Annotated in this window: 54 protein-coding genes, 1 tRNA gene and 1 riboswitch (1 of these 56 cut by a window edge); of the genes, 27 read left to right on the top strand and 28 right to left on the bottom strand. The window is 73.0% G+C overall.

Annotation, left to right across the window (positions count from 1 at the left end):
* Window positions 1–222, top strand: the final stretch of a protein-coding gene (locus tag AB0J24_RS08560; protein ID WP_358677533.1) for a CBS domain-containing protein. The gene continues 231 nt to the left of window position 1, outside the view; 222 of the gene's 453 nt are visible here — the last part of the coding sequence; its start codon lies off the left edge, out of view; the stop codon is at window positions 220–222.
* Window positions 223–295: 73 nt separating this feature from the next.
* The gene (locus AB0J24_RS08555; RefSeq protein ID WP_358677530.1) at window positions 296–493 is read left to right on the top strand and encodes a CsbD family protein; all 198 of its coding nucleotides are present in this window, start codon (window positions 296–298) and stop codon (window positions 491–493) included.
* A gap of 53 nt (window positions 494–546) precedes the next feature.
* Here the strand turns inward: AB0J24_RS08555 and AB0J24_RS08550 are convergent, their stop codons facing one another.
* Window positions 547–1593 (bottom strand): phosphotransferase family protein, encoded by a 1047-nt coding sequence (locus AB0J24_RS08550; protein ID WP_358677527.1) that lies wholly within the window; start codon window positions 1591–1593, stop codon window positions 547–549.
* Window positions 1590–2825, bottom strand: a complete 1236-nt coding sequence (locus AB0J24_RS08545) for an acyl-CoA dehydrogenase family protein (RefSeq protein ID WP_358677524.1) — start codon at window positions 2823–2825, stop codon at window positions 1590–1592. Before AB0J24_RS08545 ends, AB0J24_RS08550 begins: the two co-directional genes overlap by 4 nt.
* A gap of 100 nt (window positions 2826–2925) precedes the next feature.
* On the opposite strand from AB0J24_RS08545, the gene AB0J24_RS08540 reads away from it, so the two are divergent.
* Window positions 2926–3495 (top strand): TetR/AcrR family transcriptional regulator, encoded by a 570-nt coding sequence (locus AB0J24_RS08540; protein ID WP_358677521.1) that lies wholly within the window; start codon window positions 2926–2928, stop codon window positions 3493–3495.
* Window positions 3496–3522: 27 nt separating this feature from the next.
* Here AB0J24_RS08540 and AB0J24_RS08535 read toward each other — a convergent pair whose 3' ends face one another.
* Both AB0J24_RS08535 and AB0J24_RS08530 read right to left on the bottom strand, forming a co-directional pair.
* A complete protein-coding gene (locus AB0J24_RS08535) occupies window positions 3523–4641 on the bottom strand; it encodes a helix-turn-helix domain-containing protein (RefSeq protein ID WP_358677518.1) in 1119 nt (372 codons plus the stop codon).
* Between the two features lie 18 nt (window positions 4642–4659).
* A complete protein-coding gene (locus AB0J24_RS08530) occupies window positions 4660–5895 on the bottom strand; it encodes a M20 family metallo-hydrolase (protein ID WP_358677515.1) in 1236 nt (411 codons plus the stop codon).
* A gap of 255 nt (window positions 5896–6150) precedes the next feature.
* On the opposite strand from AB0J24_RS08530, the gene AB0J24_RS08525 reads away from it, so the two are divergent.
* Window positions 6151–7449 (top strand): MFS transporter, encoded by a 1299-nt coding sequence (locus AB0J24_RS08525; RefSeq protein ID WP_358677512.1) that lies wholly within the window; start codon window positions 6151–6153, stop codon window positions 7447–7449.
* A 13-nt stretch (window positions 7450–7462) separates the two neighbouring features.
* Here AB0J24_RS08525 and AB0J24_RS08520 read toward each other — a convergent pair whose 3' ends face one another.
* The 5 genes from AB0J24_RS08520 to AB0J24_RS08500 form a co-directional block, all read right to left on the bottom strand.
* Complete coding sequence (locus tag AB0J24_RS08520) at window positions 7463–8536, bottom strand: substrate-binding domain-containing protein (RefSeq protein WP_358677510.1); 1074 nt, start codon at window positions 8534–8536, stop codon at window positions 7463–7465.
* Window positions 8537–8895: 359 nt separating this feature from the next.
* Entirely contained in the window at window positions 8896–10323 is a 1428-nt protein-coding gene (locus AB0J24_RS08515) for an L-serine ammonia-lyase (protein ID WP_358678040.1), read from the bottom strand.
* An 11-nt stretch (window positions 10324–10334) separates the two neighbouring features.
* Window positions 10335–11606 carry a serine hydroxymethyltransferase gene (gene glyA / locus AB0J24_RS08510; RefSeq protein ID WP_358677507.1) on the bottom strand — a complete coding sequence of 424 codons (1272 nt, stop codon included), beginning with the start codon at window positions 11604–11606 and terminating at the stop codon, window positions 10335–10337.
* Complete coding sequence (gcvH, locus tag AB0J24_RS08505; protein WP_358677505.1) at window positions 11603–11989, bottom strand: glycine cleavage system protein GcvH; 387 nt, start codon at window positions 11987–11989, stop codon at window positions 11603–11605. Before gcvH ends, glyA begins: the two co-directional genes overlap by 4 nt.
* A gap of 13 nt (window positions 11990–12002) precedes the next feature.
* Window positions 12003–12158, bottom strand: coding sequence for a hypothetical protein (locus AB0J24_RS08500; RefSeq protein ID WP_358677502.1), 156 nt, complete (start codon window positions 12156–12158; stop codon window positions 12003–12005).
* A 239-nt stretch (window positions 12159–12397) separates the two neighbouring features.
* Window positions 12398–12496: riboswitch (glycine riboswitch) on the bottom strand.
* Between the two features lie 235 nt (window positions 12497–12731).
* Here AB0J24_RS08500 and AB0J24_RS08495 point away from each other — a divergent pair.
* From AB0J24_RS08495 to AB0J24_RS08465, 7 genes are all read left to right on the top strand, one after another.
* On the top strand, window positions 12732–13100 hold the full coding sequence (locus AB0J24_RS08495; RefSeq protein WP_358677499.1) for a metalloregulator ArsR/SmtB family transcription factor: 369 nt from the start codon (window positions 12732–12734) through the stop codon (window positions 13098–13100).
* 44 nt (window positions 13101–13144) lie between these two features.
* Entirely contained in the window at window positions 13145–14578 is a 1434-nt protein-coding gene (locus tag AB0J24_RS08490) for a substrate-binding protein (protein ID WP_358677496.1), read from the top strand.
* Between the two features lie 94 nt (window positions 14579–14672).
* Entirely contained in the window at window positions 14673–16217 is a 1545-nt protein-coding gene (locus AB0J24_RS08485) for an amidase (protein ID WP_358677493.1), read from the top strand.
* Window positions 16214–16930 (top strand): nitrile hydratase subunit beta, encoded by a 717-nt coding sequence (gene nthB, locus AB0J24_RS08480; RefSeq protein ID WP_358677490.1) that lies wholly within the window; start codon window positions 16214–16216, stop codon window positions 16928–16930. Before AB0J24_RS08485 ends, nthB begins: the two co-directional genes overlap by 4 nt.
* Entirely contained in the window at window positions 16927–17571 is a 645-nt protein-coding gene (gene nthA, locus AB0J24_RS08475) for a nitrile hydratase subunit alpha (protein WP_358677487.1), read from the top strand. The genes nthB and nthA overlap by 4 nt, the downstream gene beginning before the upstream one ends.
* Window positions 17568–17978 (top strand): nitrile hydratase accessory protein, encoded by a 411-nt coding sequence (locus AB0J24_RS08470; RefSeq protein WP_358677484.1) that lies wholly within the window; start codon window positions 17568–17570, stop codon window positions 17976–17978. The genes nthA and AB0J24_RS08470 overlap by 4 nt, the downstream gene beginning before the upstream one ends.
* 233 nt (window positions 17979–18211) lie before the next feature.
* A complete protein-coding gene (locus AB0J24_RS08465; protein WP_358677482.1) occupies window positions 18212–20965 on the top strand; it encodes an AAA family ATPase in 2754 nt (917 codons plus the stop codon).
* 232 nt (window positions 20966–21197) lie between these two features.
* On the opposite strand, the gene AB0J24_RS08460 is transcribed toward AB0J24_RS08465, so the two are convergent.
* From AB0J24_RS08460 to AB0J24_RS08435, 6 genes are all read right to left on the bottom strand, one after another.
* Window positions 21198–22922 carry an acetoacetate--CoA ligase gene (locus AB0J24_RS08460; RefSeq protein ID WP_358677479.1) on the bottom strand — a complete coding sequence of 575 codons (1725 nt, stop codon included), beginning with the start codon at window positions 22920–22922 and terminating at the stop codon, window positions 21198–21200.
* A 305-nt stretch (window positions 22923–23227) separates the two neighbouring features.
* A complete protein-coding gene (locus AB0J24_RS08455) occupies window positions 23228–24220 on the bottom strand; it encodes an LLM class flavin-dependent oxidoreductase (RefSeq protein WP_358677477.1) in 993 nt (330 codons plus the stop codon).
* Between the two features lie 421 nt (window positions 24221–24641).
* Window positions 24642–25148, bottom strand: a complete 507-nt coding sequence (locus AB0J24_RS08450) for a MarR family transcriptional regulator (protein WP_358677474.1) — start codon at window positions 25146–25148, stop codon at window positions 24642–24644.
* A gap of 2 nt (window positions 25149–25150) precedes the next feature.
* Window positions 25151–25696 (bottom strand): MarR family winged helix-turn-helix transcriptional regulator, encoded by a 546-nt coding sequence (locus tag AB0J24_RS08445; RefSeq protein WP_358677472.1) that lies wholly within the window; start codon window positions 25694–25696, stop codon window positions 25151–25153.
* A gap of 38 nt (window positions 25697–25734) precedes the next feature.
* Complete coding sequence (locus tag AB0J24_RS08440; RefSeq protein WP_358677469.1) at window positions 25735–27315, bottom strand: LLM class flavin-dependent oxidoreductase; 1581 nt, start codon at window positions 27313–27315, stop codon at window positions 25735–25737.
* Between the two features lie 417 nt (window positions 27316–27732).
* Window positions 27733–27804 (bottom strand) — tRNA-Thr (locus AB0J24_RS08435).
* 162 nt (window positions 27805–27966) lie between these two features.
* Here AB0J24_RS08435 and AB0J24_RS08430 point away from each other — a divergent pair.
* Genes AB0J24_RS08430 through otsB form a run of 3 tightly spaced genes read left to right on the top strand, consistent with a single transcriptional unit; the run spans window position 27967 to window position 31734 of the window.
* On the top strand, window positions 27967–29448 hold the full coding sequence (locus AB0J24_RS08430; protein WP_358677466.1) for a threonine/serine exporter family protein: 1482 nt from the start codon (window positions 27967–27969) through the stop codon (window positions 29446–29448).
* 52 nt (window positions 29449–29500) lie between these two features.
* Complete coding sequence (locus tag AB0J24_RS08425; RefSeq protein ID WP_358677463.1) at window positions 29501–30952, top strand: trehalose-6-phosphate synthase; 1452 nt, start codon at window positions 29501–29503, stop codon at window positions 30950–30952.
* A complete protein-coding gene (gene otsB / locus AB0J24_RS08420; RefSeq protein WP_358677460.1) occupies window positions 30949–31734 on the top strand; it encodes a trehalose-phosphatase in 786 nt (261 codons plus the stop codon). The genes AB0J24_RS08425 and otsB overlap by 4 nt, the downstream gene beginning before the upstream one ends.
* Here the strand turns inward: otsB and AB0J24_RS08415 are convergent.
* Window positions 31712–32554: an MOSC N-terminal beta barrel domain-containing protein gene (locus AB0J24_RS08415; protein WP_358677458.1), complete on the bottom strand. Its 843-nt coding sequence runs from the start codon at window positions 32552–32554 to the stop codon at window positions 31712–31714. The two genes, otsB and AB0J24_RS08415, sit on opposite strands and share 23 nt — an antisense overlap.
* Entirely contained in the window at window positions 32548–33651 is a 1104-nt protein-coding gene (locus AB0J24_RS08410; RefSeq protein WP_358677456.1) for a LacI family DNA-binding transcriptional regulator, read from the bottom strand. The genes AB0J24_RS08415 and AB0J24_RS08410 overlap by 7 nt, the downstream gene beginning before the upstream one ends.
* A 150-nt stretch (window positions 33652–33801) precedes the next feature.
* On the opposite strand from AB0J24_RS08410, the gene AB0J24_RS08405 reads away from it, so the two are divergent.
* The 3 genes from AB0J24_RS08405 to AB0J24_RS08395 are packed head-to-tail and all read left to right on the top strand — an operon-like array spanning window position 33802 to window position 36550.
* Window positions 33802–34881: a zinc ABC transporter substrate-binding protein gene (locus AB0J24_RS08405; RefSeq protein ID WP_358677454.1), complete on the top strand. Its 1080-nt coding sequence runs from the start codon at window positions 33802–33804 to the stop codon at window positions 34879–34881.
* Complete coding sequence (locus AB0J24_RS08400; RefSeq protein WP_358677452.1) at window positions 34878–35705, top strand: metal ABC transporter ATP-binding protein; 828 nt, start codon at window positions 34878–34880, stop codon at window positions 35703–35705. Before AB0J24_RS08405 ends, AB0J24_RS08400 begins: the two co-directional genes overlap by 4 nt.
* Complete coding sequence (locus AB0J24_RS08395) at window positions 35705–36550, top strand: metal ABC transporter permease (protein WP_358678038.1); 846 nt, start codon at window positions 35705–35707, stop codon at window positions 36548–36550. The genes AB0J24_RS08400 and AB0J24_RS08395 overlap by 1 nt, the downstream gene beginning before the upstream one ends.
* A 114-nt stretch (window positions 36551–36664) precedes the next feature.
* Here the strand turns inward: AB0J24_RS08395 and rlmB are convergent, their stop codons facing one another.
* Entirely contained in the window at window positions 36665–37639 is a 975-nt protein-coding gene (gene rlmB, locus AB0J24_RS08390; protein WP_358677450.1) for a 23S rRNA (guanosine(2251)-2'-O)-methyltransferase RlmB, read from the bottom strand.
* Between the two features lie 14 nt (window positions 37640–37653).
* A complete protein-coding gene (cysS, locus tag AB0J24_RS08385; protein ID WP_358677447.1) occupies window positions 37654–39045 on the bottom strand; it encodes a cysteine--tRNA ligase in 1392 nt (463 codons plus the stop codon).
* Between the two features lie 67 nt (window positions 39046–39112).
* On the opposite strand from cysS, the gene AB0J24_RS08380 reads away from it, so the two are divergent.
* A complete protein-coding gene (locus AB0J24_RS08380) occupies window positions 39113–39538 on the top strand; it encodes a VOC family protein (RefSeq protein WP_358677444.1) in 426 nt (141 codons plus the stop codon).
* Here AB0J24_RS08380 and ispF read toward each other — a convergent pair.
* The 3 genes from ispF to AB0J24_RS08365 are packed head-to-tail and all read right to left on the bottom strand — an operon-like array spanning window position 39529 to window position 41228.
* Window positions 39529–40002, bottom strand: a complete 474-nt coding sequence (gene ispF, locus AB0J24_RS08375) for a 2-C-methyl-D-erythritol 2,4-cyclodiphosphate synthase (protein WP_358677441.1) — start codon at window positions 40000–40002, stop codon at window positions 39529–39531. The two genes, AB0J24_RS08380 and ispF, sit on opposite strands and share 10 nt — an antisense overlap.
* 13 nt (window positions 40003–40015) lie before the next feature.
* A complete protein-coding gene (gene ispD / locus AB0J24_RS08370; protein ID WP_358677438.1) occupies window positions 40016–40726 on the bottom strand; it encodes a 2-C-methyl-D-erythritol 4-phosphate cytidylyltransferase in 711 nt (236 codons plus the stop codon).
* A 10-nt stretch (window positions 40727–40736) separates the two neighbouring features.
* Window positions 40737–41228 carry a CarD family transcriptional regulator gene (locus AB0J24_RS08365; RefSeq protein WP_358677435.1) on the bottom strand — a complete coding sequence of 164 codons (492 nt, stop codon included), beginning with the start codon at window positions 41226–41228 and terminating at the stop codon, window positions 40737–40739.
* Window positions 41229–41537: 309 nt separating this feature from the next.
* Between AB0J24_RS08365 and AB0J24_RS08360 the strand changes: the two genes are divergently transcribed.
* Window positions 41538–42257 carry a copper chaperone PCu(A)C gene (locus AB0J24_RS08360; protein ID WP_358677432.1) on the top strand — a complete coding sequence of 240 codons (720 nt, stop codon included), beginning with the start codon at window positions 41538–41540 and terminating at the stop codon, window positions 42255–42257.
* The gene (gene radA / locus AB0J24_RS08355) at window positions 42254–43627 is read left to right on the top strand and encodes a DNA repair protein RadA (RefSeq protein WP_358678036.1); all 1374 of its coding nucleotides are present in this window, start codon (window positions 42254–42256) and stop codon (window positions 43625–43627) included. Before AB0J24_RS08360 ends, radA begins: the two co-directional genes overlap by 4 nt.
* 6 nt (window positions 43628–43633) lie before the next feature.
* On the opposite strand, the gene AB0J24_RS08350 is transcribed toward radA, so the two are convergent.
* A complete protein-coding gene (locus AB0J24_RS08350; RefSeq protein WP_358677429.1) occupies window positions 43634–44473 on the bottom strand; it encodes a hypothetical protein in 840 nt (279 codons plus the stop codon).
* A gap of 245 nt (window positions 44474–44718) precedes the next feature.
* Here AB0J24_RS08350 and AB0J24_RS08345 point away from each other — a divergent pair, with 245 nt between their 5' ends.
* A complete protein-coding gene (locus tag AB0J24_RS08345) occupies window positions 44719–45582 on the top strand; it encodes an A/G-specific adenine glycosylase (RefSeq protein ID WP_358677426.1) in 864 nt (287 codons plus the stop codon).
* Window positions 45582–46076, top strand: coding sequence for a 2'-5' RNA ligase family protein (locus AB0J24_RS08340; RefSeq protein ID WP_358677423.1), 495 nt, complete (start codon window positions 45582–45584; stop codon window positions 46074–46076). Before AB0J24_RS08345 ends, AB0J24_RS08340 begins: the two co-directional genes overlap by 1 nt.
* 17 nt (window positions 46077–46093) lie before the next feature.
* On the opposite strand, the gene AB0J24_RS08335 is transcribed toward AB0J24_RS08340, so the two are convergent.
* On the bottom strand, window positions 46094–46900 hold the full coding sequence (locus tag AB0J24_RS08335) for an alpha/beta hydrolase (RefSeq protein WP_358677420.1): 807 nt from the start codon (window positions 46898–46900) through the stop codon (window positions 46094–46096).
* 21 nt (window positions 46901–46921) lie between these two features.
* Between AB0J24_RS08335 and AB0J24_RS08330 the strand changes: the two genes are divergently transcribed.
* The 3 genes from AB0J24_RS08330 to AB0J24_RS08320 all read left to right on the top strand — a co-directional run bounded on the left by AB0J24_RS08330 (window position 46922) and on the right by AB0J24_RS08320 (window position 48439).
* Complete coding sequence (locus AB0J24_RS08330) at window positions 46922–47275, top strand: MmcQ/YjbR family DNA-binding protein (protein WP_358677418.1); 354 nt, start codon at window positions 46922–46924, stop codon at window positions 47273–47275.
* Between the two features lie 10 nt (window positions 47276–47285).
* On the top strand, window positions 47286–47603 hold the full coding sequence (locus AB0J24_RS08325; RefSeq protein ID WP_358677415.1) for an antibiotic biosynthesis monooxygenase: 318 nt from the start codon (window positions 47286–47288) through the stop codon (window positions 47601–47603).
* Window positions 47604–47692: 89 nt separating this feature from the next.
* Entirely contained in the window at window positions 47693–48439 is a 747-nt protein-coding gene (locus AB0J24_RS08320; RefSeq protein ID WP_358677412.1) for a Sir2 family NAD-dependent protein deacetylase, read from the top strand.
* Window positions 48440–48486: 47 nt separating this feature from the next.
* On the opposite strand, the gene AB0J24_RS08315 is transcribed toward AB0J24_RS08320, so the two are convergent.
* From AB0J24_RS08315 to adh, 3 genes are all read right to left on the bottom strand, one after another.
* A complete protein-coding gene (locus AB0J24_RS08315) occupies window positions 48487–49089 on the bottom strand; it encodes a cysteine hydrolase family protein (protein ID WP_358677409.1) in 603 nt (200 codons plus the stop codon).
* Between the two features lie 64 nt (window positions 49090–49153).
* Window positions 49154–49552, bottom strand: coding sequence for a DUF779 domain-containing protein (locus AB0J24_RS08310; RefSeq protein ID WP_358677406.1), 399 nt, complete (start codon window positions 49550–49552; stop codon window positions 49154–49156).
* Entirely contained in the window at window positions 49552–51075 is a 1524-nt protein-coding gene (gene adh, locus AB0J24_RS08305) for an aldehyde dehydrogenase (RefSeq protein WP_358677403.1), read from the bottom strand. The genes AB0J24_RS08310 and adh overlap by 1 nt, the downstream gene beginning before the upstream one ends.
* A 197-nt stretch (window positions 51076–51272) precedes the next feature.
* On the opposite strand from adh, the gene AB0J24_RS08300 reads away from it, so the two are divergent.
* Both AB0J24_RS08300 and AB0J24_RS08295 read left to right on the top strand, forming a co-directional pair.
* Entirely contained in the window at window positions 51273–52679 is a 1407-nt protein-coding gene (locus AB0J24_RS08300) for a GAF domain-containing protein (RefSeq protein WP_358677400.1), read from the top strand.
* Window positions 52680–52753: 74 nt separating this feature from the next.
* A complete protein-coding gene (locus AB0J24_RS08295; protein WP_358678034.1) occupies window positions 52754–53401 on the top strand; it encodes a nucleoside/nucleotide kinase family protein in 648 nt (215 codons plus the stop codon).
* A 90-nt stretch (window positions 53402–53491) separates the two neighbouring features.
* On the opposite strand, the gene AB0J24_RS08290 is transcribed toward AB0J24_RS08295, so the two are convergent.
* Window positions 53492–56038: an ATP-dependent Clp protease ATP-binding subunit gene (locus AB0J24_RS08290; protein ID WP_358677397.1), complete on the bottom strand. Its 2547-nt coding sequence runs from the start codon at window positions 56036–56038 to the stop codon at window positions 53492–53494.
* Window positions 56039–56482: the final 444 nt, after the last annotated feature.

Below are 56482 nucleotides of genomic sequence, written 5' to 3'. Positions count from 1 at the left end.
CGGCTGGCCGGTCGCACCGTCGGCCCCTCCGCGGACCTGGCGACGACCTGGGAGCTGATGGCGCGCGACGGGCGGCGCCGGCTCGCCGTCGTCGACGACGACGGGCGGTTGCTCGGGCTGCTCTGCCTGAAGCGGTCCGGGCGCGGTTTCTGCTCCGACGAGGGCATCCGCGCCCGGGAGCTGGAACGCGCCGGGCTCGAACGACCCACCGACCGGCGGTGATGGTGGCCACACCCGCGTGAGGGGCCGGCCCGCCGGGCACTCCCACCCACGCAGGCAACCCGAGGAGGTCATCGTGTCGTTCACCGACAAGATCAAGAACAAGGCCGAGAACGCCACCGGCGTCGCCAAGGAGAAGGCCGGCGAGGCCACGGGTGACGACGAGCTCCGCGCCGAGGGCAAGGCCGAGCAGACCAAGGCCTCGCTGAAGGACGCCGGCGAGAAGATCAAGGACGCGGCGGCGAACGTCAAGGACGCCTTCAGCAAGGACTGACAGCACGCAGGCGCCGGCCGGACCGCTCCGGGTCCCGCCGGCGCCCCGCCCGGTCAGCCGCCGGACCCGCGGGCGGCGGCCAGGCCTGCGGCGACCAGCGGCGCCGTCGCGTCACCGACTCCGTCGAACCCCTCGCCCCGGGTGTCACCGCGCAGGTGCCGCTCGTGGATGCCCTCGGCGATCACCGCGATCTTGAGGTACGCCAGGCCGAGATGGAACGCCCAGTCCCGCGGCTCCCGGCCCGACACCGTGGTGTACCGGGCGACCAGCTCGTCCGGGGCGGGCATCCGGGCGCTGGTCGACGCCGCGACCCCGGCCAGCACCGGCGCGAACACCTCGTCCCGGTAGACGGTGTGCAGCGCGAGATCGGCGAGCGGATCTCCCAGGGTGGCCATCTCCCAGTCGACGACCGCGCGCACCCGTGTCGGGTCCGTCCGGTCCAGGATCGCGTTGTCGATCCGGAAGTCGCCGTGCACCACCGCCGCACCGCTCTCCTGCGGACAGGCCTCGTCGAGCAGGGCGTACAGCGTGTCGACGTCGGGCAGTTCCCGGGTGCGCACCCGCTGCCACTGCGAGTACCAGCGGTCGACCTGGCGGCGCAGGTAGCCGGTGGGTTTCCCGAGCCCGGCGACCGGTTCCGCGGTCACGTCGACGGCGTGCAGCGCGGCGAGCGTGTCGACGAGTGCGAACGCGCAGTCGCGGACCAGCGCGTCGGACCAGCCGGCCAGGTCGGCCTCACCGCGCACCACGATCCCGTCGACGAACCCGGTCAGTGCGAACGGCACGCCGAGCACCGAGTCGTCGGCGAGTGCGACCGCGGGCGCGACCGGTACGCCGGACCCGGCGAGCGCCGCCACGAACCGGAACTCGCGCCCCATGTCGTGCGCCGACGGGGTGAGCGTGCCCAGCGGTGGGCGGCGCAGGATCCAGACCGCGGAGCCGTCGGTCACCCGGTAGGTGAGGTTGGACCGGCCGCCGGAGACCAGCTCCGCCGTGACCCCGCCCCGGTAGCCCTCGACGTGCTCGGTCAGGAACCGGTCCAGCGCGACCAGGTCGAGCCCGTCGGGGCCGGCCGCGGCGACCGGATCGGCGGAGCTCATCGGGCGGGCACCGGGTCGGCCGCCGTACCGGCCTCGTCGGCCGTACGGGCCTGTGCGACGCGCCGGCCGACCACCCGGCGGGCGATCGACCAGCGGTGTGTCTCGGACGGGCCGTCGTAGATCCGGAACGGGCGCACCTCACGCAGGAAGCGACCCAGCAGCACGTCCCCGGACACCCCGAGCGACCCGCAGAGCTGCAACGACCGGTCCACCACCCGCCACACGGCCTCCGCGGTGAAGACCTTCGCCACCGACACCTCGGTCCCGGCGTGCCGGCCGGCGTCCAGCTCCCAGCAGGCACGCAGGATCAGTCCGCGGGCGGCCGAGATGTCGATCTCGTTGTCGGCGATCATCGCCTGGGCCATGCCGAGGTCGCCGAGCCGCGACCCGAACAGCCTGCGCTGCGCCGCGTGCGCCACCGCGATGTCCTGCGCCCGGCGGGCGATCCCCAGCCAGCGCATGCAATGCGTCGTCCGGGCCGGACCGAGCCGCACCTGGGCGTAGCGGTAACCCTGGTCGACCTCGCCGAGCACGGCGTCGTCGCCGACCCGGCAGTCGTCGAAGGTGACCTCCAGGTGCCCACCGTGCAGGGACTCGTCGAGCGTCGGGATGTGCCGGCCCACCCGCATGCCCGGGTTGTCGGCGTCGACCAGGAACATCGTCGCGCCGCCGCGGTCCCCGGGCTCGCCTGCCGTGCGGGCCATCACGATCGCGAACGCGGCGCCGTCCGCACCGGTGATGAACCACTTGTGGCCGTCGATCCGCCAGCCACCGGGGACCCGGGTGGCGGTGGTGGCCAGCGCGTCCGGATCGGACCCGGCGCCGGGCGCGGGCTCGGTCATCGCGAAGCAGGACCGCACGTCACCGGCCGCGAGCGGGGCGAGGTAGCGCTGCTTCTGCTCCTCGCTCGCGATCTGTTCCAGCATGTGCACATTGCCCTCGTCCGGCGCAGCGATGTTCAGCGCGATCGGGCCGAGCAGCGAGTAGCCGGCCTCCTCGAACACCGCGGCGCGCCCGCGCATGTCCAGGCCGTGACCGCCGAGCTCCTGCGCCGCGTGCGGTGCGAACACCCCGGCCGCGCGGGCGCCCGCCTGCAGCTCGCGGCGGACCTCCTCGGACACCGCGACGCCGTCGTTCGCGACCTCGACCGGGATCACCTCCTCCCGGACGAACCGGGCGGTGCGGGCGGCGAGCTCGGCGACCAGCGGGTCCGGCTCGAAGTCGACGGCCATGTCTCCTCCTTGGTTGGCTAATGGTCATTAGCCACCATGTCGCCTGTTCAGAGCAAGGCGCTGCCGCCCACGTCACAGATCACGGGATAGAGTGCTAGCCGTGCGGGAGGCGGAGATCCGGGCGGCCGCGCTGGAGGAGTTCGTCCGGCGCGGCTACGAGGCGACGACGATGGCCGACATCGGGGCCGCCGTCGGCATGCGCGGACCCAGCCTCTACAAGCACGTCAGCTCGAAACAGGACCTGCTCGCCTCGCTGATGCACACGACGATGACCGCGCTGCTGCACCACCACGACGAGGCCGTCTCCGGGGTGGACGACCCGGTGCAGCGGCTGCGCCGCGCCGTCGACGCGCACGTCCGGTTCCACGCCCGGCACCGGCGCGAGGCGTTCGTCGGGAACCGGGAGCTGCGCAGCCTGGTCGAACCGCACCGCTCCACGATCCTGGGCCTGCGTGACACCTACGAGCAGCGGTTCCGCGCGCTGATCACCGACGGGGTCGCCCGCGGTGCCTTCCGGGTCGCCGACCCGCAGCTGGCGTCCTACGCGATCCTCGACCTGGGGATGGGGGTCGCCGTCTGGTTCCGCGAGGACGCCGGGCCGAGCGAGAACGAGGTGGCCTGGGCGCAGGTGGAGTTCGCGCTGCGCCTGGTCGGCGCGGCCACCACCTGACCCGCGCGACGACTGGCACCGGAACGGTCACGGCGGGCCGAGCAGGACGACGGCGAGGGCGGCGTCGCGCGGGCGGGTCAGATCCAAGCCGGTGAGCCCGGCGAACCGGCGCAACCGGTTGAGCACGGTGTTGCGGTGACAGTAGAGCCGTCCGGCGACCTCGGCGACGCTGCCGGAGTCGAGGTAGGCCTGCGCGGTCGCACGGAGCAGCTCGGCCTCGTCGGGGCGGGCCGCGTCGAGCCCGGTGAGCAGTGCCCCGGCGAGTCCGCCGTGCTCGTCCAGGGCGTGCCGGGCGACCAGCGGCCACGCCTCCCGTGGACCGACCGGGCCGGTGGCGCCCGGCGGGAGCAGGTGGGCCATCCGGACCGCGGCCGAGGCGGCCCCGGGAACCGCGCCGAGGCCGTCGACGTCGTCGACGACCACGCAGCCGATGCCGGCGGTGAGCCGGTGTCCGGGTGCGGGCGCACCGGGCACATCGCCCGCCCAGAAGACGACCACCCCGTACTCGACGTCGCGCAGGTGCACCCCGATGGCGCGGGCGGCCCGGCCACGCAACGTCGCCGCCTGGTCGGCGAGGGCCGCACAGACCGTGAACCTCGCGTTCTCGCGGACCCCGAGCCCGGCGGCGAGCCGGGCGGCCCGGTGCTCCGCCGGCGGCCCCGGCCGGAACAACAGGTCCAACAGCTGGCGGTGCTCGTCGCGCTGCTGCTCGGCCAGCAGCGCCTGCTCGTCGAGGAAGGCGAAGTGCACCTCGCGGGCGTACGCGTCGACGACGGCCCACAGCCGGTCGGCCCGGTGGGCGACGGCGGCCGCGTCCCCGCTCCGGTCGAGCAACGCCGACCAGAGGACGGGGAAGTCCAACCGGACCGCGCGGACCAGGTCGTCGAGGTCGACGCCCTGCCGGGCGCGGTGCCTGCCGAGCCGGTCCGGGAGGTCGCCGAGCTCGATCCGGCCGTCGGTGCGGGCGAGCTGGTCGACGAGCAGGGCGAGCGACTCCCGCGCGGTGTCGCGCAGGTCGGCCGGGCTCACCGGCTGGTCGTCGTAGTGGCCCTCGTCCTCGAGCCGGGTGAGGAACGCAGCGGCCAGCTCGGGCACCTGCCGGCGCAGCCGGGCCACCGTCCGCGCCCAGGCGTCCTCGGTGTCCATCGGCGTCACCCTGCCAGTTCAGCTGCCCGCTATCCCGCCCGCGGCGAGCCTGCGCAGCACGCCGGTGAGCAGGTCCAGCCCGGCACACGCATCGGCGTCGGTGGTGTGCTCGCCCTCGTTGTGGCTGATCCCGTCCACGCTGGGCACGAACAGCATCACCGTCGGGACGTGCCCGTTGAGGTTGACCGAGTCGTGCCCGGCGACCGTCATGATCCGCCGGTGGCTCAGGCCGAGCTCGTCGGCGACCTCGCGAGCCAGCTGCACCCCCGCCGGCGAGAACGGTTGCACGCCCCAGCCGTGCGACCCGGCGATCTCGACGCCGACCCGGGCGGACCGCTCGATCTCCGGCACCCGCTCGTGCAGCACCGCGTCGGCGTGGGCGAGCAGCGCCTCGTCCGGTGAGCGGAGATCGAGGTTCATGCTGACCTCGCGGGCGACCGTGACGGGGCTGTTCGGTTCGACCACCATCCGGGAGACCGAGGTGTGCAGCGGCGCCTCCGGGGCGGACAGCTCGTCGGAGAGTTCGCGGGCGAGCACGACGAGGCGGGCTGCACCGAGCAACGCGTCCCGCCGGTCGGCCATCACCGTGGAGCCGGTGTGCGACTGCTCGCCGACCACCCGCAGCCCGTACTTGCGCGCCGCCCAGGTGGCCTCGACCAGCCCGATCGTCGTCCCGGCGTTCTCGAGGACCCGGCCCTGCTCGACGTGGATCTCGGCGTAGGCGGCGACGTCGGCGAGTGCCGGAGCATCGGTGCCGGTGCGCCCCATCGCCGCCAACCGGTCGCCGACCCGGACTCCCGCGGCGTCCCGGGTGTCCAGTGCCTCGGCGAGATCGAGCCCGCCGGTGAAGACCGCGCTGCCGAACATGCTCGGCGTGAAGCGGGAGCCCTCCTCGTTGAACCAGTTGACGACTGCCAGGTTCAACGCGTGCGTCTCGCGACCCAACCGGTGCACCGCGTGCGCCGCGGCCAGCACGCCGTAGGCGCCGTCCCAGCGGCCGCCGCGGGGCTGGCTGTCCAGGTGCGAGCCGACCAGCAGGTACCGGGCACCCGGGGTACGTTCCAGCAGGCCGAACTGGTTCCCGACCCGGTCGTGCCGGACGGTGAAGCCGCGGTCGGCCAGCCACCGGCCGAACCAGATCCACTGGGCCTCGTCCGCTTCGGACGCCGCCTCCCGGTGCACGCCGCCGCGCTCCGTGGCACCGAAACCGGACAGGGTCGCGAAGTCGGTCAGGAACGTGCCGTCACCGCTCATCGGGGCCTCCCGTCGCTCGCCGGTCCCCATCGGAGCACGGCCCGGCCGGGACGTCATCGGCGCGGCGTCACCGCTTGCCCGACAGCGGCTGTGCATCTGCACAGGGGTCGGCGCCGCACGTGACGCCCGTGTTTCGTTGTGCAGACGCACAGTTCTGCGCCGGGAGTTCGCGGCGAGCGTGCGTTCCGCCGAACCACCGTGCCCCCGATGCTGTCACGACCCGCACGACCCATACGACGCGATCCGGGAGGCGGCATGGCCGAGGTGACGGTGACGGACGCCGAAGCGCGCAAGGTGGCGTTCGGGGCGTTCGTCGGCACCGCGCTGGAGTGGTACGACTTCTTCCTGTACGGCACGGCGGCCGCGCTGGTGTTCAACCGGCTGTACTTCGCCACCGACGACGCGGTCGTCGCCACCCTCGCCGCCTTCGCCTCGTTCGCGGTCGGCTTCGCGGCCCGGCCACTGGGTGCGGTGGTCTTCGGCCACCTCGGCGACCGGATCGGCCGGAAGCGCTGCCTGATCATCACCGTCACGATGATCGGGATCGTGACCGGGCTGATCGGCCTGCTCCCCGACTTCGCCACGATCGGACTGGCGGCACCGCTGCTGCTGACCCTGTTCCGGCTGCTGCAGGGCGTCGCGGTGGGCGGCGAGTGGGGTGGCGCGGTCACCCTGGCCGTGGAGCACGCCCCACCGGAGCGGCGCGACCGGTACGCGGCGATGCCGCAGATCGGGGCCCCGGTCGGGACGCTGCTGTCGTCCGGCGCGTTCCTCGCGGTCGCGCAGCTGCCCCCGGAGAGCTTCGACGCGTGGGGCTGGCGGATCCCGTTCCTGGCGGCGTTCCCACTGCTCGGGGTCGCGGTGTGGCTGCGCAGGCGGGTCGAGGAGTCACCGCTGTTCGAGCAGCTGCTGGAGCAGGACGAGCGGTCGTCGTCCCCGGTCCGCGAGGTGTTCGTGCGGGCCTGGCCGCAGCTGGTCGTCGGCGCCGGGAGCACCCTGCTCGGCGTCGGCGGCTTCTACCTGATCACGACGTTCATCATCAGCTACGGGACCACCCAGCTCGGGTTGCCCCGGTCGCTGATGCTGGGCGCCACCCTGGTCGCCGCCGCCGTCGAGATCGGCGTGGTGATCGTGGGCGGCAGACTCGCCGAGCGGTACGGCGCGTGGCGGGTGACGGTGACCGGTGGTGTCGCGTCGGCGTTGACGGCGTTCCCGGCGTTCTGGCTGATCGACACCCGGGGCGCGGTGGCGGTGGTCGTCGGTGTCACGGTGGCGACCGCGCTGCTGTCGGTCCCCTACGCCGTGTCCGGGGCGCTGCTCACCGAGCTGTTCCCGCCGAACCTGCGCTACAGCGGCGTCGCCCTGTCCGCCAACCTCGCCGGGGTCGTGTCCGGTTTCGTGCCGCTGGCGGCGACCGCGCTGCTCGCCGTCGGATCGGGCACCTCGACCCTGCCCGCGCTGTTGCTGGTCGGGATCGCACTGGTCACAGCCGTGTCGGGGGCGGTCGCGCCCTGGTTCTTCGTCGAGCGGGACCGGGTCGGCACGCGGTCCTGAACACCGGCGGCGATCAGATCGAGGCCAGGATGTCGTAGTCGGCCCCGTCTGCTGTGGCGAGGTAGATGCGCTGCTCGGTGCGGGCCCCGGTGACCCGCACCGTCCCGCGCGGCCCGTCGTGGCAGGAGCGGTCGGCGGCTTCGGTGAGCGGCCCGACCTCGGCGGTCCCGGCACGCTCGATCAGCTCGGCCAGCACCCGCACACCGTCGTAGCAGGACTCACCGGGAGCGTTCAGGACCGGCGCGTCCGGGCCGAACCGGCGCACGTACCGGGCGCCGAACCCGAGGCTCTCCGCGGTCGGCAGGGACTCGAAGTAGCCGGCGGCGGTGAACACGTCCCGGGACGCCCTGGCACCGATCTGGGTGAGCATGCTCTCGTCCATCAGCGGGGAGAAGCGGGCGCACCGGTCCTCCAGACCCCGCCGGGCGAACTGCCGGTTGAACTCGACGGCGTCCCGCCCGACGAGCAGCATCAGCACCCCGTCGCAGCTGCCGGACTCGATCCGGCGCAGCACGGGCCCGAAGTCCACGGTGCCGAGCTCGAGGAACTCGACGCCGTCCAGCGGCGGAGCACCGCACTCGTGGAGGAACCGGCAGGTGAGCTCGGTCGAACGGCGCGGCCACACGTAGTCGTTGCCGACGACGAACCAGCGACGCACGCCGATCTCCTCGGCCATCCAGCGCAGCGCCGGGTAGAGCTGGATCTCCGGGGTCTCGCCGATCGCGAACACCCCGGGGGTCGTCTCACCGCCCTCGTAGAGCGCGGTGAACACGTACGGGACCCGGCTGCGCAGTCGCGGGGCCAGGCGCTGCCGGACGGCGGAGGTGTGCCACCCGACGACGGCGTCCACCCGGCCGGCGTCGACCAGCGACCCGACCTCGTCGGCGACCCGGGACGGCCCGGCGCCACCGTCCACCACGATCATCCGGACCGGCCGGCCCAGGATCCCGCCCTCGGCGTTGATCTCCTCGGCGGCGAGCTGGGCGCAGAGCAGGCAGGACGGCCCGTACAGGGCCTCCGAACCGGCGAACGGGATCACGAGAGCCACCGTGAACGTGGTGCCGCCGCCGTCCCCGGCGTGCCCCATGCCCCATCACCTCCGTGTGCGGGTTCCCACCCGTCAACACGCCCCCGCTCACCAGGTATTCCGGATCGTCGACCGGATCGGACGCGGCGCACGCCGATGCGACGGTCGGCGCCGTCCGGTACCCCGGACGGGGGCTGCGGCGCCCCGCATCCGCCCACCGAGCGGGCCGGACCGACCGCCCGCCGCGTTCCGCGGAACGCGGTGGCCGCCCCCGGGCCACGGGTCATCCCGTGCGGTCGGCGCGCCGGGCGGCGGCGATCGAGCGCAGCTGCTCGCCGTTCCCGCTCGCCCGGAGCCGCTCGGCACCCGATGACTCGGCACCCGATGACTCGGCACCCGATGTCTCGGCAGCCCACGATTCAGCACTCGATGACGTTGACCGCCAGACCGCCCCGGGACGTCTCCTTGTACTTCACCTTCATGTCCGCACCGGTCTCACGCATGGTCTTGACCGCTTTGTCGAGCGACACGACGTGCGTCCCGTCGCCGTGCAGCGCCATCCGGGCGGCCTGGATCGCCTTCGCGGCCCCGACCGCGTTGCGCTCGATGCACGGGATCTGGACCAGACCGCCGACCGGGTCGCAGGTCAGGCCGAGATGGTGCTCGACGGCGATCTCCGCGGCGTTCTCCACCTGCTCCGCGGTGCCGCCGAGCACCTCGGTCAGCCCGGCCGCGGCCATCGCGGCGGCCGAGCCGACCTCGCCCTGGCAACCGACCTCGGCGCCGGAGATCGAGGCGTTCTCCTTGATGATCGATCCGATCGCGCCGGCGGTGAGCAGGAAGCGGGCCACACCGGCGTCGTCGGCGCCGGGGACGAACCGGCGGTAGTAGTGCAGCACCGCCGGGACGATGCCGGCGGCTCCGTTGGTCGGGGCGGTGACGATCCGGCCGCCGGAGGCGTTCTCCTCGTTCACCGCGATCGCGAACAGGCCGACCCAGTCCATCACGTGCAGCGGGTCGGTCCCCGGGCTCGCCGCGAGCAACCGTCGGTACAGGCCGGGTGCGCGGCGGCGTACCCGCAGGCCACCGGGCAGGACGCCGTCGCGCTCGCAGCCGCTGCGCACGCACTCGCGCATGACCTCCCAGATCCGCAGCAGGCCGTCGTCGATCTCGGTGTCGTCGCGGTGCACCAGCTCGTTGCCGCGCATCACACCGCTCACCGGCAGACCGGTCCGGGCACAGGTGGCGAGCAGGTCGGCACCGCTGTGGAACGGGAACGGGGCCGCCGCATCGACGTCGGGGCCCTCAGACCGGCGCGAGCCGGCGGACCCGTCGGACCGGCGCGAGCCGGCGGGGCCGTCGGACCGGCCCGGGCCGGCCGGTCCGCGCACGAACCCGCCGCCGACCGAGTAGAAGATGCGGTCGCGCAGCTCGTCGCCGTCGGCGCCGTAGGCCCGGAAGATCATCCCGTTGGGGTGCTCCGGCAGTGACCGGCGGCGGTGCAGCACCACGTCGTCGGACGTCGAGAAGGAGATCTCGTGGGTGCCGCCGAGCCGGAGCCGCCCGGTCTCCCCGATCCCGGCGACCACCTCCGGTGCGCGGCCGGTGTCGACGGTCTCGGGCCGCTCGCCCAGCAGCCCGAGCACGACGGCCGGGCCGCTTCCGTGCCCGTGCCCGGTCGCGCCCAGCGACCCGAACAGCTCGGCCCTGATCCGCGCGACGCGGGGCAGCAGGCCCTCCTCGGCGAGGCCGGTGACGAACCGCGCCGCAGCCCGCATCGGGCCGACGGTGTGCGAGCTGGACGGGCCGATCCCGATCGAGAACAGGTCGAAGACGCTGACCGGCACGGGCATCGGGTTCAGCTCCCCGGGTAGAGCGGGCGACGGGCGACCAGCACCGCGACGCGCTCGCGCAGGGCGGTCGCCCGCGCACCGTCGAAGCCCGGGGCGAGTGCCCCGGCCACGATGTCGGCGACCTCGCGGAAGTCCTCGGCGTCGAACCCGCGGGTGGCCAGCGCCGGGGTGCCGATCCGCAGCCCGGAGGTGACCATGGGCGGGCGCGGGTCGAACGGCACCGCGTTGCGGTTCACGGTGATCCCGACCTCGTGCAACCGGTCCTCGGCGGCCCGGCCGTCCAGCTCGGAGTTCACCAGGTCGACCAGCACCAGGTGGACGTCGGTGCCGCCGGTGAGCACCCGGATCCCGGCACCCGCGGTGTCCTCGGCGACCAGCCGTTCGGCGAGCAACCGGGCCCCCTCGACGGTCCGCCGCTGGCGCTGGGCGAACTCGTCGGTGCCCGCGATCCTCAGGGCGACGGCCTTCGCCGCGATCACGTGCTCCAGCGGCCCGCCCTGCTGACCGGGGAACACCGCGGACCCGATCCTCGTGGCGTGCTCGGCGCGGGCCAGGATCAGTCCGCCGCGCGGCCCGCCTAGCGTCTTGTGCGTGGTGGTGGTGACGACGTCGGCGTAGGGCACCGGGCTCGGGTGCTCGCCCGCCGCGACCAGGCCGGCGAAGTGCGCCATGTCCACCATGAGCAGCGCACCGACCTCGTCGGCGATCCGCCGGAACCCGGCGAAGTCGAGCTGTCGCGGGTACGCCGACCAGCCTGCGATGATCAGCTTCGGCTGTTCGGCGCGGGCGACGCGCTCGACCTCGGCCATGTCGACCAGGCCGGTCGTGGCGTCGACGTGGTAGGCCGAGACCTGGTAGAGCTTGCCCGAGAAGTTGAGCTTCATGCCGTGCGTGAGGTGCCCGCCGTGCGCCAGGTCGAGGCCGAGGATGCCGTCCCCGGGCTGCAGCAGCGCCGCCATCGCGGCCGCGTTGGCCTGCGCGCCGGAGTGCGGCTGCACGTTGGCGTAGTCGGCGCCGAACAGCTCGCGGGCCCGGTCGATCGCCAGCTGCTCGACGACGTCGATGTGCTCGCAGCCGCCGTAGTAGCGCCGGCCCGGGTAGCCCTCTGCGTACTTGTTGGTCAGGACCGAGCCCTGGGCCTCCAGCACCGCGACCGGTGCGAAGTTCTCCGAGGCGATCATCTCCAGGGTGTCGCGCTGCCGGGCCAGCTCGGCGTCGACGGCCTTCGCGACCTCGGGATCGACCTCGTCCAGCGACGCGGTGAAGGTGCTGTTCACGCGCTCTCCTCCCCGGTCAGCGAGCGGTACTCGGCGGCGGTCAGCAGCTCGGGTGCGCCGTCGGCACCGGGCTCGACCCGGAACAGCCAGCCGCGGCCGTAGGGGTCCTCACCCGCGGTCTCCGGTGCGTCGTCGAGGGCGTCGTTGACCGCGGTGACGGTCCCGCCGAGGGGGGCGAACAGCTCGCTCACCGACTTGGTGGACTCGATCTCGCCGCAGGCCTCGCCGGCGGTGACGGTGTCCCCTGCCGCGGGCAGCTGGACGAACACGATGTCACCCAGTGCCTCGGCGGCGTGCGCGGTGATGCCGACGGTGGCGGTGCCGCCTTCGAGGCGTACCCACTCGTGCTGTTCGGTGTAGCGCAGGTCGACGGGAACGGACATGTGTCGGGTCCTCTCAGTCGGGGCGGGTGGGGAAGGGCAGCTCGGCGAGCGCGGTACCGGGGCCGGACAGCGCCCGGCCGACGAGGGCCGTCGCGATCGGGGTGGCCCAGGGGCGGGACAGCACGCCGCTGGTCACCTCGCCGATCGGCACCCCGGCGTCGTCGGGCACCGGGCGGCCGGCCCGCGACACGAGGCCTGGGCCGAGCTCGTGACCGCGGAGCGGTCGGTGCGGGCACCGGAGGCACGGGTACAGAAGGAACGGGTACAGCAGACACGGGCGCAGAAGGCCCGAACACAGTAGGCGCAGGCACAGAGGGCACGGACACAGCAGGCACGGGCACTGGGCGCTCGGTCTGGCTCATCGTGGTGCTCACCCCGGGACGTGGCGCGTGGGCGGTGCCGCCCACACGGTCCCCCTCTGTCCCGAACCTGAGAGATTCACCGGTGCACGACCGGCTTTCACCATCGGCGAGGCGTGTCCGACGCCTGCTTTCCAGAGTGGCCTGGCCCGGGCGGTGTGGGGTACCTGAGAGTTTGGCGGGGTGCTTGCTCCTCCGGTGCCTGCCGGACACCGGTGGTGCCGTGTGGTTCGACAGGTCTCTTCCGCGCGGGCTCGTACGGCCCGGTGTTCAGTTGTCGGCAGGACGATACCGATTCCCGGCCCGATGGGAAGGGGCCGGACGTGACACCCGGCCGACACGGACCGCCTGGCCGGCGCCCGCGTGGTACTACACTCCGCAGCATGTCAACAGGTGATGACGTGTCGGTCGCGGGTGACCGCGACGCCGATCTCGCCTTCGACGCGCTCGCCGATCCCATCCGCCGGCAGATTCTGACGGTGCTCTCCGAGTGCGACGAGTGCAGCGCCGGCGAGCTCGCCGACCGTGTCACCAGCGTGGGACGCACCGCCGTGTCCACGCACCTGCGCGTGCTGCGTGTCGCCGGGCTGGTGTCCGAGCGTCGCGCCGGGAGGTTCCGCTACTACTCGATCGAGCCCGGCGGGGCGGCCGCGGACGTCATCCGGTTGCTGCGGAACCTGTTCCAGTCGTCGTTGGGCCAGGCACGTGCGGCGACCGAGGGCGAGCGCGAGCGACGGGGTGCGGCCGGATGACGCGACCGTCCTCCGAGTCGCGCTGAGCCGGCCCGTCGGCCGACATGGGGACGATCTCGGTCGCGGTGGAGGAGTTCGCCGCCGCCGCTCCAGCCGTGGTGTTCGGCCGGTTCGGCCGGAGCGGGGAGGGTGGCTGGCTCTTCGGGGCCGCCTGCGACCGGATCGCGGTGGGCGAGCCGGTCACCGTCGAAGCCCCGATCGGGGGCGGTCCGCCGGTGGAGATCCTCGGCCGGATCTGCGCGCTCCGGCCGCCCCACCTGCTCGCGATCACCCATGACCAGCCGTGGCGGGGGCGGATCAGGCTCCGGTTCGCCGACGTGCCCGGCGGGACCCGGATCAGGCTCGACGCGACGGTCGACGAACAGGGTCTGGAGTGGCTCATGCGACGGCGCGGGCACCCGGTGCGCGCCCTCCCGCCCACCGGGCACCGGATCGGTGTGCTGACCAGCCGTTCCGGTTCCGGGAGCCTGTTCTCCGCGGCCGTGGTCAACATGGCCACGCTCGCGGTCGAGGAGGTCAACTCCACCGGTGGTGTCGACGGGCGACCGGTCGAGATCGTGGGGGCCGACGACGCGACCGATCCCGGCACCGGCGTGCTGGAGGGGCTGCGCCTGGCCGCCGAGGGCTGCCGGACGATCTTCCTGACCACGACGTCGGCGACCTATGAGGCGGTGTCCGCCGCCCTCGCCGGGCGCCCGGTCCTTCTCGTCCACACCCCGATGAACGAGGGCGGTGGCGAGTCACGGTTGCGGATCCGGCTCGGCGAGCGGCCCAGGACCCAGCTCCTCGCGGCCGCCGACCCGGTCATGCGGGCCGCTGGCGGGCGGCGGTGGTTCCTGGCCGGCAACGACTACGTGTGGCCACGTGCGGTCAACGCCGCCGCCCGCGAGGTGCTCCCCGAGCACGGTGCCGTCCTGGTCGGCGAGCGCTACTCCCCGCTCGGCGCCCGCGACTTCGCGCCGCTGATCGACCGTATCGCGGCCTCGGGCGCCGACATCGTGCTCAACACCTTCGTCGGTGCCGACGCGGCCGCCTTCGAACGCCAGTGCCACGCGATGGGCCTGCGGGAGCGGACCGTCAGCCTGGGCCCTGCGATCGACGAGGCGACGCTCGAGCGGGTCGGGAGCGACGCCGCCGTGGGTATCCACGGCGTGTCCGGCTACTTCCAGTACCTGCAGACCGAGCTCAACGGCAGCCTTCTGGACCGCTACCGCGCGCAGTTCGGCCGGTGGGCGCCACCGGTGTCGAGCTTCTCCGAGTCGATGTTCGACGCGATCCACGTCTGGGCGGCCGCGGCCCGTCGGGTGCGCAGCACCGACCCGGTCGAGGTGGCCGACGAGATCCGCCGCGGCCGGTTCGAGGTGCCCCGCGGGACGATCGCGCTCGACGACCGCCGGCTCGCCGACCAGCCGCTTCATCTCGCGACCGCACGCGGTGCGACGTTCGGATCGATGTCGGACGCCGATCGGCGGCGGTGAACAGCCAGATCCTGTCAAAGCGTCTACAGATATTGACATGACAGTGGCGGCTCCCTAGCTTTCTCGCATCCCGCGACGTGAGGAGAACCGCTCGATGGCGCTACCACCCCCTGATCCCGCCCGGCTCGCGGCGATCAACTCCCAGCACGCGTTCGGTCTGTCCGAGGCCGAGCTCGCCGAGTTCCTCCCCGCCGTCACCGCGACCCTGAGCGCCTCGGACCGGGTCGAGGAGCTCTACCGTGCCTCGGCCCCCGAGCCGCCCGAGCGTGCCTGGTCCGAACCGGCCGACAACCCGCTCGGCGGCTGGTACGTGACGACCTCGGTGACCGGCGCCGCGGACGGCCCGCTGGCCGGGAGGACGGTCGCCCTCAAGGACAACATCTCGCTCGCCGGGGTCCCGATGACCAACGGCTCGGCGACGGTCGAGGGCTTCGTCCCGCGCCGCGACGCCACCGTCGCGACCCGGCTGCTCGCCGCCGGGGCGACGATCACCGGCAAGGCGGTCTGCGAGGACCTGTGCTTCTCCGGTGCCAGCTTCACCTCCCGGCCGTGGCCGGTACGCAACCCCTGGGACCCGTCGAGGGTGTCCGGCGGTTCGTCCAGCGGCAGTGCCGCGCTGGTCGGCAGCGGTGCGGTCGATCTGGCCGTCGGCGGCGACCAGGGCGGCTCGATCCGCATCCCCAGCGCGTTCTCCGGCACGGTCGGGCACAAGCCGACGCACGGTCTGGTGCCCTACACCGGGGCGTTCCCGATCGAGGCGACCATCGACCATCTCGGACCGATCACCCGGACCGTCACCGACGCCGCACTGATGCTCGGCGTGCTGGCCGGGGTCGACGGTCTCGACGCCCGCCAGCCCACCTCGGTGGAACCGGTCGACTACCTCGCCGCGCTCGACACGTCGGCGGCCGGGCTGCGGATCGGGATCGTGACCGAGGGCTTCGGCCGGCCGGAGAGCGACCCCGGTGTCGACGACACCGTGCGCACGGCGATCGGCACCCTGTGCGAGGCCGGGTTGACCGCCGAGGAGGTGTCGATCCCCTGGCACCTCGACGGGATGGCGGTCTGGAACGTCATCGCCACCGAGGGCGCCGCGTACCAGATGATCACCGGCAACGCCTACGGGATGAACTACCCCGGCCTCTACGACCCCGAACTGATCGCGCACTACGCGCGGCAGCGCATCGAGCGCGGCGCCGAGCTGTCCAAGACGGTGAAGCTGGTCGGACTCTCCGGGACCTACACCTTCGGACACGGCGGCGGCTCGTACTACGCGATGGCCCGCAACCTCGCCCTCGACCTGCGGGCGGCCTACGACGACGCGCTGAGCAGCTACGACGTGCTCGTCATGCCGACCCTGCCCTACACCGCCCCGGAACTGGTCGGTCTCGACGCCGGACTGGACAGCTACCTGCCCACCGCGCTCGGGATGATCGGCAACTGCGCCCCGTTCGACGTCACCGGGCATCCCGCCGCGAGCGTCCCCGCCGGACTGGTGAACGGCCTGCCGGCCGGACTGATGATCGTCGGCAGGCACTTCGACGACGCGACCGTGCTGCGCGTCGCCCACACCTTCGAACAGGCCGTGGGCGGGTTCCCCACGCCACCGGCGCTCACCACCGTGGGAGGACAGCAGTGAACGGAGTCTTCGATCTCGGCGGCACCGACGGCCTGGGCCGGGTCGAGCACGACCACATGTCCGAGCCGGTGTTCCGCGCCGAGTGGGAGAAGATCGCCTTCTCGATGTTCGCCCAGAGCGCCCGGGCCGGGCTGTTCAACGTCGACCAGTTCCGGCACGGCATCGAGAAGATGGACCCGGCCGAGTACCTGATCTCCAACTACTACGAGCACTGGGCACACGCCGTCGAGCACTACGCCGAGGCCGCAGGCATCATCGACCCGGCCGAGCTGGCCGAACGCACCCGGTACTACCGGGAGAACCCGGACGCCCCGCTGCCCGAACGCGAGACCGACACCGAGATCCTCGGGTTCGTCGACTGGGCGGTCACCAACGGTTTCCCGGCCCACCGCGAGTCCGACAAGAAGGCCGGCTTCGCGGTCGGCGACGAGATCGTCGTCGCCGAGGACAGCCCGTACGGGCACACCCGCCGGGCCCGCTACATCCGCGGCAAGCGCGGCGTCGTCACCGCCGCGCACGGGACCTACCTGTACCCGGACACGGCGGGCAACGGGCTCGGCGACTGCCCCGAGCACCTCTACACGGCGCGGTTCACCGCCGCCGAGCTGTGGGGTCCCGAGACCGCCGACCCGAACGGCGCGAACTACTTCGACGTGTGGGAGCCCTACCTGTCCCACGCCGCCGCGGCCACCCCTCAGGGAGCCCGATCGTGACCGAGAGCCGTCCCGAGCCGATCCGCACCGACACCCGCCTCAACACCCAGGAGGAGATCACCGCCCGGGTCAAGGCGCTCGAGGCGCTGCTCATCGAGAAGGGCGTCATGACCACGGCGGCGGTGGACCGCCTCGCCGAGATCTACGAGAACGAGGTCGGCCCCCAGCTGGGCGCCAGGGTGGTCGCCCGGGCGTGGACGGACCCGGAGTTCAAGCAGCGCCTGCTCGCCGACGCCTCGGCCGCCTGCCGTGAGCTCGGCATCGGCGGGCTGCAGGGCGAGGAGATGGTGGTCGTCGAGAACACCGACACCGTCCATCACGTCATCGTCTGCACGCTCTGCTCCTGCTACCCGTGGCCGGTGCTCGGGCTCCCGCCCAACTGGTACAAGGCGCCACCGTTCCGGGCCCGGATCGTGCGCGAACCACGCACGGTGCTCGCCGAGGACTTCGACTTCCCGGTGCCCGAGACGGTCGAGATCCGGGTCTGGGACTCCAGTTCGGAGCTCCGCTACTGGGTGCTCCCGCAGCGCCCCGCCGGCAGCGAGCACCTGCCCGAGGCGGAGCTGGCCGAGCTGGTGACCCGCGACTCGATGATCGGCGTGGGTGCACCCCGGCCGGTCGGGTCCGGGGCCGCGGCATGAGCACCGAGCTGCGTACCGACGCCACCGAGCTGGGCGACGCCCGGCGCCGGGTGGAGAAGCTGGTCTGCGACACACCGGGCGCGGACCGGCCGTTCTCCGAACCGTGGGAGCTGCGGGCCTTCGCGATGGCGGTGGCCGCCTATCACGAGGGCCACTACGAGTGGAGCGAGTTCCAGCTGTCGCTGATCGAGTCGATCCGGCGGTGGGAGAGCGGTGACGGCGGCGAGCCGTGGAGCTACTACCTGCACTGGCTCGACGCGCTGGAGCACACCCTCGCCGCGAGCGGGGCGCTGTCCGACTCGGCCGCGCTGGACGAGCGCACCCGCCAGGTGCTGACCACCCCGCGCGACGCGAACCACCACGAGGCCCGTCGCGAACCCGTCACGATCGACCCGGCCCGGCGCTGACCGGGCCCGGTGCACACCCGCCGTGCCGTCCCCGTGAGTCGTCGCGGGTCCGGTCCGGCGGGTGTGCACCGGGGGCGGCGCCGCGACGTCGGGCCGTGGACCGCCGTACCCGATTCGAGCGATTCGTTCACGGGATGCCTGGTGGTCCGGACCCGGGCCAGCGATGATCGTGCGGTCCGGCACGGACAGGGCTCGGTCGCACACGGACCCGGGGAGCGGAGCTGACAGAACTCGTGGGTCGGCGCGCTGAGCGCGAGGCCGTGGAACAGTTGCTGGCCAAGGCGCAGGACGGGCGCTGCGGCGTGCTCGTGATCCGCGGAGAGGCGGGGATCGGCAAGACGGCCCTGCTGGAGCACGCCCGCGCGGTCGCGGCGCCCGCCGGGTTCCGGGTGGAGGGCTTGGCCGGGGTGGAGTCGGAGTCGGAGTTCGCCTTCGCGGGCCTGCACCAGCTGTGCGCGCCGCTGCTGGACCGTGTCGGGTTGCTGTCGGAACCGCAGCAGGCCGCACTCGGCGTCGCCCTCGGGGAGCGCAGCGGTCCCGCTCCCGACCGGTTCCTGGTCGGGCTCGCCGCACTCAACCTGCTCGCGGAGACGGCCGGACCGGAGCCGCTGCTGTGTCTCGTGGACGACGCGCAGTGGCTGGACCGGTCGTCCGCCCAGGTCCTGGCATTCGTGGCGCGCCGCGTCTCGTCCGAACGGGTGGCCCTGCTGTTCACCCTGCGCGACCCCCACGACGGTGACGGCACGGTGGCCGCTGCCTTCGACGGGCTTCCCGACCTGCACCTGACCGGGCTCGGCGAGAACGCCGCGCGGGCACTGCTGTCGACCGCGGTCCGCACCCCGCTCGACGACGGCGTGCGCGACCGGATCGTCACCGAGGCCCGCGGCAACCCGCTCGCGCTGCTGGAGCTGTCCCGCCACACCGATCCGATCCGGCTGACCAGCGAGTTCCACCTGCCCGACACGATGGGGGTGCCGCGCCGCATCGAAGAGACCTTCCGCCGTCGCTCGTGCGGCCTGCCGACGCCGACCCAGCTGTTGCTGCTGCTCGCCGCGGCGGACCCGACCGGTGAGGTGGCCCTGTTGTGGCGGGCGGCCGCGCACCTGGGGATCGGACCGGAAGCCGCCGAGGCCGCCGAGGCCGCCGGGTTGCTGGACGTCGGCTCGCGGGTGCGGTTCCGCCACCCGCTGGTGCGCTCGGCGGTCTACCGGGCGGCCGGCCCCGCCGAACATCGGCGGGTGCACGAGGCGCTGGCCACCGCGACCGATCCGGAGGCCGCGCCCGACCGGCGTGCCTGGCACTTCGCGCAGGCCGTGCCCGGTGTCGACGAAGGAGCCGCCACCGAGCTGGAACGCTCGGCGGAGCGGGCGAGCGCCCGCGGGGGGTCACCCGCCGCGGCGGCGTTCCTGCGCCGTGCGGTCGAGCTGACACCCGATCCCGCGAGGCGCGCCGCGCGGGCACTGGACGCGGCGCACGCCACGCACGAGGCCGGTGCCTGCGCCGAGGCCCAGGAACTGCTGGAGGTCGCGGCGGCGGGCCCGCTCGACGAGTGGGGCCGCGCCCGCCTGCAGCTGCTGCGCGCACAGTTCGCGTTCGACGCGACCAGGGACGGCACCACACCGGGACTGCTGCTGGACGCGGCCGAGGCTCTCGCACCGCTGGACGCCGCCCTGTCCCGCGAGACGTACCTGAACGCGCTCGACGCGGCGATCATCATCTGCCCGACCGGGCGGCGACGCGGGGTGCCGGAGGTGGCGGAGGCCGCGCTCGCGGCCCCCGCCGCGCCCGACCCGGCCCGGCCGGTCGACCTGTTGCTCGACGGGATGACCGCGATCTACACCCGCGGGTACGAGGCGGGCGTGCCGGTGCTGCGCCGGGCCCTGGAGTCGTTGCGGGACGAAGAACCCTCCCCCGGGAGGAGATCGGATCTCGATCACCGCCGGGTGCTGCAGATGGCCAGCCGGGCCGCGGCCGGGCTGTTCGACGACAGGTTCGTGCACGAGCTGGCCGGCCGCCGGGTACGGCTCGCCCGCGAGGCGGGTGCGCTGGCCGCGCTCCCCGCCGCTCTGCTGTTCCAGGCGGTCACCGCGGTGCTCACCGGGGACCTCTCCGGGGCCGCCGAGCTGGTCGCCGAGCAGGAGACGGTCGCCCGGGCGACCGGGACCGATCCGCTGTGCCACGGCCGGCTCGTCCTCGCCGCATGGTGTGGTCGCCGGGCCGAGACCACCGAGCTGTACCGGACCAGCATCGACGGGGCGGCCGGGCGGGAGAAGGGGACCGAGGTGACCCTGGCCCAGTACGCGCTGGCGGTGCTCCACAACGGTCACGGCGACTACGAGGCTGCGTTGGACGCCGCGGTGGGGGCAGCCGCCGCCTACGAGCTGGTGCACAGCAGTATCACCCTGCCCGAGCTCGTCGAGTCCGCCGTCCGGACCGGACGGACGCAGGTGGCCGCAGCAGCACTCGAGAAGCTCGAGGCGCGGGCGCAGGCCGCCGGTACCGAGTGGGCCCTCGGGCTGGCCGCCCGCTCACGCGCGCTGGTCGGGGCCGGGCCGGCTGTCGAGAAGCACTACCGCGAGGCCGTCGAACGGCTCCAGAAGAGCCTGATGACCGGGCACCTCGCCCGTACCCATCTTCTCTACGGCGGGTGGCTGCGCCGCGAGGGCCGCCGCCAGGACGCCCGCGACCAGCTCCGCACCGCCTACCACCAGCTCACGGAGATGGGGGCGGAGGCGTTCGCCGCGCAGGCGGGCCGCGAGCTCCGCGCCACCGGTGAGCGCCCCCTCCGGCGTGGCGTCGGGCCGACCGACGCCCTGACCGCGCACGAGCTGCACATCGCACGTCTGGCGGCCGCCGGGGCGACCACCCGTGAGATCGGGACGCAGTTGTTCCTGAGTCCCCGCACGGTCGAGACCCACCTGCGCAACATCTTCCGCAAGCTGGACATCACCTCCCGCCGCCAGCTCAGGGGCCTGCCCCTGCACTGACCGGAACCGAGCGGCGCCGGCAGGCCATGCCCCGGTGACCGGTCCGGGTCGGCCCGCCCACCGTTCAGGGCAGCAGGGGGCCCGTACCCGTCCGGGGGTCCGGGCCGTCCGGCCCGATCACCACGACGGCCTCGTCGAACCCCGCGTCGGCGAACCGGCGGGCCCACGGCACGACCGGGCGGGGCGGGGCGGGGCGTCGGACAGGTGCGCGAGCATTGCGCCGAGGCGCACCTCAACCCCGCCGGTCCGCGGCGAACCGCGCGTACCAGCGCAACGCGTCCGGGTCGTCGACCGAGGCGAGGTTCACCGCCTTCTCCAGCGGCCTGCCCGCCATCAGCTTCTTGACCGGCACCTCCAGGCGTTTGCCGCTGAGGGTGTGCGGGACCGCGGGGGCCTCGACGATCTCGTCCGGCACGTGCCGGGGGCTCAACCGGGTCCGCAGGGTCCCGGTGATCCGCTGCTTCAGCTCGTCGTCGAGCCGGTGACCGGGCGCTGGCACCACGAACAGCCCCAGCCAGTACCCGTCGTCGGGCAGCTCCACGCCGATCACCAGCGTCTCGGCGATCTCCGGCATCGGCTCCAGGACGTCGTAGAAGTCACCGGTGCCCAGGCGCACCCCGTTCCGGTTCAGCGTGGAGTCCGAGCGGCCGTGGATGGTGAGGCTGCCGTCGGGGTGCAGCGTGACCCAGTCGCCGTGCCGCCACACGCCGGGCCAGGTGTCGAAGTAGGACTCCAGGTAGCGGGTCGAGTCCGGGTCGTTCCACAGGTGCACCGGCATCGACGGCATCGGCTGGGTGACGACGAGCTCGCCGACCGTCCCGACGACCGGTTCACCGTCGTCGTCCCAGGCCGCGCAGTCGACACCGGCGAGCCGCCCACCGATGCGACCGGCACGCACCGGTGTGTACTCGTTCGCACCGACGAACGAACCCGAGATGTCGGTGCCCCCGCTGGTGGAGTCGATCCGCAGATCGCCGACGTGCCGCAGGACCCAGTGGTACCCGGCCGGCGGCAGCGCCGAGCCGCTGACCATGAGGTGCCGCAACCGGCTCAGGTCGTACTCGGCCCGCGGGGACACCCCGGTGTCCGCCGACGCGGTGACCACGGCGGCGCCGAGCAGCATCACGTCGGCGCCCGAGCGGGCCGCGGCCTCCCAGACCGCGCCCGCCGGGTACCCGGGGCTGCCCTCGTAGAGCACGATGCTCGCTCCGTGGGTGAGCGCGCCGAGCTGCATGCTCCACAGCGCCCAACCGGTCGAGGTGTAGGCGAACATCCGCTCGCCGGCGCGTAGACCGCAGTAGAGGCCGGTCCACTTGAGACCCTCGAGGGTGATCCCGCCGTGCCCGTGCACCAGGCCCTTCGGCGACCCGGTGGTGCCCGAGGTGAACAGCACCCACAGCGGGTGCGAGAACTCCACCCGGTCGAACCCGGGCGGGGTGTCGACGGCCAGCAGATCGGACCACGGCGTGGCACCGTCGGGAGCCGGGCGCTCGGACACGTACGGGACGTGCACCACGTGGCGCAGCGTCGGCAGCTGCGCCCGCAGCTGCGCGACGACGTCGGCGCGGTCGACGACCCGGCCGTTCCAGTGGTAGCCGTCGGCCGCGATCAGCACGGTGGGTTCGAGCTGCGCGAGACGCCCGACGGTCCCGTCCGCGCCGAAGTCCGGCGAACAGCAGGACCAGACGGCGCCGACCGCGGCGGCGAGCAGCCCGATCACGGCGTGCTCGGTGTTGGGCAGGTAGGCGCAGACCCGGTCACCGGGACGGACGCCGGCGCGACGCAGCCAGCCGGCCGCGGCGGCGACGGACCGGCGCAGCTCACCGAAGGTGATCTCCCGGGCCGGGCCGCCGCCCTCCCGCAGACACACCAGCGCCGGGTCGGGATCGGCTCCGTGGCGCAGTGCGTGCTCGGCCCAGTTCAACCGGGCCCCGGTGAACCAGCGGGTGCGCGGCATCGGGTCCGCGGGTCCGCACCTGCTCCCACGGCGTGGCGAAGGCGACCTCGTAGTACTCGGCGACGGAGCACCAGAACCGGTCGATGTCGGCGACCGACCAGGCCCAGAGGTCGTCGTGGTCGGCGAAGGCCCGCCCTTCGCGCTTCTCCAGCCAGTCCAGGTAGGCACGCAGCGCGGAACCCTCGATGCGGTCCGCGCTCGGGCTCCAGAGCGTGTCAGTCATCTGCACCGTTCTCTCACGACACCCCGGCGGGCCCGATCGCGCGGGCCCGCCCAGGTGGATCTGCTCGCGGACCGGTGACCGCTCAGGAGGCCTCGACCTTCGGCATGATGTCGTTCTTGATCCGCTTGAGGTCGTCGAGCGTCTTCGAGACCGGGACGTCGGCGAACGGCGGCCAGATCAGCGGCATCGTCATCCCCGCCTCCTTGTAGGCCTTGAGCCGGTCGGTGACCTGCTTCTCCGAGCCGACCAGCAGGTTCGACGCGACCCCGTTGACCGTCTGGTCGGTGTCGGTGTCGGTGATGACCGTCCAGATCATCGACGAGATCACCAGGTCCTTCGACCGCTTCGGGCTGCCGATCTCCTCGAACTGCTGGTCGATCGCGGTAAGCCACTTCCCCAGGCCCTCCGGCGAGTCCTGGATGCCGATCCAGCCGTCGAGGTCGTAGCGGGTGATCCGGCGCGCCGAACGCAGCGGGTCCTTGAGCCCGCTCATGAAGATCGGCGGGCGGGGCTTCTGCAACGGCTTCGCCCCGAACCCGCACAGGTCGAAGTCGGCGAACTCGCCGTGGTACTCGAAGTGCTCGTTCGCCCAGACGCCCTGCATGACCTCGATCGACTCGCGGACGTGCTTGTGGCGCTTCGGGAAGATGTGCGACGCGCTCGCCGCGGCGAACTCCTCGGGCATCCAGCCCGAGCCCAGGCCGACGTTGAGCCGCCCGTTCGACAGGTGGTCGATCGTCGCCAGTTCGGCGGCGAGCACCCCGGGCGCCCGGAACGGCGTGTCGATGATGCTCATGCCGATGCGGACCTTCGAGGTCTTCGCCGCCAGCCACGGGATCAGCGGGTACCCCTGGAACCACTCGCCCCGCGAGCTCACCGGCAGCGCGTTGGGCAGGCCGTCCATCATGCCGAACGAGTACTGCAGCTCCTGCCGGTCCGACGCCTCCGGCACCACGATCCGGTCGAGCGTCCAGACGGAGTCGAAGTCGAGCTCCTCGGCCAGCGCGGTGAGGTCCTCCAGCTCCTGGATGGTCACCTTGTCGCGGAAGTTCGGCAGGTAGAGAGCGAGCTTCATGTGATGCGCCTCCTTGCGCCATGACGGTGTCCCGCGACGGCGGATCCACCAGGGTCGATCAAACACTGTGGCTTGGCTCACGCACGCCGGACCTTACCCACACATCCGGGCTCCCGTTCGGCCCGACGGCGTGATCCGCGCCCCGGAGCGTGGCGCGGCCGGTTCAACCCCTCAGACCGCGGTTTCCCCAGCACTCACTCAGGCCCCTGTGCCGCTTCTTCCAGGACCAAGCAGCCGACACGCTCGACCGCGCGACCCGGTCGATGCGGAACCCGGGCGCCAGCGGCGCATGCTCTGACCTGCCACCCGTTTCCTGCGTTTCGTCCCGGTGCGCACGCAGGACCGTCGTGCTCGGGTGCTCCGCCCACCCGGATTCTCCACCCTGAGTGCGATGCGTACTTGCTCATGACCACCGCACCGGTCAAGCAGGCGGCGCCTCGTCGGGGGCGCTCCGACGCATCGCCGCGCTCACCGTCGCCGCGATCCGCTGCAGTTGTCCTCGCTGCTCGGCGTCCAGACTGCCGAACAGGTGCTGGTGGAGCGAGGAGGCGAGCGTGGGCTCCGCCGATCTCAACGTGCCCATCCCCTCCTCGGTGAGCGTCACGGTTACGCTCCTGCGGTCGTCGGCGAGCCGCTCCCGGCTCACGAGACCGGCCTCGGCGAGCCGGGCCACCGCGTGGCTGGCCCTGCTCCCCGACAGCCCGTTGGTCACCGCGAGATCTCCGATACGCATCTCGCCGCCCACCTCGGCCAGCCGACAGAGGATGTGGAGATAGGACTGGGGCAGGCCCGTCTCACGGATCAGGTCGTGGTCGACGGCCCGTTCGACCAGAGCGACCATCGTCTGCAGCGCCGCCCAGGTGCAACGCTGTTCGTCGGCGAACAGCTGCGCGGGCTCGGCCGGTCTCGTCACCGTCGTGCGGGTCACGGTCACCGCCTCCGGGCGGGGCGCGGCGATGGCGCCGCGATCATGACCGCGGCCGCGGCGCACGGGTCCGTCTCGACGTCGACCGTCCTCACCGAGCAGGCGACCCGGCACAGCATGGTCCGGAAGGCGTTCTGCTCCTCGGCGCTGAGCGCGCCGAGCACGTCGTTCTCCGCCTCAGCCACCCTCGCGGCAGCGACCTCGAAGACGTCGGATCCACGTCCGGTGGCCACGATCATCCGCTGCCTACGGTCGGCCGGGTTCGGGCAACGCTCCACCAACCCGGCCTCGACCAGGTCGTCGAGCACGTAGACGAGCACCGACGGGTCGATGCCGAGACGGGCGGCCAGGGCCTGCTGGCTGGGCTGCGGCTCCTCGACGACGCTCGCGAGGATCTCGTACCCGCGCAGACCGTGCGGGAAGTCGGCGACGACGCCACCCAGGGCTGCCTGGTAGGCGCGCACGAGGACACCCAGTGCCCACCCCAGCTGCTCGTCGCCGGACCCCGCCGGCGACGCGGTCGCCGCGGCTGTCGATGTCTCCGGATTCACGTCGGCCTCTCCTCCAGTCGTCATCGAGCGACATCGCGCTAGCGAAGCCCGAGCCGGGCAATCGGTTCGACGAGCTCGCGTTCCTCGTAGGCCAAGTGCGACAACAACGCGTCGGTGAGCAGGTCGATCTCCGCGTGGAGGGCCTTCCCGTCGTCCTCTCCGGAGATCATTGCGACCAGGGCACGATCGACACGCTCCAGGATGTCGTGGATGACATGGTGCTCGTCCTCCAGCCGGTCGATGACCGGCCGCAGGCGCGGATCGCTGCGGCGCAGGTGAGGGAACAGGCTCTGGTCCTCCAGCGTGTGGTGGGTGGTGACCACCCGGCAGTACGCCTCGCAGTACGCACCGATGGTCCAGTCGTTCTGCCGCATCGTCATGGTGTTGATGTGCGAGCGTGCGGTGCCGGGGTCCATCTGCCCGGCGCTGACCTGCGTGACCAGTTCGCGGACCTGCGCCAGCTCGGACCGCAGGCCGTCGTGGACGTCGATGAGGTGACGGCCCGCCGCCTGCTCGTGGGGTGTATACGTGCGTCGGGGGTCCCTCGCCGGGCCCACCGGTCGTGTCGTCTCGTCCCACGCCGCCGTCGCGCTGAGCCGGGTGCCCTCGTCCGGCGTCGGCGCCACCTGGAGACCTGCGGCCTGCGCCGCTCCCCGGGCCACCTCCACCGGTTCCCGGTCCTGGGCGGGGGTTGCCGCCCCCGTCGGGGCGATCCCGGTGGAGGAGGCCGGGGAGTGGCGCTCCGCATCGACCAGCTCACGCACCGCCGGGACGACCTCGCCGGCGAACCGTCGGATGGCCTCACCGTCGTCGCCGATCAGGATGAAGCCGCTGATCCCCTCGTCGAGGGCGAGCTCTGCGAGCTGCTCGGCCCACACGGCGGGCCCACCGGCCAGGAAGCCGTCGCCGCTCCCGGAGAAGGAGCCGGAGACGTTGTAGAGGCGTCGGATGTCGGCGGGCGCGCGGCCGGCCGCCAGCGCGGCGTCGTCGATCGCCGCGTTCATGGCCGTCAGGCCTTCCGGGGGAACGTACGGCGAGCTCGGCAGCCAGCCGTCAGCGGCGCGGCCGGTCAGTTCGAGCATCCGCCTCTTGTAGGCGCCCAGCCAGATTCCGATGGGATGTGCCGGCCGGGGCCCCGGTTGCGCACCGGGAACGACGTGGTGGGTGCCGTCGACGCGGACCTGGCCGCCGTCGGCGTCCCAGATGCCCCGGATCACCTCGATGCCCTCCGCCAGCGCGTCGACGGCCTGCGAAGGGCTGAGGCGCGGGCCTCCGACGGAGGCGATGGCGTCATGGAAGGCGCCCGCTCCCAGGCCCAGCTCCACCCGTCCACCGGAGAGCAGGTCCAACGTCGCCGCACTTCGAGCGAGGACCACGGGCGGACGGAGCGGCAGGTTCGCGACGTTCGGCGAGACCCGGACCGACGTCGTCGTCGCGGCGATCACCGACAGCAGGGTCCAGGTGTCGAGGAACCGTGCCTGATAGGGGTGATCCTGGACGGTGACCAGATCCAGGCCGGACTGCTCGGTCAGTCGGGCGAGCTCGACAACACGATGTGGCGCGCCCGCCACCGGGGTCAGGAAGGTGCCGAACTGCAGGTCGTGGCCGTAGTCGGCCATGACTCCTCCTTCATTATTTGTTGCGTTGTCAAGCAAATGATATGCTCAGCAACGTTTCACGGAGGTTGAGCTGTGTCACGGCGTGGGCTCGGCACTCACACCAGTGCGAGGTGAGGTGGGGCGAGCCGCTCGACCGACAGGTGAAGCGAACTCGCCCGGTGCGGGTGAACCCGCTCAGAGCTTCCTGTTCGGCCATGATCACGCTCACCGAGCGGCTCGAGGTCACCACGATCGCCACTCCGGACCACCGGCGCTTCACCGTCGTCCGCCCCGTCACGGCGGGCACCTGGCCCCGGCTGCCCCGGGCCGGTCGGCCCAGGTGCCATATGGAACGAGCTACACGGTGGGGTCACGAACGGGGTCGCACGACCACACGCCGTTAGGCAGCCAGAGTGGAGACCTACTGGTCAGACGCGGAGCCGGAGGTCGGGATCGAACCGACGACCTACTGTTTACAAGACAGTTGCTCTACCACTGAGCTACACCGGCAGGTGGCCCCAGACTAGCTCCCCGGCTGCGTCCTGGCCTCGCAGCCCACCCGTCGCAACCTCCCGCCCCGCCCACCCGTCGGACGGGACGCGTGCCGCCGTAACCCGCCCGGAACACATCCCTAGCCTGGGGGCCGCACGCACAGATGGAGGTGAGGGGACCGTGGCCGAGGACAGGCCGACCGCCGACCGGTTCGCACGGCGACTGCGGGGTGCCCTGCGACGGGACGCGAAACGCCTCCTGACCCCGGGCCCCTCGACGGTGCCGATGCTGATGCTCGGTCCGCAGGTCCCCGACGACGCCCAGGTCCAGCAGGTCCTCGACCTCTGCATGCGGATCGGCGAGATCGAGCTGTCCAGCGGTGAGTCGGTCGACGAGGTCACGGCGACGATGTTGCGGCTGGCCAACGCGGCGGGTCTGCCCGCCGTGGACGTCGACATCACGTTCACCTCGATCACCATGTGCTGCCACCGCGGCAACGCGGCCCAGCCGGTCACCACGATGCGCCTGGTCCGCTACCGCACCCTGGACCTGTCCCGGCTGGCCGAGACCGAGCAGATCGTCCGCGAGCTGGAGGCGGGTGAGCTGGACGTGCGTGCGGCGTCGTCGCGGGTGTCGGACGTCGTGCGCAGCCCGCACCCCTACCCGCGCTGGGTCGCGACGTTCGGCTGGGCCGGCCTGGCCGCGTCCATCGCCCTGCTGCTCGGCGGCGGCCCGATCACCGCGACGGCCGCGTTCGTCACCACGGCGGCGATCGACCGGATCGGCCGGCGGCTGGCCCGGTGGGGGGTGGCGTCGTTCTTCCAGCAGGCACTGGGCGGTTTCCTGGTGACCGGCTCGACGATCCTGCTGATCTCGATCGGCCTCTTCCCGGCGGGGACCAGACCCTCGTTCATCGTCGCGGCCGGCATCACCGTGCTGTTGTCCGGGCTGAGTGTCGTCTCCACCGTGCAGGACGCACTGACCGGCTACTACCTGACCGCGGCCGCCCGCATCGTGGAGATCGCGCTGCTGTCGGCGGGCCTGCTCACCGGCGTCGTCCTGGGACTGCAGCTGGGTTTCCAGTTCGACGTGCCGATCGAGGTGTCCGGGGACCTCCCGTCCAGCGTCGGCCAGTTCGGCCTGTCCGTGATGTCCGGTGCGCTCGCGGCCGCGTTCTACGCGCTCGCCGGGTACGCGCCGCTGCGCTCGCTGCCGATCGCCGGTGCGGTCGGTGCCGCGAGCTGGGCGGTCTACGGCGTGCTGACCCAGGTGGTCGGGATCGGAGCGGTCCCGGCGACGGGCGCCGCGGCGCTGGTCGTCGGTCTCGCGGCCGGGTTGCTGCGGCGCGGCACGAACACGCCGCCGATGGTGGTGACCCTCGCCGGTGTCACCCCGCTGCTGCCCGGTCTGGCCGCCTACCGCGGCTTCTACCAGCTCGCGGTCGAAGGCGTCTCGGAAGGACTGGTGACGGTCACGATCGCGCTGGCGATCGGGCTCGCGCTGGCCTCCGGTGTGGCGCTGGGCCAGTTCGTGACCCGCCCACGGCGCAAGCCGGAGGAGACACCGTCCTCAGGGGACAGCCCGTCCACCGGCAGCGGTTACATGCTCGCGCCGGACTCCGACGTCGTCGAACCCCAGGCCCCCTCGGCCGAGTCGAAGTAGGCTCGGTCCCGGGCCCGGGACGAGCCCGCGGCCCGCGCGTCGAGGAGGGTATGTGACCAGCGGCGAACCGGTGACCGCGGCGGATCTGGTGGTGGTGGCCAACCGGCTGCCCGTCGACTACGAACGCAGGCCGGACGGCAGCACCGGCTGGAAGCGCAGCCCGGGAGGGCTGGTCACGGCGCTGGAACCGACGTTGCGGGCCAGGGAAGGTGCCTGGGTCGGCTGGGCAGGCGTCCCGGACGTCGACGTCGAGCCCCTGGTGGAGGACGGGCTGTCGCTCTACCCCGTCCGGCTCTCCGCCCAGGAGGTCGAGGAGTACTACGAGGGGTTCTCCAACGCGACGCTCTGGCCGCTCTACCACGACGTCGTCGCCCAGCCGCAGTTCCACCGGCACTGGTGGCGGGCCTACACGGCGGTCAACCAGCGCTTCGCCGAGGAGGTCGCCCGGATCGCGGCGCACGGCGCGACGGTGTGGGTGCAGGACTACCAGCTCCAGCTCGTCCCCGGGCGGTTGCGCGAGCTGCGGCCCGACCTGCGGATCGGCTTCTTCCTGCACATCCCGTTCCCCCCGGTGGAGCTGTTCCGCCAGCTCCCCTGGCGGACCCGGATCATGGAGGGGCTGCTCGGCGCGGACCTCGTCGGGTTCCACACCGACGGGGGCGTCCGGAACTTCCACTGGCTGGCCCAGGAGCTGACCGGGGCGACCCCGGAACGCGATCCCGAGGTGGTGCGCTACGGCGGCCGTCAGGTCCGGCTCGGTGCGTTCCCGATCTCGATCGACTCGAAGCAGATCGACGAGCTGTCGCGCAGCGACGCCGTCCGCAAGCGCGCCGCGCAGATCCGCGACGAGCTGGGGAACCCCACGCGGGTCGTGCTGGGGGTGGACCGGCTCGACTACACCAAGGGCATCGACGTGCGGTTGCGCGCGTTCCACGAGCTCCTGGAGGAGGGCCGGGTCACCGGCGGTGACACGTCCCGGATCGGAGCGGAGTCGGCCATCGACACCGTGATGATCCAGCTGGCCACCCCGTCGCGTGAGCGGGTCGAGCACTACCAGCAGATGCGCGACGAGATCGAGCTCTCGGTGGGCCGGATCAACGGCGAGTTCGCCCGGGTCGGCCACCCCGCCGTGCACTACCTGCACCGCTCGCTGCCCCGCGAGGAGCTGGTCGCGTTCTTCCTGGCCGCCGACGTCATGCTGGTCACCCCCCTGCGCGACGGCATGAACCTGGTCGCGAAGGAGTACGTCGCGGCCCGGCACGACGACGGTGGCGTGCTGGTGCTCTCCGAGTTCGCCGGGGCCGCGATCGAGCTCACCAGCGCCCTGCTGGTGAACCCGCACGACACCGACGGGGTCAAGGAGGCGCTGTACGCGGCGCTCACCATGAACCCCGACGAGGGGCGCAAACGGATGCGTATGCTGCGCAGGCAGGTGCTCGACCACGACGTCGACCGGTGGGCACGCTCGTTCCTCGAGACGCTGGGCGTGAAGGTGGACCGGTGAGCCCGGCCGCCGCGCTGGACCGGCTGGCCGGGGCGGACCGGTTGCTGATCGCACTCGACTTCGACGGCGTCCTGGCACCGCTGGTCGACGACCCGGCGGCGTCCCGGCCGCTGCCCGGTTCCGCCGAGGCGGTGCGCCGGCTCGCCGGGCTGGAGGCGACGACCGTCGTGCTGGTCTCCGGCCGTGGGCTGGCCGATCTCGCGGCCGTCTCCGGCTTCGGCCCGCCGGTCGGGCTGGTCGGCAGCCACGGTGCCGAGTTCGACGCGCAGCTCTCCGCCCTGCTCGGCCGCGGCGGCCTGCTCAGCGAGGCGCAGGCGCGGCGGCGGGCCGCGCTGCTCGCCGGCCTGCAGGAGCTCGTCGACCGGACCCCGGGCGCCCGGCTGGAGACGAAGCCGGCCGGTGGGGCCGTGCACGTGCGCGGGATGGACCCGGCGAGGGGCGCGGCGTTGCTGGAGCAGGTCGAGGCGGAGTGGGTGCGCGAGGGGATCGACGCCACCGCGGGCAAGGACGTGCTGGACCTGGCCGTGCTGCGCACCACGAAGGGCGCCGCGGTCACCGTGCTGCGTGACGTGCTCGATGCGGGCCCGGTGCTGTTCGCCGGGGACGACGTCACCGACGAGACGGTGTTCGGCGTCCTCGGACCGGACGACGTCGGGATCAAGGTCGGCGACGGTGCCACCGCGGCCGCTCACCGGGTCGCCGACCCGCACGAGCTGGGCTCGTTGTTGCAGCGACTGGCCGATGCGAGGTCCGGCAGGTTCAGCGCCGAGCCCGCTCCGTGACGGTCACCTCGGCCCCGAGCCGCAGCTCGGGGCCGGGCCCGGCGGGGGGCAGATCGGGGATCAGGTTCATCCCGAACAGCACACCGGTGCCGACCCGGCGGTGCCGGGCGAGGGTGGCCATCGGTTCCCGGCCCTTGGCTGCCGTCACCGGGTCCACCGTGGTGAACACGCACCGGGCGCACGGTTTCACGACCCGGAACGCGGCGTCGCCGATCGTGATCCGCCGCCAGTCGTCCTCCGCCCACGGCGCCGCACCGGAAACCACGACGTTCGGCCGGAACCGGATCATCGACAGTGGCCCCTCCGCGGCGTGCGGGCCGTCCGCGACCAGTTCGTTCAGGGCGTCGAGGGAGTCCTGGGCGGTGAGCAGCAGCGGGAACCCGTCGGCGTAGGAGACCCGGTCCTGCGGGCGGGAGAACTCCGGGTCGGGGCGGCGCCGGTCCGGGTCGTCCAGGTGCACCAGCCGCACCTCGGTGTCCAGGAGCCGGGAGAACCACTCGTCGGGGCCGGGCCCGGCCGGGACCCCGGCCGTCTCCGCGCGGTGCACCCGCACCGGGACGGTGCCGCGGGCCGGATCCGGCTCGGGGACCCGCAGCACCGGCAGCCCGGGGCCGGTCAGCTCCAGGCCGCCGTCGACCGGCCGCGGCTCGGCGAGCACCAGCCGCGGGTGTTTCCGGCCGGTGACCATCACGCCGTCGGTGTCGACGACCATCCAGCGCCGGTCACCGGCGAGCCCGGCGCGTTCGACCAGGAGGCGCTGCTCCACCGTCCCGCGGCAGGACTTCACCGGGTACCGGACCAGCCCGGTCAGCCTCACCATCCGGAGAAGAACTCCCCCGACTGCCGCAGCGCCCGGGTGGTGGTGCCGACCACGAGCTCGGTCGGCAGCGTGACGTGCTCGGAGACATTGCGGTCACCGCGCTCCAGCAACAGCCGTCCCGCCTCCCGGCCCTTCTCCCGGAACGGCTGGCGGACCGTGGTCAGCCCGACCCGCTCGGCCTCCGGCACGCCGTCGAACCCGGCGATCGACAGATCCTCGGGAACCCGCAATCCGCGCTCACGGGCCTCGCCCAGCACGCCGAGGGCGAGGATGTCACAGGTGCAGACGACGGCGGTGATCTCCGGGTGCGCGTCGAGCAGCGCGGCCGCGCCGTCGGCACCGGCCTCGGCGGTGTGTTCGAAGCGCTCGATCACCGGCACCGAGGACCAGTCGACCCCGGCTTCGGCGAAGGCCTGCCGCAGACCGGCCAGCCGCTCCCGCTGGACGCTGTAGGTGCTGCGTTCCTGTCGTTCGGGGTCGACCGGCCCGTCGTGGCGCTGGGAGCTGAGCCGCATGCACAGCACGCCGATCCGCCGATGGCCCAACTCCACCAGGTGGCGGCCGAGCGCGAGGGTGCCGGCACGGTCGTCGACGCCGACCCGGTCGACGCCCTCGACGCCGGCGGGCTGGTCGCACACCACGGTCGGCACCGGCCGTTGCAGCACGGCACGGAAGTGCGGGTCGTCCTCGCTGACCGAGTAGACGACGAACCCGTCCACCCCGGCCTGGTAGACGGCGTCGACATCGGAGTGCTCCGGGCTGACCGGCACCAGCAGCAGGCCGGTTCCCGCCTTCTCGCAGGCCAGCGCCAGGCCCTCGAGGAAACCGGTGGCGCCCGGGTCGCGGAAGGCGTAGCTCAGTGCCTCGGTGAGCAGCAACCCGACCGCGCCGGCCCGGCGGGTGCGCAGCGAGCGGGCGACCGGATCCGGGCCGGGGTAGCCGAGCCGACGGGCCGCCTCCAGAACGCGCTCGCGCAGCGGGGCGGAGAGCTGGTCGGGGCGGTTGTAGGCGTTGGACACGGTCGTACGGGAGACGCCGAGCTCGGCGGCCAGCGACGCGAGCGTCGCCGGACGCCGCGGGTGCTGGGGACCGGTCACTCCTCGAACGGTAGCGGCGCCGTCACCCGGGTGAAAGCCCGCCCCGGCCGGGGCGTACGGATCACATCGTCGCGCCGGGAGGCGACGGTACAGTGAACTTGAGAATGATTTTCGATAAAAACATGCCGATACGTTGATAGGAGTTCGGACGTGTCCCGTTCCCCGCTCCGCCCGGCCGCGTTGGTCGCCGGGCTCGCCGTCCTCTCGCTGGGCATGTCCGCCTGTGGATCCGGTCAGGTCGACGCCCCGACCAGCCCGGACATCCCGCAGACCGCCGTCGTCGCCTCCACCGACGCCTGGGGCGCCGTCGCCCGTGCCGTCGGCGGCAACTACGTGCAGGTCGAGTCGATCATCGACTCGCCGAACGTGGACCCGCACGGTTACGAGGCGACCCCGCAGGACGCCGTGACCGTCGGCGACGCCCAGCTGATCGTCATGAACGGCGGTGGTTACGACGCGTTCATGACCGGGCTCATCTCCTCCTCCGGGAACCAGGCCCCGGTCGTCGACGCGGTCGAGGTCTCCGGGCTGGAGGGCGCCGACCGCGAGGGCGGAGCCGGGCACGACCACGAGGGCGAGGCGGGCCACTCGCACGAGGACGAGGGCGAGGCCGGTCACTCGCACGAGGACGAGGAGGGCCACGACCACGGGGGCGAGACGGCCGCCGACGGCCACTCCCACGAGGGTCACGACCACGGCGCCTTCAACGAGCACGTCTGGTACAGCCTGCCGACCGTGCAGGCCGTCGCCCAGCAGCTCGCCGACCGGCTCGCCGAGATCGACCCCTCCGCCGCCGAGTACTTCCGGAGCAACGCGCAGGCCGTCTCCGGCGGTGTCGCGCAGCTGACCTCCAAGGCGACCGACATCGGCCGCAACCACCCGGACGCACGGGTCGTCGTCACCGAGCCGGTGCCCGACCACCTGCTGGAGACCGCCGGCCTGGAGAACGTGACACCGCAGGAGTTCTCCGCGGCCGTCGAGGAGGGCACCGACCCGCCTGCCGCGGTCGTCGCGCAGACCCTGGACCTGTTCCGCAACCAGCCCCCGGCCGACGTGCTGATCGTCAACAGCCAGACCGGGTCCGCGAGCACCGACCAGGTGCGAGCCGCGGCGGAGCAGGCGGGCGTCCCGATCGTCGAGATGAGCGAGACGCTGCCCGAGGGCGTCGACGACTACGTCCGGTGGATGAACGCCAACCTCGACGCGCTGAACGCGGCGCTCGCGCAGTGACGACGACGGCGACGGCCCCGGCGCTCTCGTTGCACGCGGCGGGCCTGCGGTTCGGTGACCGGACCCTGTGGTCCGGTCTGGACCTCGCCGTCGCGCCGGGCGAGTTCGTCGCGGTACTGGGCCCGAACGGTTCCGGCAAGACGACGCTGATGCGGGTCCTGCTCGGGCTGCTCCCGCTCTCCGAGGGCGAGGTCCGGATCGCCGGTGCCGCGCCGCGCCGCGGCAGCCCGGAGATCGGCTACGTCCCCCAGCAACAGCAGCTCGATCCCGACCTGCCGCTGCGCGGTCGGGACCTGGTCGGGCTCGGGCTGGACGGCCACCGGTTCGGACCGGGCTGGGCCCGGGCCGGTGCCCGCCGGGAACGGCGCGACCGCGTCGACCGGGCGCTCGCCGCGGTCGGCGGCACCAGGTACGCCGATGCACCGGTCGGCAGGCTCTCCGGGGGCGAACAGCAGCGACTGCGGGTCGCCCAGGCCCTCGTCGGGGATCCGGCGCTGCTGCTCTGCGACGAGCCGCTGCTGTCGCTGGACCTGTCCCACCAGCGGACGGTGACCCGGCTGATCGACGAGCGCCGCCGCTCCGCCGGAACCGCGGTGCTGTTCGTCACCCACGAGATCAACCCGGTGCTGCCGCTGGTCGACCGGGTGCTCTACCTGGTCGACGGGCGGTTCCGGATCGGCCCGACCGAGCAGGTCATGACCTCCGAGGTGCTCTCCGAGCTGTACCGCACCGAGGTGGACGTACTGCGGGTACGGGACCGGCTGGTCGTGGTGGGCGCCGAGGACGCCGAAGTTCATCCCGAGCACGGCGGGATCCCGGTGTGATCGACCGGCTGTTCTCCCTCGACGGCACCCTGGAGCTGCTCGCCGAACCGTTCGTGCAGAACGCGTTGATCGCCTGCGCGGTGCTCGGCCTGGTCGCCGGGCTGCTGACCCCGCTGGTCGTCAGCCGCGGGATGGCGTTCGCCGTGCACGGCACCGCCGAGCTGGCCTTCACCGGCGGCGCCGCCGCGCTGCTGGTCGGGCTCGAGGTCGGGCTCGGTTCGGTGGTCGGCGCCGTCGTCGCGGCGACCGTCTTCGGTGTGCTCGGCCTGCGCCGGCGCGAGCGGGACTCGGTGATCGGCGTCCTGCTCGCCTTCGGGCTCGGGCTCGGCGTGCTGTTCCTCGCCCTCTACGAGGGCCGCTCGGCGAACCGGTTCGGTCTGCTCACCGGCTCGATCGTGGCCGTCGACGGGACCAACCTGCAGGTGCTCGGCGTCGTCGCGGTACTGGTGCTGCTCGCCCTGCTGGTGGTCTACCGGCCGCTGCTGTTCGCGAGCACCGACCCGGACGTCGCGCTCGCCCGCGGCGTACCGGTGCGCAGCCTGTCGCTGGTCTTCGCGGTACTCATCGGGCTGGTGACCGCACTCGCGGTGCCGATCGTCGGGGCCATCCTGGTGCTCGCCGTGATGATCGTCCCCGGTGCGGCGGCGAACCGGGTGACCGCCGACCCGGTGCGCGCCACCATCGTGGCGGTGGTGATCGCCGAGGTGTCACTGGTCGGCGGCACGATCCTGTCGCTGGCGCCGGGCCTGCCCGTGTCGGCGTACGTGGCGACCATCGGCTTCGTCGCCTACCTGCTGTGCCGGCTGGTCGCCCGGCTGCGCGGACGGAGCGTCGCCCGCGCCTGACGCGGCGGCGCTCAGCGTCCGGCACGGCGGCGCTCGGCGTGGCGGCACTCAGCGCGCGGCCCGGCGGCGCTCAGTGCGCGACCCGGTGACGCTCAGCGCGCAGCGCGGTGACGCTCAGTGCGCGGCGCGGCGGCGCCGGGCGACCTCGGCCAGCACCACGCCGGTGGCGACCGAGGCGTTCAGCGACTCGACCTCGCCCGCCAGCGGGATCGAGACCGTGACGTCACAGGTCTCCCGGACCAGCCGGGACAGGCCCTTGCCTTCGGACCCGGTCACCAGCACCAGCGGCCCGGTGGCGAGCTCGAACTCGTCGAGCGAGACGTCACCGTCCGCGGCCAGACCGGCGACCATCAGCCCGGCCGAGGCGTACTCCCGCAGCGTCCTGGTCAGGTTCGTCGCCCTGGCGACCGGCAGTCGGGCAGCCGTACCGGCCGAGGTCCGCCAGGCCACCGCCGTCATCCCGGCCGCCCGCCGCTGCGGGACCACGACACCGTGCCCACCGAACGCGCTCACCGACCGGACGACCGCGCCGAGGTTGCGCGGGTCGGTGACGCCGTCCAGGGCCACCGCGAGTGCCGGCCTGCCGGAATCGGCGGCCCGCTCCAGCAGCTCGTCGGGATGGGCATAGGAGTACGGCGGGACCTGCAGCGCGATCCCCTGGTGCAGTGCCCCACCGGTGATCCGGTCGAGGTCACCGCGCGGGACCTCCAGGATCGAGATACCGGCCTCCGCCGCCAGCGCGACCGCCTCGGTGACCCGCTCGTCGGCCGGCATGCCGGTGGCGATGTGCAGTGCGGTCGCCGGCACGCGGGCACGCAGGCACTCGACGACCGGGTTGCGGCCGAGCACGGTCTCCGGGCCCTCGCCGTCGCCGCGTCGACCGGCGACCGGGCGGCGACGCTGCTGCTCCTGCTGTGCCGCACGGCGGGCGGCGGCCTTCTGCTTGGGATGCCCTGGCCGCATGTCACCGGGCGGGGTCGGACCCTTGCCGCGCAGCGCACGGCGGGACTGGCCACCGGAGCCGACGACCATCCCCTTCTTGGTGCCGTCCTTGCGGATCGCTCCGCGGCGCTTGGAATTGCCTGCCATCGTTATCGAGCGTCCTATGCGTCTTTGAGAGTCCAGGTGGAGCCGCCGGCGCCGTCCTCGACGGCGATCCCGGCGGCGAGCAGCTCGTCGCGGAGCCGGTCCGCGGTGGCGAAGTCGCGGGCGGCGCGCGCTGCCTGGCGACGCTCCAACATCGACTCCACCAGAATGCTCAGTGCTTCCCGGGCACCGTCGCCGGTGGCCTGGGCGGCGCCACCCGCGGCGAGCGGGTCCAGCCCCATCACGCCGGTGGTCGCACGCACGCAGGCCGCAGCCCGCGACGCGGTGATCCCGTCGCCCGCGTCCAGCGCAGAGTTGCCCTCGCGCACCAGCCGGTGGATCACCGACAGTGCGCCGGGGGTGCCCAGGTCGTCGTCCAGGGCGGCGGCGAACTCGGCCGGGACACCCGCCGACGGCTCCGGCAGCCCGTGCCGTTCGCGGACCCGGTTCACGAACGACTCGATCCGCCGGTAGGCGGCGACCGCCTCGTCGAGCGCGGCGTCGGAGTACTCGATGGCCGACCGGTAGTGCGGGCCGACCAGGTAGTAGCGCAGCTCGGCCGGCCGCACCCGCTGCAGCAGCGACTCGATCTGCAGCGTGTTGCCCAGCGACTTGGACATCTTCTCGCCGCCCATGGTCACCCACGCGTTGTGCAGCCAGAACCGGGCGAACGGGTCACCGGCCGCGTGCGACTGGGCACGCTCGTTCTCGTGGTGCGGGAACACCAGATCCAGGCCACCGCCGTGGATGTCGAACTCCGGGCCGAGGTAGGCGGTCGCCATCGCCGAGCACTCCAGGTGCCAGCCGGGACGGCCACGCCCCCACGGGGTCGGCCAGCTCGGCTCACCCGGCTTCGCCGCCTTCCACAGCGTGAAGTCCAGCGGGTCGCGCTTGTGCCCGCCGGCGCCCTCGCCCTGGTGCACGTCGTCGACCTTCTGCCCGGAGAGCGTGCCGTACTCGGGCAGCGTCCGGACGGCGAAGTAGACGTCGCCCGCCGCGGTGTAGGCGTGCCCGCGGTCGATCAACCGCTCGATCAGCTCGACCATCTGCGTGATGTGCCCGGTCGCGCGCGGCTCGATCGACGCGGGCAGGCAGCCGAGCGCGTCGTAGGCCGCGGTGAAGGCCCGTTCGTGCGTGGCCGCCCACTCCCACCAGGGGCGACCGGCCGCCTCGGACTTGCGCAGGATCTTGTCGTCGATGTCGGTGACGTTGCGGACGAGCGTGACGTCGTACCCGGCGTGGGCCAGCCACCGGCGCAGTACGTCGTAGTTGAGGCTCGACCGGACGTGACCTATGTGCGGCAGGCCCTGCACGGTGGCACCACAGACGTACATCGACACGGCTCCGGCGCGCAGCGGCGTGAAGGCGCGCTGCTCCCTGGTCGCTGAGTCGAGAAGTCTGAGGCTCACATCACCAGGGTACGGCTCTCCGATTCGTCCACTACACCGGCGGTGTCCGAGCGGCAAGGTGTGCGGCGTGACTGTTCACCAGCTCTACCCCAGGCTCGTGGTGTCCGACGCCGACGCCGCCGTCTCGTTCTACGTCGCGGCGTTCGGCGCCGAGCTCGTCGAGCGCTACACCGACGGGTCCGGCCGGGTCGTGCACGCCCTGCTCCGCGCCGGCGACGCCGTCTGGGCGATCAAGGACGGCGACGACGTCGACCCCGCCCCCACCGGCCCCGGCGCGGTCATCATCGCGCTCCACGTGGACGACCCGGACGCGGTCGCCGCGGCCATGGTCGACGGCGGCGGCCGGGTGATCTTCGAGGTCGCCGACCACCCCTACGGCGAGCGCGGCGGCCGGATCGCTGATCCGTTCGGACACGCCTGGATGGTCGCGTCGCGCAGCGAGGACCTCGATCCCGGCCAGATCCAGCAGCGGACCGCGGCGGCCTACCCCTGACCGCCGGCCAGGAGCAGGGCGGTGGCCACCGCCGCCCGGCCCTCACCGCGACCGGTGAGGCCGAGACCGTCGGTGGTCGTGCCGGAGACCGACACCGGGCCGCCGACGATGCCGGTGAGCACCCGCTCGGCCTCCCCGCGCCTGCGGCCGATCTTCGGGTCGTTGCCGATCACCTGGACCGCGGCGTTCCCGACCTGCCAGCCGTCGCGCTCGAGCAGCCTGCGGACCTCCGCCAGCAACGCGGCCCCGGAGGCTCCCGACCACTCGGGACGCCCGGTTCCGAACACCGCGCCCAGATCGCCGAGCCCGGCCGCCGACAGCAGCGCGTCACACAGGGCGTGCGCGGCGACGTCGCCGTCGGAGTGCCCGGCGCAGCCGTCCACCCCGGCCCACAGCACCCCGGCGACCCAGCAGTCCCGGCCCGGTTCGACGGGGTGCACGTCGGTCCCGATCCCGACCCTCATCCGATACCGACCCTCATCCGGTGCTCCGTACCCCTCCGGCCGGGTGCGCCGGCACGTCGGCGAGCAGCAGCTCGGCGATCCGCAGATCCCAGACCGTGGTCACCTTGAAGGCGAGCGGATCCCCCGCGACGGTCGCGACCGGCGCACCGAGCGCCTCGATCAGGCCGGCGTCGTCGGTCACCGGATCGGGGCCGCGCGCGTAGGCGAGACGAAGCTCACGTCCCCGGAAACCCTGCGGGGTCTGCACCGCACGCAGCGTGGACCGGTCCACGGTGGCCGTCACGATCCCGGCCTCGTCCACCGTCTTGACGGTGTCGGTGACCGGCAGCACCGGGATCACGGCGGCCGCGCCCGCTCGCACCGCCCCCACCACCCGCCGGACGACACCGGCGGGGGTCAGCGGACGTGCGGCGTCGTGCACCAGCACGACCTCGGCCTCCGGCCCGGTCGCAGCCAGCCCGGCCGCGACCGAGGCGGTGCGGTCGGCGCCGCCGGGCACGACCGTCACCGGCCGCCCCGGGAGCAACCCGGCCGCATCACGCACCAGCTCGACGGGTACGACGACCACCACGTGATCGACGACCCCCGACGCCAGCACACCGTCGACGGCGCGCACCAGCATGGGCACGCCGCCGATCTCCACGAACGCCTTCGGCATCCCGGCGCCGAGCCGGGCGCCCGAACCGGCCGCGGGCAGCACGGTGACGACGGGCGACCCGCTCACCCCGCGACGCTCAGGCGTTCGCGGTGGCGAGGACCTCGTCGAGCAGGACCTCGGCCCGCTCCTCGTCGGTACCCTCCGCCAGCGCGAGCTCACTGACCAGGATCTGGCGCGCCTTGGCCAGCATCCGCTTCTCGCCCGCGGACAGCCCCCGGTCCTTCTCGCGGCGCCAGAGATCCCGCACGACCTCGGCGACCTTGTTCACGTCGCCCGAGGTGAGCTTCTCCCAGTTCGCCTTGTATCTGCGGGACCAGTTCGTGGGCTCCTCGGTGTGCGGCGCGCGCAGCACCTCGAAGACCCGATCCAGACCCTCCTGACCCACCACGTCCCGGACGCCGACGACCTCGACGTTGTCGGCGGGGATGCGGACCGTCAGATCCCCCTGCTGAACCTTCAGGACGAGATACTGCACTTCCTCGCCCTTGATCGTCCTCATCTCGATCGCCTCGATGAGCGCGGCACCGTGGTGCGGGTAGACGACGGTCTCTCCGACCTTGAAAACCATGTGTCCTCTGGCCCCTTTCGCTGCATCCAGATTAACACGCCGTCTGGACGGACCGCCGACCGGCTTTCACCGTCGTCGCAGGTCAGGGGGTTGACAACACTGGAAAAACGTGTTCCCGGCGGCGGGGCGCGGGCCTGCGGGACGACCCTCACCTGCGCTCGACCGCCGGTGGGCGGACGCCCGACCGCGCACCGGCGCAGGACACGCGACTAGGCTGCCGGGTGGATCGGGCGGTTCCCCGATGCCGGTCCACACACGTCGTACGCGCGCCGGGAGCAGCTCCCGGCCGGCAGGAAGGACACGCCGACCGTGAGCCGCAACCGCCGCCCCGTCCGCACCCTGGCCGGGGCCGCCGGAGCCGTCGTCCTCACCGGCCTGCTGCTGAGCGGGTGCGGGGCGGGACAGATCTCGCAGACCGCCCAGCAGGTCGCCGCGACCAACGGTGTGAACACCTCGGTGGGCTCGGTGGACCTGCGCGACGTGCAGATCGCCTACCCCGAGGCGCCCGCCGGCGGTGCCGAGCTCTACGCGCCGGGTTCCTCGGCGCCGCTGCGCGCCACGCTGGTGAACTCCGGCAGCGTCGCCGACCGTCTCGTCTCGGTCAGCTCGCCGGCCGCCGCGAACGTCCTGGTGGACGGCGACCCCGTGCTCCCGCAGGACGTCGCGCTCGTCTCGGCGGGCAACTTCGAACTGACGCCGACCGCCGCCCGTCCGCTGAACATCACCCTCGAGGGGTTGACCCGGCCGATCCGCGCCGGTGAGAACATCCCGATCACGTTCGTCTTCGAGCGCGCCGGCTCGGTCACCGCGCAGGTGCCGGCCGCCGTGCCGACCGAGGACATCCCGCACGGCCCCGGCCCGGAGCGCGACGACTTCTCGGCCGAGGCCGAGGCCGTCCCCGCGCCGCCGGAGCTCCCGGTGGACGAGGACGCGGAAGAGGACCAGGACACCTCGGTGACCGACGGCGAGGGCGTCGAGTCCGCCCCCGGCAACGAGGGCAGCGGCGCCGGCGGCGTCGCAGGCAACTGACCACCCGGACCCGGGCGTCCCGCTCGGGCGGTTACCGCTGCACCGAGTGCGACCATCGCACCGCGCAGTGGGTCGGCCGCTGCCCCGGCTGCCAGGCCTGGGGCAGCCTCGAACAGGTCGAGGCACCGCGCGGCAACGGCCGGACCGTCGTCGCGGGCGCACCGAGCACGCCGGCCCGCCGGATCGCCGAGGTCGAGCTGGACGCCGCGCGGGCCCGCCCGACCGGCGTCGACGAACTGGACCGGGTGCTCGGCGGCGGGCTCGTGCCCGGCGCGGTCGTGCTGCTCGCCGGTGAGCCCGGCGTCGGCAAGTCCACCCTGCTGCTGGAGGTCGCGGCGCGTGTCGCGGCCCGGGCCAGGGTCCTCTACGTGTCCGGTGAGGAGTCCGCGGGACAGGTCAGGCTGCGCGCCGAGCGCACCGGCGGCCTGCACGACGAGCTCTATCTCGCCGCGGAGTCGGACCTGGAGTCGGTGCTCGGCCACGTCGACGCGCTGAAGCCGTCCCTGCTGGTGATCGACTCGATCCAGACCATGTCCACCGCGGGCGTCGACGGCACCCCGGGCGGGGTCACCCAGACCCGCGCCGTGACGATCGGGCTGACCGCGCTCGCGAAGGAGCGCGGCCTGGCCGTGCTGCTGGTCGGCCATGTGACCAAGGACGGCGGCATCGCGGGCCCGCGGGTGCTGGAGCACGTCGTGGACGTGGTGCTGCAGTTCGAGGGTGACAAGCACTCCGCGCTGCGCATGGTCCGCGGGGTGAAGAACCGGTTCGGCCCGGCCGACGAGGTCGGCTGCTTCGAGCTGCGCGACTCCGGCATCGTCGGCCTGCCCGACCCCTCGGGGTTGTTCCTGGGCCGGTTCGGCCAGGACGGGGACGCCGTGCAGCCGGGCACCGCGGTGACCGTGGTGATGGACGGCCGGCGGCCGCTGCTGGCCGAGGTCCAGGCGCTGGTGGCCGGGGCGAACATCCCGAGCCCGCGGCGGGCGGTGACCGGGCTGGACTCCTCACGGGTGCCGATGCTGCTCGCCGTCGTCGAACGCCGGGGCGGGCTGAAGCTGCACGACGCCGAGGTCTACACCGCGACCGTCGGCGGGATGAAGATCACCGAGCCGGCCGCGGACCTGGCCGTCGCGCTCGCCGTGGTCTCGGCCAGGCGGGACGTCGCGCTGCCCGCCGATCTCGTCGTGCTCGGCGAGCTCGGGCTGGCCGGTGAGCTGCGCCGGGTGCACGGCATCGGGCGGCGGCTGGCCGAGGCGGCCCGGCTCGGCTTCACCCGGGCGATCGTGCCGCCCGACTCGGAGGTCGGCTCGACCGGTATGCGGATCACCGAGGCGGCGTCGCTGAAGCAGATCATGGACCGGTTGCGCTGAGCATCCTCACCCCATCAGCAGCGGGGCCGGCTCGCTGACGACCGCGCCGAGCCGGGCGAGCACCCGGTATCCACCCGGCTCGACCCGGGCCCGCTCGGCGGCACAACCGGGCTCGGACCGCAGCCCGCTCCAGGTCACCGCGAACGCGACCGGCTCACCGGGCACCAGGGTGCGCAGGTCGTCGGTGGCCGGGTTCGAACAGTCGTTGGAGGACCAGAGCTTCTCCGCTCCGTCGCCGCTCCACACCGCGATCTCCTGCTCGGCCCCGTCCAGGTCGCGCACGCACGGCTCACCGGAGACGTTCGTGACGACGAGCCGCAGCTCGGGACGCGCGTCGGCGGGATAGCTCTGCTGCCCGGTCTCGGCCCGGACCTCGATCATCGGGTCGGCACAGGGCACCGGCCCGGTCGGCGGGGAGGCCGTGGCGTCCGGCACCGGCACCGACGGGCGCGGGGTGTCGTCGGGCCGGACCGTCTCGTCCACCGGGCCCGCGTTCGGGGCCGCGGGCCCGGTGGACTCCCTCTCGTCCGCCGAACCGGGGGGAGCTCCGGGATCGGCGGTGGCGGGGAGCGGCGGCTGCGGTGCGCCCGGGGCTGGGGACTCCGGGGCCGGGGATGCCGGAGCCGCCGCTCCGCTGTCGGGGGTGGACCCGTGCTCCTGGGAACCGGTGGCGGTGGACATCGCCGCCGCGCCGGTCGGTGTGGTGTCCTCGCCGGCCGCCCCGGGGACGAGCAACCAGGTGGTCAGCCACAGCAGCGAGAACAGCGCGAGCAGCGCGGCGCCGACCGCGACTGCGCGCCGACGCCAGTAGACCGACGCCGGCAGGGGGCCCACCGGGTCCAACATGTCACTGACGGTAGATCGTCGATTACTCGATGTCGTCACCGCCGCGCCGCGCCGCGCCAGGTCGCCGCGGTTGTACCCCTGTGAGGGAACGGGGGACGCCCCACCGGCTGACCGGCCCCGTCCCTGTTCACCGACCGCCCCGGGCACGACCCGACAGATCACGGATCGGGCACCGTGACGTTCACCCGGAGGCTGCCACGGTGCCCGATCCGTGATCACCGAACGGCACCGGCGACACTGGAGGGGTGCTGGCCGAGCGGATCCACCCGTGGTTCACCGAGCATGCCCGCGACCTTCCGTGGCGGCGCCCGGGGACGACGCCGTGGGGGGTGCTCGTCAGCGAGTTCATGCTCCAGCAGACCCCGGTGGCCCGGGTCGAACCGGTCTGGACGGAGTGGATGCGGCGCTGGTCGGTTCCCTCCGCGCTGGCCGGGGCGCCACGGGCCGACGTCCTGCGTGCCTGGGGCAAGCTCGGCTACCCGCGCCGGGCGATCCGGCTGCACGACGCGGCGGCCACCATCGCGCGCGAGCACGGTGACGCGGTCCCCTCGGACGTGGCGGTGCTGGAGGCGCTGCCCGGTGTCGGGTCCTACACCGCGCGGGCGGTGGCCGCGTTCGGTTTCGGCCTGCGGGCGCCGGTCGTCGACACGAACGTGCGCCGGGTGGTGGCCCGCGCCGTGCACGGCCGCGGCGACGCCGGACCGGCCCGGACCAGGGCAGATCTCGCCGACGTCGACGCGCTCCTGCCCCCGGACGACGCCACCGCGGCCGTCGTCTCGGCCGGCCTGATGGAGCTCGGTGCGGTCATCTGCACGGCTCGGACGCCGCGCTGCACGAGCTGCCCGGTCGCCGCGGAATGCGCCTGGGTCGCCGCCGGCCGGCCCGCCTACGACGGCCCCCGCAAGCCTGTGCAGGGCTTCGCCGGGACCGACCGGCAGGTGCGCGGGAAGCTGATGGACGTGCTGCGCGGCGCCCCCGGCCCGGTCGGGCGGGCCGAGCTGGACGTCGTCTGGCCGGACGCGGGCCAGCGCGACCGCTGCCTGCACTCGCTGCTGGTCGACGGCCTCGCCGAACAGACCGACGACGGCCGATTCGCCCTGCCCGCCTGATGCCCGCGATCGTCCGGTTCCGGCTCGATCCGGCCGCCGTGCGCGAGCTGACCGCGCTGCGGGCCCGGTTGGCCGGTGCCGGGCTGCCCGCCGCGACCGGTGTCCCGCACGTCACCGTCGCGGCCGCCGGGACGGTCCCCAGAGGCGCCCGCGAGGCGCTCGTGGCCGAGCTGCGGCTGGTCGCACTGCCCGCACTCTGGCTGGCCACGCTCGGTTCCCGGACCGGTGACGACGACGCGCTGGTGCTCGCCGCCGTCACCGACCCCGAGGTGCTCGCCGTGCACACCGCGGTGCACGACGCGCTGGCCGGACGGGTCCGCGGGGCGCACGCCGCGCACCTGCCCGGCTCCTGGCTGCCGCACGTGGTGCTCGCGACCGGACGACCCGCGCAGGCGTTCGCGCTGCTGCACCCGGTGCCCCCGGTGCGGGCCGGCATCCTCGCCGTGGAACTGCACGACACGCGGACCGGGGCGACCGAGCACCTCGCTCCCTGACCCACCCGGCTCCGCGGTCAGCCCGGCGCGGTCCCGGTGAGGAGCTCGGTCACCGCGGCCGCCCAGCCTGCCGGGTCGGCGTCGTGCACCAGGTGCCCCGTCCCGGGCAGCCGACGGTGCCGGGCACCGGGCACCCGGGACGCGAGCAGCGCGAGCTGCCCCGGCGGGGCGACCGACTCCCCCGCCTCGATCACCAGCAGCGGCACCCGGACCGCGGACAGCTCGTCGAGCAGGCTCCGGCGCACCCAGTGCGCCGCGACGGCACAGGCGTCGGCCACGTCGCAGGCCAGCCACCAGCCGTCCGGCCGCCGGACGGCGCATCGCCCCATGTGGGAGCCCACCTCCGGCCGGGGACGACCGAGAACCGCCTCCAGCGCCGCGCGGGACGGGTACGGCCCGGCGACCGCGGTGAACCAGGCACGCATCTCGTCGAGCAGGCCGGGCGGGCTGCCGGTCAGGTCCGGCGGCGGGTCCTCGGCGACGACGGCGGTGACCAGGTCCGGTCGCCGGAGGGCGGCGAGCAGCGCGGACAGCCCGCCCATCGAGTGCCCGACCAGGGCGGCCGGACCGGTGCGTTCGAGCAGCTCGACGACGTCGCGGGCGAGCCGGTCCGGGGACCAGGCCGCCGCGTCCGTACCGGCGGGACGCCCGGAGCGGCCGTGCCCGCGCGCGTCCGGCGCCAGCACCCGGCCGTGCGGGGTCAGCGCGGCGGCCCGCGGCTCCCAGCTCGCGGCGCAGCTCATCAAGCCGTGCAGCGCGACGATCGGGCGGCCGGCACCGCCGAACCCGGTGACCGCCAGGTCCACCCCGTCCGAGCTGCGCACACCCCACCCTAAGCTGCTGCGGTGGCCGGAGAGGACGACGTGCGGCGGCTGGCGCTGGAGCTGGACGGCGCCGTCGAGGTCCCCAGCGACGGGTTCGACTTCCGGGTCCGCGGGAAGGGGTTCGTGTGGTCCTACCCGGAGCGGGTGCCGGGCCGCCGCCGGGTGATCCGGACCGACGTCGCCGTGCTGTACGTCGGCGACGAGGCGGAGAAGCAGGCGCTGCTGCGCGGTGAGCCCGAGCTGTTCTTCACCGCCCCGGGATACGAGCCGTTCCCGCTGGTCATGGTGCGACTGGAGCGGGTCGGGGTGGACCGGTTGGCCGAACTCGTCGGCGACGCCTGGCGGATGCGCGTCGACGAAGCAGGTCCCGGCTAACGTGGGCGGCATGGCCGTAGTGAAGATCAACGCGATCGAGGTCCCGGAGAACGCCGGGCCGGAGCTGGAGAAGCGGTTCGCGCACCGCCTGCACGCCGTCGACGGGCAGCCGGGGTTCATCTCCTTCCAGCTGCTGCGCCCGGTCTCCGGTGACGACCGGTACTTCGTGGTGACCCACTGGGAGACCGAGGAGGCGTTCCAGGCGTGGCGGGACGGGCCCGCCGCCGAGGCGCACTCCGGTGGGCGCTCCCCGAAGCCGGTCGCCACGGGCGCGTCGTTGCTGGAGTTCGAGGTGGTCGACCTCGAGCAGATCGCGGCGGGGTCCTGATCCATCCCGCCCCGGTCGACCCTGCACTGCACGACGCCGCGGCACTGATCCGCGACGCCGGTGCGCTGCTGATCACGGCGGGGGCCGGGATGGGCGTCGACTCCGGACTGCCCGACTTCCGGGGCGACGAGGGTTTCTGGCGGGCCTACCCGCCCTACGCCCGGCTCGGGCTGCGGTTCGCCGAGCTCGCCGATCCGGAGCACTTCGCCGACGACCCGGCGCTGGCCTGGGGCTTCTACGGGCACCGGCTGGCGCTCTACCGGCGGACCGTCCCGCACGCCGGGTTCGCCGTCCTGCGGCGCTGGGCACAGCGGGTGCCGACGAGCGTGTTCACCTCCAACGTGGACGGCCAGTTCCAGCGCGCCGGGTTCGCCGACCGGGACGTCGCCGAGGTGCACGGCTCAATCCACCACCTGCAGTGCCTGCGGCTGTGCGGGTACGGGGTGTGGCCCGCCGACGGCGTCGAGGTGGCGATCGACCCGGACAGCATGCGTGCCGTCGGTGAGCTGCCCGCCTGCCCCGGCTGCGGCGGGCTCGCCCGGCCGGCGATCCTGATGTTCGGCGACGCCGGTTGGGACAGTTCGCACGCCGAACCCGCGCTGGCGCGCCACGTCGACTGGCTGGCCGCGCACCGCGACCGGGTCGCCGTCGTCGAGCTGGGGGCGGGGACGGCGCTGCCGACGGTGCGCCGCCGCTCGGAGCTGGCGTCGGCGGCGACCGGGGCGCTGGTCCGGATCAACGTCCGGGAGCCGGAGGTGCGGCACGGGCGCGGCGTCGGCATCGCCGCCCCGGCCGCGCCCACGCTGGCCGCGATCGACGACCTGCTGGCGACCTGAGCCCGCCGCCCGGGAACGGACGGATCCGGCCCCGGGCGGCCCCACGATCAGTCGGGCACGGACTTCTGCCCGGGCACCACGATCGCCGGCAGGTCGGCGAGCCCGGCCAGCGCGGCGGCGTGCACCTCCGCCGCCGGAACGGTCCCCTCCACCCCGGGCAGTGCCCGGGTGGCGGTGGCCGCGGCGACGACGGTCGGGACGTAGCCGCTGGAGAAGGCGCTGCGGGCCGTGGAGTTGATGCACATGTGCGCCATGAACCCGGCGAGCACCAGGTCCTGGTGCCCCTCCAGCAGGTCCGCGAGCCCGGTCTGCACGAAGGCGCTCGGGAAGTTCTTGACGACGACCGCCTCACCGTCGCGCGGCGCCACCGAGTCGTGGATCGCCCCGATCGGGGCGGTGACGTCGTACGGGCTGCCCTCGCCCGCGTCGTGCTGGACGTGGATCACCCGGGCCCCCGCGGAGCGGGCCCGGTCCAGCAGGACGGCGGCCTCCTCCAGGGCGGGCTCGACGTTCTCCAGGCGCATCACGCCCTCGGTGTAGGTGTTCTGCAGGTCGATCATGATCAGCGCGGAGCGGTCGAGCGGCGCCGGTTCGGCCGGCAGCCCCATCAGCCCGCGCAGGGTGTGCGGTGCAGGCATCGGTGCGGACATCGGTGTCCTCCTTCTTCCGGACACACCACGGGCCCGGACACTCCGGTGTCCGGGCCCGTGATGGTCAGCTCTCGTTCAGGGATCGCCACTCGTCGTCGGTGAACAGGCGGGAGCGGATCAGGAACCGGACGCCCTCCGGCGCCTCGACCGAGAACCCGCTGCCCCGTCCCTTCACGACGTCGACGGTGAGATGGGTGTGCTTCCAGTACTCGAACTGTGACGCCGACATCCAGAAACCGATCGGCTTCTCGATCCCGTCCACCCGCAGGTCGGCCAGATGGACGTCCGAACCTCCGGTCTTGAAGTCACCGTCCGGGTAGCACATCGGCGCGCTGCCGTCGCAGCATCCGCCGGACTGGTGGAACATCAGCGGCCCGTGCAACTCGGTGAGCTTCACCAGAAGATCGGCTGCGGCCGGCGTCAGCGCCACCCGTGGGGTGACGGCGGCGTCCGGCTGCCCCATCAGAAGAAGCCCAGCGCGTTCGGCGAGTAGCTCTGCAGGACGTTCTTGGTCTGCTGGTAGTGGTCCAGCATCTGCTTGTGGTTCTCCCGCCCGATGCCGGACTGCTTGTAACCGCCGAACGCCGCGTGCGCCGGGTAGGCGTGGTAGTTGTTCACCCACACCCGGCCGGCCTGGATGTCGCGGCCCGCCCGGTAGGCGGTGTTGGTGTCGCGGCTCCACACGCCGGCCCCGAGGCCGTAGAGGGTGTCGTTGGCGGTCCGGATGGCGTCGTCGTAGTCGGAGAAGCGGGCGACCGAGACGACCGGCCCGAAGATCTCCTCCTGGAAGATCCGCATCTGGTTGTTGCCCTCGAACACGGTCGGCTTGATGTAGTAGCCACCCGACAGCTCACCGCCGAGCTCCGCCTTCTCGCCACCGGTGAGCACCTTCGCGCCCTCCTGACGACCGATGTCGATGTAGGAGAGGATCTTCTCGAACTGGTCGTTGGAGGCCTGCGCCCCGATCTGGGTGTCGGTGTCGAGCGGGTTGCCCTGCTTGATCTGCTCGGTGCGCTTGACCGCCTGCTCCAGGAACTCGGAGTAGATGCCGCCCTGGATGAGCGCGCGCGACGGGCAGGTGCAGACCTCGCCCTGGTTGAGCGCGAACATCGCGAAGCCCTCGAGGGCCTTGTCGTAGAAGGCGTCCTGCTGGGCGGCGACGTCGTCGAAGAAGATGTTCGGGCTCTTGCCGCCCAGCTCCAGGGTGACCGGGATCAGGTTCTCCGAGGCGTACTGCATGATCAGCCGGCCGGTGGTGGTCTCACCGGTGAAAGCGATCTTCGAGATCCGCTTGTTGGACGCCAGCGGCTTGCCCGCCTCCACACCGAAACCGTTGACGATGTTGACCACGCCCGCCGGGAGCAGATCGGCGACCAGGTCCAGCAGGACGTGGATCGAGGCCGGGGTCTGCTCGGCCGGCTTCAGGACGACCGCGTTGCCCGCGGCGAGCGCCGGAGCGAGCTTCCAGATCGCCATCAGGATCGGGAAGTTCCACGGGATGATCTGGCCGACCACACCGAGCGGCTCGTGGAAGTGGTACGCGACGGTGTCGTCGTCGATCTGGGAGAGGCCGCCCTCCTGCGCCCGGATCGCTCCGGCGAAGTAGCGCAGGTGGTCGATGGCCAGCGGGATGTCCGCGGCCAGGGTCTCCCGGCAGGCCTTGCCGTTCTCCCAGGACTCGGCGATCGCGACGGACTCGAGGTTCGCCTCGATCCGGTCGGCCATCTTGTTCAGGATGTTCGCACGCTCGGTGGGCGAGGTCTTGCCCCATGCCGGCGCGGCCGCGTGCGCCGCGTCGAGTGCCTTCTCGACGTCGTCGGCGGTGCCGCGGGCGACCTCGGTGAAGTTCTGCCCGGTGATCGGGGTGGGGTTCTCGAAGTACTGGCCCTTGGCCGGTGCGACGTACTCGCCCCCGATGAAGTGGTCGTAGCGGGGCTTGAACGAGACGACGCTGTCCGGCTGACCGGGTGCCGCGTACGTGGCCATCGTTGGTCCTTCCCGTGTGAGTTGTCGCTCGGTTCGTCACATGCGCAGTCGCTGTTGTGCGTTGCACGTGACGCCGGACACTAGGAAGGTGGGGGTTGCACGGGAGTTGCACGCAGATGCGGAACCTGAACCTCCGGTGAGTGCCGATCACGCGGATTCGATTCAGGTGAGGCTGCGCTAATCCTAGGGTGAGTGTCGTGACTCGTGAACGAGCCGGTCTGGAGCGGGCCCGCGGTGACGCGCTGACCGGCTCGCCCTCCCCTGGCGTGCGCCCGGAGATCCGGGCCTCCTGGGAACGGTCGCTGGCCGCCTCGGTCGATCCGGAACGGTCCAGGCCGGCGCACCCCTACCAGCCCGGTGAGGTCGCCGAGCTGCGCGCGGGGCATCCGCTCGCGCGCACCCTGCCGGTGCTGCGGGAGACCCTCGTCGCAGCCGCCGAGCAGGCCAGACACCTGATGGTCGTGACCGACGAGCGCGGGCACATCCTGTGGCGGGAGGGGGCGCGGGAGGTGCTGCGCCGGGCCGAGCGGGTGGAGCTCGTCGAGGGCACCCGTTGGAGCGAGGACGCGGTCGGGACCAATGCGATGGGCACAGCGCTGTCCGACGACCGCCCGGTCCGGATCCACTCGGCCGAACACCTGGTCAGCGCCTACCACCCGTGGACCTGCGCGGCGGCGCCGGTGCACGACCCGGAGACCGGCCGCCAGATCGGCACCGTGGACGTCACCGGGCCGGAGGAGACCTTCCATCCGATGACGCTGTCACTGGTCACCGCCGCCGCGCGGCTCGCCGAGCACCGGCTGGCGGCGCTGACCGAGGAGCGCGACCGGCGGTTGCGCGACACGAACCTGCCGCACCTGTCCCGGCTCGGCGATTTGCCCGGTGCGCTGCTCTCCCCGCGCGGGCGGGTGCTGGCCGCCACCCCGGCGCACCGCTTCCCGGACCGGGTGCCGCTGCCCGAACGCGGTGACCGGGTCGTGCTGGAAGGTGGCGCCGAGGCCGTCCTGGAACCGCTCGGCGAGGGGTGGCTGCTGCGGGTGACCGCGCCCGCCGGGCCGGCGCTGCCTGCGCTCACCCTGCCGTTCCTCGGGGCCAGGGTGCCGGTGGTCCGCCGCGACGGCCGGCCGCTGCGGCTCGGCCTGCGGCACGCCGAGGTGCTGACCCTCCTCGCGTTGCGCCCAGAGGGGATGACCGCCGAACAGCTCGCCGCCGCCCTCTACGGCGACGACGGCCGCCCGATCACCGTCCGGGCCGAGATGCACCGGTTGCGTCGCTGTGTCGGTGAGGGGACCGTGCGCACCGGGCCGTACCGGCTCGCCGCCCGGGTCGACGCCGACTTCCTGCGGTTGCACGAGGCGCTGCGGGAGGGACGGGTCCGCGACGCCGCGGCCGAGGCAGCCCGCGGCCCGCTGCTGCCGACCTCGGAGTCGCCGGGCGTGCGGGCGGAACGGGAGCACCTGGTGGCCGCGACCCGGGCCGCCGTGCTGCGCTCGGGCGATCCCGACGCGCTGCTCACGCTGCTGCGCACCGATCCGGACGACGAGCTGCGGGACCGGCTGCGGGCGGCACTGCCCGGCGGCCGGCGACGCGACCTGGACCCATGATCCCTGTTCTGGGAGTGCAGGGTACGGATCCGGTGCACCACGCTCCCGGAACAGGGATCATGGTCGGCATGCCGCTGCGACGGTTCGAGGACCTGGTGGATCGGGCGGCCCGGCTCGTCCCGGCGGGCGGACGGGCGCTGCTCGGGATCGCCGGAGCCCCGGGCGCCGGGAAGACCACCCTCGCCGTCGCCCTGGTCCGGGCACTGACCGCGACCGGGGTCGCGGCGGTGCACGTCCCGATGGACGGATTCCATCTCGCCGACGTCGAGCTGGCCCGCCTCGGCCGCAGCGACCGCAAGGGCGCACCGGACACCTTCGACCCGGCCGGTTACGCGGCCCTGCTCCGCAGGCTGCGCGAGGCCGGTTCGCGGGAGACCGGGCCGGTCTACGCCCCGGCCTTCGACCGGGAGATCGAGCAGCCGGTCGCCGGGTCGATCCCGGTGCCACCGGAGTGCCGGCTGGTCGTCAGCGAGGGCAACTACCTGCTCGTCGACACCCCGCAGTGGCACCCCGTCCGGACCGGGTTCGACGAGATCTGGTTCCAGGAGGCCGACGCCGAGCTGCGCCGGGAACGACTCGTGGCCCGGCACGTGCGGTTCGGCAGGACACCCGCCGCGGCGCGGGCCTGGGTACTGCGCACCGACGAGCCCAACGCCCGGCTCGTCGACGCCACGATCACCCGGGCCGATCTGGTCGTGGCCTGCACCGACGTCCCGGCCTGACGCGCGCGGGGCGTGGCCCCGTCCGCACCGACGCGAGAGGCCCGCCCCGGTCTCCCGGGGCGGGCCTCTCGTCACGACCTGGTGCTCAGCTCACTCCTCGCCGCCCGCCAGCGCGGTCGGCGGGGCGTCCGGGACCGGCTCCGACGGCTTGCGCTCCCCACGGAAGGTGAAGTGCGCCTTGTCGTCGTAGGCCTTCGAGTCCTCGGGCGCGTCGGTGTCGAGCCCCTCGACGTCGACCAGGACGATCTGACCGGGCTCGATCTCGCCGAAGAGGATCTTCTCCGACAGCTGGTCCTCGATCTCGCGCTGGATCGTCCGGCGCAGCGGCCGGGCGCCGAGGACCGGATCGAACCCGCGGCGCGCCAGCAGCTTCTTCGCGTTCGCCGTGAGCTCGATGGCCATGTCCTTGTTGGCCAGCTGCTTCTCCACCCGCCCGATCATCAGGTCGACCATCTCGATGATCTGCTCCTGGTTGAGCTGGTGGAACACGATGATGTCGTCGATGCGGTTCAGGAACTCCGGGCGGAAGTGCTTCTTCAGCTCGTCGTTGACCTTGGTCTTCATCCGCTCGTAGTTCGACGCCTCGTCGTTGCCGGAGGAGAAGCCCAGCCCCACGGCCTTCGAGATGTCCTGGGTGCCCAGGTTCGAGGTGAAGATCAGCACGGTGTTCTTGAAGTCGACCGTGCGGCCCTGGCCGTCGGTGAGACGCCCGTCCTCCAGCACCTGCAGGAGCGTGTTGTAGATCTCCTGGTGGGCCTTCTCGATCTCGTCGAACAGCACCACCGAGAACGGCTTGCGCCGCACCTTCTCGGTGAGCTGGCCACCCTCCTCGTAGCCGACGTAGCCGGGAGGGGCACCGAACAGCCGCGAGGCGGTGTAGCGGTCGTGGAACTCGCCCATGTCGATCTGGATGAGCGCGTCGTCCTCGCCGAACAGGAAGTTCGCCAGCGCCTTGGACAGCTCGGTCTTACCGACACCGGACGGGCCGGCGAAGATGAACGAGCCGGACGGGCGCTTCGGGTCCTTCAGGCCGGCGCGGGTACGGCGGATCGCCTGGGAGACGGACTTGACCGCGTCCTCCTGGCCGATGATGCGCTTGTGGAGCTCGTCCTCCATGCGCAGCAGCCGGGTGGTCTCCTCCTCGGTGAGCTTGAAGACCGGGATGCCGGTCCAGTTGCCCAGCACCTCGGCGATCTGCTCGCCGTCGACCTCGGCGACGACGTCGAGATCCCCGGACTTCCACTGCTTCTCGCGCTCGGCCTTCTCGCCGAGCAGGGTCTTCTCCTGGTCGCGCAGGTGCGCGGCCCGCTCGAAGTCCTGCGCGTCGATCGCCGACTCCTTGTCCCGGCGGACGTTCGCGATCTTCTCGTCGAACTCCCGCAGGTCCGGCGGCGCGGTCATCCGGCGGATGCGCATCCGGGCCCCGGCCTCGTCGATCAGGTCGATCGCCTTGTCCGGGAGGAAGCGGTCGTTGATGTAGCGGTCGGCCAGCGTCGCCGCGGAGGCCAGCGCGTCGTCGGTGATCGTGACCCGGTGGTGCGCCTCGTAACGGTCGCGCAGGCCCTTGAGGATCTCGATGGTGTGGGTCACCGACGGCTCGGAGACCTGGATCGGCTGGAAGCGGCGCTCCAGCGCCGGGTCCTTCTCGACGTACTTGCGGTACTCGTCGAGCGTCGTCGCGCCGATGGTCTGCAGCTCACCGCGGGCCAGCATCGGCTTGAGGATCGACGCGGCGTCGATCGCGCCCTCGGCGGCGCCCGCCCCGACGAGGGTGTGGATCTCGTCGATGAACAGGATGATGTCGCCGCGTGTGCGGATCTCCTTCAGCACCTTCTTGAGGCGCTCCTCGAAGTCACCGCGGTAACGCGAGCCGGCGACCAGCGAACCGAGGTCGAGGGTGTAGAGCTGCTTGTCCTTCAGCGTCTCCGGGACCTCGCCCTTGATGATCGCCTGCGCCAGGCCCTCGACGGCGGCGGTCTTGCCGACGCCGGCCTCGCCGATCAGCACCGGGTTGTTCTTGGTCCTCCGGGAGAGGACCTGCATGATGCGCTCGATCTCCTTCTCCCGGCCGATGACCGGGTCCAGCTTGCCCTCGCGGGCCTGCTGGGTGAGGTTGCGACCGAACTGGTCCAGCACCAGCGAGGACGACGGGGTGCCCTCGCCGCGGCCGCCGGTCCCGCTCTCCTGGGGCTCCTTGCCCTGGTAGCCGGACAGCAGCTGCAGCACCTGCTGGCGCACGCGGTTGAGGTCGGCGCCCAGCTTGACCAGCACCTGGGCCGCGACGCCCTCGCCCTCGCGGATCAGCCCGAGCAGGATGTGCTCGGTGCCGATGTAGTTGTGGCCGAGCTGCAGCGCCTCGCGCAGCGACAGCTCCAGCACCTTCTTCGCCCTGGGCGTGAACGGGATGTGGCCGGACGGGGCCTGCTGGCCCTGGCCGATGATCTCCTCGACCTGCTGCCGCACGCCCTCCAGAGCGATTCCGAGGGACTCGAGCGCCTTCGCGGCGACACCCTCACCCTCGTGGATCAGGCCAAGGAGGATGTGCTCGGTCCCGATGTAGTTGTGGTTGAGCATCCGGGCCTCTTCCTGGGCCAGGACGACAACACGTCGCGCTCGGTCGGTGAACCTCTCGAACAATTCGCACTCCTTGCCTGCTGCGCCTCACGTACGGCGCGACCAGCATCTTCTGCCCGGCCCCGGCACGCCGGGACCCAGCACTGCGCCTCGCGTGACTCCCGCGCCAGGCCGCCCCGCGGGGAGGACCTCATACCACTGTATCGGTCGACCGGGCTCCGGCGCCTCCACCTGACGTGCACCGAGGGACTGCCGGGCGTAACACGCGCTCCGCCACCGGTGTTCCCGGACCGGGCCGGCCGGGCTGTGCACCGGCCTCCGCACCGGCCCGTACGGTCGCCGGTGGACCCGCAGGCCCTGCTCGTCGTGGCCGCGCGGTCGGCACCCCGGGGGCCGACGGATCGTGACGGGGGACACCCGCGCGCGGGTGGAGGAGAGGCGCGGCCCGCGGTGCACGTCAGGTGGAGGCGCCGGAGCCCGGTCGACCGATACAGTGGTATGAGGTCC

Origin of the sequence: Pseudonocardia sp. NPDC049635 (assembly GCF_040659795.1) — a bacterium.
Taxonomy (GTDB): Bacteria; Actinomycetota; Actinomycetes; order Mycobacteriales; family Pseudonocardiaceae; genus Pseudonocardia.
The sequence above is the reverse complement of the archived record's forward strand: the minus strand, read 5'-3'. Positions and strand labels throughout refer to the sequence as shown.

Excerpts from the sequence above, each read along its gene's own strand:
- AB0J24_RS08310 (WP_358677406.1), bottom strand. The coding sequence starts at position 49,552 with ATGGGGCAGCCGGACGCCGCCGTCACCCCACGGGTGGCGCTGACGCCG.
- AB0J24_RS08365 (WP_358677435.1), bottom strand. The coding sequence starts at position 41,228 with ATGGTTTTCAAGGTCGGAGAGACCGTCGTCTACCCGCACCACGGTGCC.
- AB0J24_RS08350 (WP_358677429.1), bottom strand. The coding sequence starts at position 44,473 with ATGTTGGACCCGGTGGGCCCCCTGCCGGCGTCGGTCTACTGGCGTCGG.
- AB0J24_RS08530 (WP_358677515.1), bottom strand. The coding sequence starts at position 5,895 with ATGAGCGGTGACGGCACGTTCCTGACCGACTTCGCGACCCTGTCCGGT.
- AB0J24_RS08535 (WP_358677518.1), bottom strand. The coding sequence starts at position 4,641 with ATGGACACCGAGGACGCCTGGGCGCGGACGGTGGCCCGGCTGCGCCGG.
- AB0J24_RS08455 (WP_358677477.1), bottom strand. The coding sequence starts at position 24,220 with ATGAAGCTCGCTCTCTACCTGCCGAACTTCCGCGACAAGGTGACCATC.
- AB0J24_RS08520 (WP_358677510.1), bottom strand. The coding sequence starts at position 8,536 with ATGGGGCACGCCGGGGACGGCGGCGGCACCACGTTCACGGTGGCTCTC.
- AB0J24_RS08525 (WP_358677512.1), top strand. The coding sequence starts at position 6,151 with ATGGCCGAGGTGACGGTGACGGACGCCGAAGCGCGCAAGGTGGCGTTC.
- AB0J24_RS08320 (WP_358677412.1), top strand. The coding sequence starts at position 47,693 with ATGGGCGTCGACTCCGGACTGCCCGACTTCCGGGGCGACGAGGGTTTC.
- AB0J24_RS08315 (WP_358677409.1), bottom strand. The coding sequence starts at position 49,089 with ATGTCCGCACCGATGCCTGCACCGCACACCCTGCGCGGGCTGATGGGG.
- gcvH (WP_358677505.1), bottom strand. The coding sequence starts at position 11,989 with ATGTCCGTTCCCGTCGACCTGCGCTACACCGAACAGCACGAGTGGGTA.
- AB0J24_RS08550 (WP_358677527.1), bottom strand. The coding sequence starts at position 1,593 with ATGAGCTCCGCCGATCCGGTCGCCGCGGCCGGCCCCGACGGGCTCGAC.
- AB0J24_RS08325 (WP_358677415.1), top strand. The coding sequence starts at position 47,286 with ATGGCCGTAGTGAAGATCAACGCGATCGAGGTCCCGGAGAACGCCGGG.
- AB0J24_RS08340 (WP_358677423.1), top strand. The coding sequence starts at position 45,582 with ATGCCCGCGATCGTCCGGTTCCGGCTCGATCCGGCCGCCGTGCGCGAG.
- AB0J24_RS08440 (WP_358677469.1), bottom strand. The coding sequence starts at position 27,315 with ATGGCCGACTACGGCCACGACCTGCAGTTCGGCACCTTCCTGACCCCG.
- AB0J24_RS08495 (WP_358677499.1), top strand. The coding sequence starts at position 12,732 with ATGTCAACAGGTGATGACGTGTCGGTCGCGGGTGACCGCGACGCCGAT.
- AB0J24_RS08545 (WP_358677524.1), bottom strand. The coding sequence starts at position 2,825 with ATGGCCGTCGACTTCGAGCCGGACCCGCTGGTCGCCGAGCTCGCCGCC.
- AB0J24_RS08460 (WP_358677479.1), bottom strand. The coding sequence starts at position 22,922 with ATGCCGCGCACCCGCTGGTTCACCGGGGCCCGGTTGAACTGGGCCGAG.
- adh (WP_358677403.1), bottom strand. The coding sequence starts at position 51,075 with ATGGCCACGTACGCGGCACCCGGTCAGCCGGACAGCGTCGTCTCGTTC.
- AB0J24_RS08490 (WP_358677496.1), top strand. The coding sequence starts at position 13,145 with ATGGGGACGATCTCGGTCGCGGTGGAGGAGTTCGCCGCCGCCGCTCCA.
- ispF (WP_358677441.1), bottom strand. The coding sequence starts at position 40,002 with ATGAGGGTCGGGATCGGGACCGACGTGCACCCCGTCGAACCGGGCCGG.
- rlmB (WP_358677450.1), bottom strand. The coding sequence starts at position 37,639 with ATGGCAGGCAATTCCAAGCGCCGCGGAGCGATCCGCAAGGACGGCACC.
- AB0J24_RS08415 (WP_358677458.1), bottom strand. The coding sequence starts at position 32,554 with ATGGTGAGGCTGACCGGGCTGGTCCGGTACCCGGTGAAGTCCTGCCGC.
- AB0J24_RS08485 (WP_358677493.1), top strand. The coding sequence starts at position 14,673 with ATGGCGCTACCACCCCCTGATCCCGCCCGGCTCGCGGCGATCAACTCC.
- AB0J24_RS08470 (WP_358677484.1), top strand. The coding sequence starts at position 17,568 with ATGAGCACCGAGCTGCGTACCGACGCCACCGAGCTGGGCGACGCCCGG.